A 56834-nucleotide genomic window follows, 5' to 3' on the forward strand; every position below is an offset into this window, starting at 1 on the left:
TTTTTGCTCAGTCATACCAGTTAAACCATAAGGAAATGAAAGCGCAACTGGACTATTTAAATCGTTATGCCATCTAATGATAAAGACATGTGCTAAAATAGTTTTTATTAGTATCACATTCTCTTTTCATTAGTAAATATTGCCCCTGTATCGATAACGTCGGTGATATTCTATCTAGCCCATGGTGAAATCATCAACGGCGTACACGAGGCAGGGGCCAATCATGCATAGGTTGCGTCAAATCTTGCCTTTTTTTAATGACAAATATAGAAAAACAGGCACTCAACAAGCCATTTTGCGAACCTGTTCCCGGAAAAATGTCATATTTCTGTCACACTCTTTGGTGATTGATAACAAAAGAGGTGCCAGGAATGAACAAAACGCTAATCGCCGCAGCTGTGGCAGGGATAGTTTTACTCGCTTCAAATGCTCAGGCACAAACCGTACCGGAAGGCTATCAGTTGCAGCAAGTGCTCATGATGAGCCGCCATAACTTACGTGCGCCGCTGGCGAACAATGGCAGTGTGCTGGAACAATCCACACCGAATAAATGGCCAGAATGGGACGTCCCCGGTGGGCAGCTCACCACCAAAGGCGGTGTGCTGGAAGTGTATATGGGCCACTATATGCGTGAGTGGCTGGCAGAGCAGGGGATGGTGAATTCGGGGGAATGCCCGCCGCCGGACACCGTTTATGCCTATGCCAACAGCCTGCAACGTACCGTCGCGACCGCGCAGTTCTTTATTACCGGCGCATTCCCTGGGTGTGACATTCCAGTCCACCACCAGGAAAAAATGGGCACCATGGACCCAACCTTTAACCCTGTGATCACCGATGATTCCGCCGCATTCAGTGAACAGGCGGTGGCGGCAATGGAGAAAGAGCTCGGCAAACTCCAGCTTACCGACAGCTACAAGCTACTGGAAAAAATCGTTAACTATAAAGATTCTCCTGCCTGTAAAGAGAAGCAACAGTGTTCGCTTGTAGATGGCAAAAACACCTTTAGCGCGAAGTATCAACAAGAACCGGGCGTTTCCGGGCCGCTGAAAGTCGGCAACTCGCTGGTAGATGCGTTTACTTTGCAATACTACGAAGGTTTCCCGATGGATCAGGTGGCGTGGGGAGAAATCAAATCTGACCAACAGTGGAAAGTGTTGTCGAAGCTGAAAAACGGTTACCAGGATAGCCTGTTTACCTCACCGGAAGTGGCGCGCAATGTTGCGAAACCACTGGTCAGTTATATCGACAGAGTGCTGGTGACAGATCGCGCCAGTGCACCGAAAATCACGGTACTGGTTGGGCACGACTCAAACATTGCCTCTCTGTTAACGGCACTTGATTTCAAACCGTATCAGTTGCATGACCAGAACGAACGCACGCCGATTGGCGGCAAAATCGTTTTCCAGCGTTGGCATGACAGCAAAGCTAATCGCGATTTGATGAAAATTGAATATGTGTATCAGAGTTCGGAACAGTTGCGTAATGCCGACGCGTTAACGTTGCAGGCTCCGGCTCAGCGCGTGACGCTGGAATTAACCGGCTGCCCGATAGACGCTGATGGTTTCTGCCCAATGGATAAGTTTGATAGCGTGTTGAATGAAGCGGTGAAATAACAGAAAACTCCCCCGCGTGAAGCGGGGGAGTCGCTGGTTAAACGTTTTTACGTTCGATGGTCTGTTCGCCCCAAAAAAGCGAATCTTTATCGGTCTTAGCAAAGGCTTTGACTAACACTTCATCGCTACCTTCTTCCCAAATCTTTTCCGCCATTTTTTCGTCGTACCCGGCGACTTCGAAAATGGCCTCGGCTATTTCCGGCGACGTATTGCGCAGAGATGCCCATTCACCGACGTGATGAGCTTTCGCTTCTTGAGTTGGCATGCGTATCCTCCTGTTGAAGATTAGCCGTTAAGTTTAACTGCCAGACCTGCGACATATTCCCCTTGATAACGAGCAATAGACAGTTCTTCCTGGCTGGGCTGGCGTGAACCGTCACCGCCTGCGATGGTGGTTGCGCCGTACGGCGTACCGCCGCGAACCTGTGAAACGTCAAATAATTCCTGCGCTGCGTAGCCAATGGGGACAATCACCATGCCATGATGCGCAAGGGTCGTCCAGGTGGATGTGATGGTTTGTTCCTGACCACCGCCAGTACCTGTGGAGCTAAAGACGCTCGCCAGTTTGCCGTACAGCGCGCCGGAAGCCCACAGGCCGCCCGTCTGGTCGAGGAAGGTACGCATTTGACCGGACATGTTGCCAAAGCGGGTAGGTGTACCAAAAATGATGGCGTCGTAATCGGCCAGTTCTTGCGGGGTTGCAACCGGTGCAGTTTGTGTTTTACCGCCTGCTTTTTCGAATAATTGCGGCGGCATGGTTTCCGGTACACGCTTAACGACAACTTCTGCGCCATCCACTTTGCTTGCGCCTTCAGCGACTGCGCGCGCCATCGTTTCAATATGTCCGTACATGGAATAATAAAGCACCAGAACTTTAGCCATTTCTAACCACTCCTCGTGTTATCTCTATTCCGTAGCGATTCGCTACCACTTATTTAAAGATAAGACGTCCTTTTCAGAGTGCAAATTTCACAACCACTTATTTGATTTATAACAACTTTCACAAGCACGTAATTTTGTCGCAAAATGACACATTTTTATCTCATTGCGTTTTTTTAATCATAAGAGCGGCTTATGGATAATTATTGGAGATGATATCTATTCTCGCTAAGAAGCTGTTGCAGGATATTACTAAATGCGGGTCTGCCCGCGTCAGTTCACTAAGCTTAGTCCCACGTAGCGAAAATATGGCAGCCGCCATACGCCGCGTTAATTCTATGCAATATGATGTCTATACCCAGACGGAGGTCAGTAATGGCAAACCATCGAGGCGGTTCCGGCAATTTTGCAGAAGACCGCGAAAGAGCATCAGAAGCAGGTAAAAAAGGTGGACAGCACAGCGGGGGTAATTTCAAAAATGACCCGCAGCGCGCATCTGAAGCAGGTAAAAAAGGTGGCAAGAGCAGTCACGGTAAAAGCGACAACTAGCCGGGCTAATCAATGACGCATGCATTTTTGTCTGTAGCTCGTCAAAAAGCCATCACCGCTGGTTACCCCGGCGGTTGATACTGATGACAAATGTAAGCTTGCCTGATGCGCGGTGCTTATCAGGCCTACCAGAAGATTGCAATATATTGAATTTGCACTGTTTTGTAGGCCGGATAAGGCGTTCACGCCGCATCCGGCATGAACAATGCGCACGTTGTCAACAATCTGCACCGCCGGTAATCCCGGCGGTTTTCTGTTTATGGTTCCTGATGAACAACTTCTGGCGGAGGAACGTCAACCAACCTTCTGCTCAACAACGCATTGAGTAAAATCGCGCCAAAGGTTGCTGTACCGATCCCTCCCAACGTAAAACCGCCCAGCGTGAGAGCAAAATCACCCGCGCCCAGCACTAAGGTTACTGCGACCATAATCAAATTACCGTTCTGGCTTAAATCCACACGGTTTTGTACCCAGATCCGTGCGCCTGCGACGGCAATCAGCCCGAACACAACAATTGAAGCACCACCAATCACCGGTGCAGGAATGGTATGGATCAGCGCGCCAAATTTCGGCGAAAAGCCCAACAGCAAGGCGATGACGGCAGCAGCAACAAACACCAGCGTCGAGTAGACTTTGGTCACGGCCATCACACCGATATTTTCAGCATAGGTGGTTACGCCGCTACCGCCGACAGAGCCGGAAAGCATCGTTGCCAGCCCATCGCCTACGAATGCCCGCCCCATATACGGGTCCATATTGCGTCCGGTCATCCCGGCTACCGCCTTCAGATGACCTAAGTTTTCCGCCACCAGAATAACCGCCACGGGCGCAATCAGCATCATTGCCTGACCATTAAAACCAGGAGTGGAGATATGTGGCAGACCGAACCAGGCAGCATGGCTGACGAGAGTAAAATCGACGGCTTTTCCCAGCCCTAAAACGTTGGTCATCACGCCATACAGCAGACAGGCGACAATTAATCCTACGAGAATCAATAATCGCTGGATCATGCCACGGGTAAACACCGCCACCAGCCCAATACACAGCACCGTCATTACCGCCATCCAACTATCAAAGGCCGAAGCCGATACACTTTTCACTGCGATAGGCGCTAAGTTCAGGCCAATCGCCATCACCACCGCACCCGTCACAACCGGCGGCATTAGTCGTTCAATCCAGCGCGTACCGATTTTCATCACCACCAGGCCAATGACGGTATAAACCAGCCCACAGGCGATAATCCCGCCCAGCGCGATGCTGATATTCGGATTAATTCCCTGACCATTAAAGCCCGTCGCGGCGATCACCACGCCGACAAAAGCCGCGCTGGAACCGAGATAACTGGGGACGCGCCCGCCGGTAATAAAGAAAAACAGTAACGTGCCGATCCCCGACATTAAAATGGAAAGGTTGGGATCCAGCCCCATCAGAATCGGCATTAACACTGTCGCGCCAAACATTGCCACCGCGTGTTGAACACCCATCACTGCCGTTTGAGCAAACGGCAATCGTTCATCCGGCGCGACCACGCCGCTCTCTGTAGAGGTCGATTTTAACTGCCAGTGAGGAAAACCGAACATTGCCATCAGCTGTCTCCTTAAGGAGGTTAACAAGCAGGGCGCATTAGCGCGTGATAACTGCGATCGAACCACACCAGTCCGTAGGGAGTAGCGTGACGACGAATCGCCTCGATGGCGCAAAACAGGATGTCGTGGGTGCCGATGCTCACCACCTGGCTGATGCGGCAGTCAAATGAAACCAGTGCTTCTTCCAGTTGCGGGCATCCGGTTACGCCAGTCTGCCAGCGGGCGGCGGCAAAGCGGTGTTCCATGGGCGTTTTACCGCCAAAAAGGTTTGAAAGCGGCTCCTGCCCGGCGCTAAGTGTATTTACACACAGCGTTCGGTTTTCATTAAATACCGGCCAGACGGATGCCCCACGATTCAGGCACACCAGTAATGTGGGCGGTGTGTCGGTTACGCTACAGACGGCGCTGGCGGTGAAGCCAGCACGCCCGGCGGGACCGTCCGTGGTGATGATATTGACTGCCGCACCCATACAGGACATCGCATCGCGAAAGGTTTGTTGATCGACAATGTTCATAGTTTGCTCCTTACAACAGCCCGCAGGCTACTTCAAAGGACAGACGTGGCAGGCGCGCATAAAGCTTGCTGCTATCGCCATAGCCGATGTTAATCAGCAGGTTGCTTTTCAGCGAGCTACCCGCAAAAAAGGCGTCGTCCACGTGTTGACGGTCAAAACCCGACATCGGGCCGGTATCCAGCCCCAGCGCACGGCAGGCGACGATTAGATAGGCCGCCTGCATGGAACTGTTGCGAAACGCTGTTTCTTCGGCAAGTTGTGGGCTGGAGGTAAACCAACTGCGGGCATCGCCGTGAGGAAACAGCTGTGGTAACCGTTCATAAAATTCACTGTCCCAGGCGACGATCGCGGTGACGGGCGCGGTCAGGGTTTTTTGCAGATTGCCGCTGGAAAGCGCCGGGCGCAGACGTTCTTTTCCTTCTGCAGTGCGGATAAACACGATCCGTGCCGGAGAACAGTTAGCTGATGTCGGCCCCCATTTCATCAGGGCATAAATCTCCCGTAATGTCTCATCGCTGACGGGTGTCTCTCGCCAGCCGTTGTGAGTGTGGGCATCGGTGAACAGGGTGCTAAGCGCACCAGGGCTAACGGCTTCGTTCATAGCAATTCCTTACAGGGCGGCTTCACGGTGATGTAACAGGCTGGCAAGCCCGTTGAGTAACAGAGCATTAAACGTTTCGGGATCGGTCACGTTGCAGGCGTGTCCGCCATAGCGCATCACCATTTTCTGGCTATCGGGCAGGGCGGCATGAAGTTCACTGGAACAGGCTGATGGCACGAGCAGATCATCACTGGCGCAGATGATTTGCACCGGGCAGCGGATGCGATCCGTATGGCGACTAAAGTCAGCACGTTTGAGGGCGTTAAGTCGACGCAGTAAATTGTTTTTGCCCTGAAAATGCGCCAGTGCCAGCGCGTCCTCCGCTTCAAGGCGAGGGGCGCGGGCCGCCATCCAGTCGGCGGGGTAGAGGAACAACGGCTGCGCTTCCACCCATGCCTGCGCGCCGCCGCTATGCAGTAATCGTTCGCGAACCTGAAAACAGCGGCGGGTATGGGCGTTTATTCGTAGCCAGCCGTTAACGCTGACCAGTGCAGTGACCGATGCGGGATAATCCAGCGCCAGCTGCATTCCCACTAGCGCCCCGAGCGCATGGCCGATCACCGCATAACGCTCAATCCCCACACTCATCAGCGCCTGATGCAGTTCCTCTGCCATCTGCGCCAAACTGTAGTCTTCCGCCAGCGTATCTGGATTATTTCCGGTACCGCGCTGGTCGTAACAGACTACCTGATACTCCTGATCCAGCACCGCCAGTTGCGGTAACCAGTAACTGCCGCTACCGCCAAGACCCGAAATCAACACCACTACGGGCGCATCAGCATACGGGGGAGGTGAGAGTGAAAGTTTCATCGCGGCCTCACTTGGCGATATGCGCAATCGTGGCGATTTCCACCAGCGCGTCAGGCTTTACCAGTCCGCACTGAATGCAGAATCGCGCCGGTTTATCATCAGGGAAAAACTCGGCGTAGATTTCGTTAATCGCGGCGTAATTTTTCCAGTCGGTAATAAAGATGCTGTTGAAGGTCACATCCGCCATCGTGCCACCCGCCGTCTCGATGACCTTGCGGATGGTTTCCAGAACGTGGCGGGTTTGCGCCTTTGGGTCATCGGCAAACAGCACGTTATTATATTGATCAAAAGCCAGCGTACCGGAGACATACACCACGCCATCAGCCAGCGTGCCGGGAACGAAGGGAGCCAGCGGTGCGCTGCTGCCAGCGGGAATAATTACGGATTTTGACATCGTTAAACTCCTTAAGCGATACGAGCAAAGGACGTGGGAGAAAGTGCGTCGCAGAACGTTTCGACGTCGCTTACCCAGCCAAAAAAGGTTTCGATATTGAACAACGCTGCTTTCTGTGCAAATTCCGGCCCCGCCTGGTGTGTTGCGTCTTCCAGCACCACGCCGAAATACTCCAGAAAAAAGCCGTCGCGTAGCGTCGATTCGACGCAGACGTTGGTAGCGATGCCGGTGAAAACCAGATGGCGTATTCCGCGGCTGCGCAAAATGCTGTCCAGCTGCGTATTGAAGAAACCGCTGTAGCGCGGCTTCGGCAGCACAATATCGCCAGGCTGCGGCACCAGTTCATCTACCAGTTGATAATCCCAGGAGCCTTTCGCCAGCAATTTCCCCTGTAGTTGCGGCTGCTTACGCATGGTTTTCAGGGCGTTCGATTTATGAAAATTCGGTGAGCCGGGACCGCCAGCCTCGACATACTGTTCATCCCAGCCATTTTGAAACCAGATGATCAACATCCCTGCCGCTCGCGCTGCGGTCACGGCGGTTTGAATATTGGCAATGACCGGGCGAGTGGTTGAGACATCAAACCCGGCGAGATCTAAATAGCCACCTGGTGTGGCATAAGCGTTTTGCATATCCACCACGATCAGCGCACTTTGCTGCGGATCGAAGGTAATGGCTTCCGGTCGAGCGGTTAAGGTCGTCATCATGCCACCTCCTGAGTTAGCGCAGGGAGATGGGCGCGGCACTGCAACAGTGGTTGAATACGCTCGCCGAAGGTTTCGATTCCCGACAAAAAATCATCGAAAGTCAACAGCACGCCTTCGGCACCAGGCACGCTTGCGACTTCATCTAACATGCGCGCGACACTGGCGTAAGAACCGACTAACGTCCCCATATTGATGTTTACCGCCGAAGTGGGATCGGCCATCTGACGGACGTTGGTGTCAGTACCGGAGCGGGTATCTTTCTGACTTTGTTCGGTTAGCCAGCTTAACGCCTCTTCATCGGCACCCGCTTTATAGTGTTCCCATTTGGCGCGAGCGGCATCGTCGGTTTCGTCGGCAATCACCATAAACAACACATAAGAGCCAACGTCGCGCCCGGTTTGCTCTGCGGCCTGTTTCATCCGAGCGGCGGTCGGGGCGAAAGCCGTGGGCGTATTTACGCCTTTGCCGAAACAGAAGTTGAAATCGGCATACCGGGCGGAGAACGCCATGCCAGCGTCGCTTTGCCCGGCGCAGATCACTTTCATGGGTACACTCGGTTGCGGACTGACGCGACAATCATTCATGGTGAAAAAATCGCCTTTAAAATCGCTTTTCCCCGTGCCCCACAGGTCGCGCAGCACCTGAACATATTCGGTGAGATAGTCGTAACGACGGGAGAAATAGTCATCGCCAGGCCAGATACCCATCTGCTCATACTCGGGCTTTTGCCAGCCAGTCACGAGGTTGACGCCAAAACGCCCGCCAGAGATGGAGTCAATGGTTGCGGCCATACGGGCGACGATTGCCGGAGGTAACGTTAAGGTGGCGGCAGTGGCGTAAATCTGAATGCGCGAGGTGACGGCCGCCAGCCCCGCCATCAAGGTGAACGACTCAAGGTTGTGATCCCAGAACTCAGTTTTGCCGCCAAAGCCACGCAGTTTGATCATCGACAGGGCGAAGTCGAAATGGTAGTGCTCCGCTTTTTGCACAATGGCTTTATTCAGTTCAAAGGTCGGCATGTACTGCGGCGCGTGGGTCGAAATGAGCCAGCCGTTGTTGCCAATAGGTACGAATACGCCAATTTTCATCATCAACCTCTCTTCGTCTCGTAAAGTGAAAGTCAGACGGGGCGCTGCATCCTGCATATCCTTTTCAGCCGCGTAATGGTTTGTTTGCAAAGCGGATGCCAGTTTATAAAAAGTGAATGTTATTAATGTGTTAATGTTAAGTTGTCTAAAATATCTGGAAAAAAGTGGACTAAACGGTCAAAACAGTTGCACATAAAACATGCATCCGTGCGCGATGAGAGTGCAGAAGGTCGAGGCCGGGCAGGGGTTTTGCTATCCTGTTGCCAATCTACAAGAGGGGAGAGCGCATGACGCAAGGCGCAGTGAAAACAACGGGTAAACGTTCGCGCGCAGTGAGCGCGAAGAAAAAAGCGATTCTTAGCGCAGCACTGGACACTTTTTCGCAATTCGGTTTTCACGGCACAAGGCTGGAGCAGATCGCAGAGTTGGCAGGCGTTTCAAAAACCAATCTGCTGTATTACTTTCCGTCAAAAGAGGCGCTGTATATTGCCGTACTGCGGCAGATTCTCGATATCTGGCTGGCACCGTTAAAAGCGTTTCGTGAAGATTTCGCCCCGCTGGCGGCGATCAAAGAGTACATCCGTCTGAAGCTGGAAGTCTCACGCGATTATCCGCAGGCTTCGCGCCTGTTCTGTATGGAGATGCTGGCAGGCGCGCCGTTGTTAATGGATGAACTGACGGGCGATTTGAAGGCATTAATTGATGAGAAATCGGCGCTGATTGCCGGTTGGGTAAAAAGCGGCAAACTCGCGCCGATTGACCCGCAGCATTTGATTTTTATGATTTGGGCTTCCACTCAACATTACGCCGATTTCGCCCCTCAGGTGGAGGCGGTGACAGGCGCGACGTTGCGCGATGAGGTATTTTTCAATCAAACGGTTGAAAACGTGCAGCGGATTATTATTGAGGGGATTCGACCACGTTAATGATGCCGGAGGAGGTTATAGCATCCTCCGGCAACCTGCTTAACCGATCGTCATTAAACTGGCGTTACCGCCAGCGGCAGCGGTATTCACGCTCAGCGAGCGTTCGATATACAGCCGTTCCAGAAGGATATTGCTTTCGCCACGGGCAAAACCCTGCACTGAAACAATTGCACCATCCCGCGCGGCAACGGCTTCACACAATGCGCGAAGCTGATCCGAATCACCGTGGAAGATCACCGCATCAAATGGTTGAGCGGTTATATTTTCCGCTTTCGCCAGTTGAATACGTTCGCTGACTGCCGATGGCAATGCCTTCACTAACTGACGATGCAGCGTGTCATCCGGCCACAGTACCTGGCTGCCCACCGCCAGCACGGCGGCGAGCTGTGTCAGCGCATCCTGTTCATCATCCGCGATACACAATACGCGCTCACGCGGCAGCAGCGTCCAGGTGTTGCGTTCACCCGTCGGCCCTGGCAGCAATCGTTGTGTTCCTGCCTGCGCCAGCTCGCCATATTGCGTACATAACGCCTGCAATTCTGGACGATTTGCTGCCCATTCCCGCAGTGCATTCAGTGGCTGAGTCAATGCGGCTTTCAACTGCGCATCGACCGGATACTCTGCATCCTGACGCGCGAGCGTCACCGCCAGCGCACTTTCCGGGCGATTCGCCAGCAGACGATAGAGATAGAGCGGACCGCCTGCTTTCGGCCCGGTACCGGACAACCCTTCGCCGCCGAACGGCTGCACACCCACCACTGCGCCCACCATATTACGGTTAACATACAGGTTACCAACATGGGCCGAGCCAGTGACCTGGGCAATGGTTTCATCAATACGTGTATGAACGCCAAGCGTCAGACCATAACCGGAAGCGTTAATCTGCTCGATCAGCTCTGGGAGCTGGTTACGGTTGTAACGCACCACATGCAGCACCGGACCAAAGACCTCTTTTTGCAATTCGGCAAAGTCATCCAGTTCGATCAGCGTCGGGGCGACAAAGGTGCCGCTTTGCCATTCACGGGCATCTTCGCTGTTTTCCCGCACCGCCTGGAACACCGGACGGCCTTTGCTACGCATGGTCTGAATATGGCGCTCAATATTGGTCTTCGCTTCGCCATCAATCACCGGACCGATATCGGTGGTCAGGCGACCCGGATTACCCATCCGGCATTCGGCCATTGCGCCGCGCAGCATTTTCAGCGTGTGGTCGGCAATTTCATCTTGCAGACACAGCACGCGCAGTGCCGAACAACGCTGACCTGCACTGTCGAAGGCCGAGGCCAGTACATCCACGACGACCTGTTCGGTCAGGGCGGAGGAATCGACAATCATCGCGTTCATGCCGCCGGTTTCTGCGATGAGTGGAATTGGGCGGCCCTGAGCGTCCAGGCGGCTGGCGATATTGCGTTGCAGTAACGTAGCGACTTCGGTTGAGCCGGTAAACATCACCCCGCGTACGCGATCATCACCCGTCAGTTGTGCACCTACGGTTTCACCCTGACCGGGCAACAACTGCACCACGCCTGGCGGTACGCCCGCTTCCAGCAAAATGGCAATCCCTTGTGCGGCAATCAGCGGCGTTTGTTCTGCCGGTTTTGCCAGTACGCTGTTACCTGCCGCCAGTGCGGCAGCGATTTGCCCGGTGAAAATCGCCAGCGGGAAATTCCACGGGCTGATACACACCACAGGCCCTAATGGACGGTGGGTTTCGTTAGCGAAATCATCCCGCACCTGTCCGGCGTAGTAGTGGAGAAAATCGACCGCTTCGCGCACTTCGGCAATGGCGTTACTGAAGGTTTTTCCGGCTTCACGCACCAGAATACCAATCAGTTGCTGCATCTGGCTTTCCATCAGTACGGCAGCGCGATGCAAAATCGCCGCGCGTTCGGCCGGAGGCGTGGCAAACCAGATTGGCGCGTTATTAACTGCACTTTCCAGCGCCTGTTCTACTTCACGCGGCGTGGCTTCACGCACAAAGCCCACAATATCTTTCGGTTCCGCAGGGTTAATAACGGGCGACATCTCACCTGCCGCTACCGGTTGTTCCAGCATTGGCAAGGCCTGCCATTTTTGCAGTGCACTATTGAGCAGGGCAGAAGAGAGGGATGCCAGCCGGTGTTCGTTAGCGAGATCCAGCCCTGCCGAGTTGTCGCGCCCGTGACCGTAAAGATCGCGCGGCAGGGGAATTTTCGGATGGGGTAATCCAGTTTGCCCTTCCTGTTGTGCCAGTTGTTCTACAGCAGTGACCGGATCGGCGACCAGTTCATCCAGTGGCAAAGAGGTGTCGGCAATACGGTTAACAAACGAGGTGTTAGCACCGTTTTCCAGCAGGCGACGCACCAGATATGCCAGCAGTGTTTCATGGGTACCGACCGGAGCATAAATACGACACGGTCGGTTAAGTTTACCGTCGGCAACTTTCCCGGTGACCTGCTCATACAGTGGCTCGCCCATACCATGCAGGCACTGGAACTCGTACTGACCCGGATAGTAGTTTTGACCCGCCAGTTGATAAATTGCCGCCAGCGTATGGGCGTTGTGCGTTGCGAACTGCGGGTAGATTAGATTCGGCACCGCCAGCAGCTTTTTCGCACAGGCGAGATAAGAAACGTCGGTATACACCTTGCGGGTATAAACCGGATAACCTTCAAGGCCGTCCATTTGCGCACGTTTGATTTCACTATCCCAGTACGCGCCTTTCACCAGGCGAATCATCAGACGACGACGGCTGCGGGTGGCGAGATCAATCAGGTAATCGATCACCAGCGGGCAGCGTTTTTGATAAGCCTGAATAACAAAACCGATGCCGTTCCAGCCTGCCAGTTCAGGCTCGAAACAAAGCTTTTCCAACAGATCGAGGGAGATCTCCAGACGATCGGCCTCTTCGGCATCAATGTTAATACCAATATCGTACTGACGCGCCAGCAAGGTGAGTGATTTCAGACGCGGGTAAAGCTCTTCCATTACCCGATCGTACTGGGCGCGGCTGTAGCGCGGATGCAGCGCCGACAGCTTGATTGAAATGCCTGGACCTTCATAGATGCCACGACCATTGGAGGCTTTACCAATAGCGTGAATCGCCTGCTGGTAGGAAACCATATATGCCTGCGCGTCCGCTGCGGTCAGTGCGGCTTCGCCCAGCATATCGTAGGAGTAACGGAAACCTTTCTCTTCCAGCTTGCGGGCATTGGCTAACGCTTCCGCGATGGTTTCACCAGTGACGAACTGCTCGCCCATCAGACGCATCGCCATATCCACACCTTTGCGGATCAGCGGTTCGCCACTCTTACCGATAATGCGATTCAGCGAACGCGAGAGGCTGGCTTCGTTATGGGTAGAAACCAGTTTGCCGGTAAAGAGAAGCCCCCAGGTGGCGGCATTAACAAACAGCGACGGGCTACGACCAATATGTGACTGCCAGTTACCGTTGCTGATTTTGTCGCGTATTAACGCATCACGGGTGGCTTTGTCGGGAATACGCAATAGCGCTTCCGCCAGACACATCAGCGCCACGCCTTCCTGCGATGACAGCGAAAACTCCTGCAATAATCCCTGAACCATGCCTGCGCGACCACTGGCATTTTTTTGATTACGCAGTTTATCGGCCAGTTGATACGCCAGTTTATGCGCCTGTTCAGCAACCGGCTGCGGCAGGCGAGCTTGTTCCAGCAGCATAGAAACCGCTTCGGTTTCCGGGCGGCGATAGGCGGCGGTGATAGCCGCACGGGAAACCGACTGTGGCAAAATTTGCTCGGCAAAGTCGAGGAATGGCTGGTGTGGTTCCTCTGCCGGATTCGGTACTTCATCGCTCTCATTGGCCGCGCCAGAAAGCAGCGCAGGTAGCTCCGGCAGAGTATCGCTGTTTTCCAGTTGTTCAAGATAAGAAAAAATCGCCTGCTTAATTAACCAGTGCGGTGTGCGATCGATACGTGTCGCGGCAGACTTAATGCGTTCACGCGTCGCGTCGTCCAGCTTAACCCCCATGGTGGTGGTTCCCATGCCATTACTCCTGTTGTTCTGAAAGGTGCAACTTAACGTTATCGTGAAATATCCATGATGTTGCAACTTTGTGCAACCATGTTAAATGTGACCTGCGTAGCAAGCTTAAAAATGAATGAAATGTTAATAAAAGAAATCGATATGACAGGGATTAAAAAAATAACTCAGACTTTTTCTCTGCGGCAGTTAACATTTTTGAAAGGTGCAACCGCAAAAAATGTGAGGGAGTGCAACCTGATGAAAAATAGTATCGCTGAGCACTAAAATTTAATGTAAATGGTGTGTTAAATCGATTGTGAATAACCAGCGCTTCCGGCAGGATACGGTCGCCCTGGGAAAACATAAACTCTGTTACCCCGTTCCGGTGGCAGATATAACGGCAAGTTTCGACATTGCCGATAATAATTTTTTGGAGACTTTAGATGGCTATTAGCACACCGATGTTGGTGACATTCTGTGTCTATATTTTTGGCATGATATTGATTGGGTTCATCGCCTGGCGATCAACCAAAAACTTCGACGACTATATTCTTGGCGGTCGCAGCCTTGGGCCATTCGTGACGGCATTATCGGCAGGTGCGTCGGATATGAGCGGCTGGCTGTTAATGGGATTACCGGGTGCAGTCTTTCTTTCCGGGATTTCCGAAAGCTGGATCGCCATTGGCCTGACATTAGGCGCGTGGATTAACTGGAAGCTGGTGGCCGGGCGCTTGCGTGTGCATACCGAATACAATAATAACGCCTTAACATTGCCGGATTATTTTACCGGGCGTTTTGAAGATAAAAGCCGTATTTTGCGCATTATCTCCGCGCTGGTAATTTTGCTGTTCTTCACCATTTATTGTGCTTCGGGCATTGTGGCTGGCGCGCGTCTGTTTGAAAGCACCTTCGGCATGAGCTACGAAACGGCTCTGTGGGCGGGAGCTGCGGCGACGATCCTTTACACCTTTATTGGCGGCTTCCTTGCGGTGAGCTGGACTGACACTGTACAGGCCAGCCTGATGATTTTTGCCCTGATCCTGACGCCGGTTATCGTGATCATTAGCGTCGGTGGGTTTGGCGACTCGCTGGAAGTGATCAAACAAAAGAGCATTGAAAACGTGGATATGCTCAAAGGGTTGAATTTTGTCGCCATTATCTCGCTGATGGGCTGGGGGCTGGGTTACTTCGGTCAGCCGCATATTCTGGCGCGTTTTATGGCGGCGGATTCTCACCACAGCATTGTCCATGCGCGTCGTATCAGCATGACCTGGATGATCCTCTGTCTGGCAGGCGCGGTGGCGGTCGGTTTCTTCGGCATTGCATACTTTAACAATAATCCAGCGGTTGCCGGTGCGGTAAACCAGAACTCTGAGCGCGTGTTTATCGAACTGGCACAAATATTGTTTAACCCGTGGATTGCCGGGATTCTGTTGTCGGCGATTCTGGCGGCGGTGATGTCGACGTTAAGTTGCCAGCTGCTGGTGTGCTCCAGTGCGATTACCGAAGATCTGTACAAAGCATTTCTGCGTAAACATGCCAGCCAGAAAGAACTGGTGTGGGTAGGGCGTGTGATGGTGTTGGTGGTGGCGCTGGTGGCAATTGCGCTGGCGGCGAATCCGGAAAACCGTGTGCTGGGCTTAGTAAGCTACGCGTGGGCAGGCTTCGGTGCGGCGTTTGGTCCGGTGGTGCTGTTCTCAGTGATGTGGTCACGCATGACGCGTAACGGTGCACTGGCGGGGATGATCATTGGCGCGCTGACGGTTATTGTCTGGAAGCAGTTCGGCTGGCTGGGACTGTACGAAATTATTCCGGGCTTTATCTTCGGTAGCATTGGGATTGTGGTGTTTAGTTTACTGGGTAAAGCACCGTCAGCGGCGATGCAAAAACGCTTTGCTGACGCCGATGCGCACTATCATTCAGCGCCGCCGTCACGGTTGCAGGAAGGGTAAGGGAAGGCGTTTTACCGAAAATCCCACGTCATAATCAGAAGCAGGCAGAGGGCAATCAGTGATTGCCCTCTGCATTTTCTCTCAAAAAAAATTTACATTTCCTCATCATTATCACTACATTCCGCTTGTGTTTTTCTTCACCGTAATGATAATCGCTATCACTGCGATTTACTTTTCTTTGCATAGATTGACTCAGAAAAACGTTTAAGGGTGGGTGGCATGTTTGTTCCGTTTCTCATTATGTTGCGCGAAGGACTTGAAGCCGCGCTGATTGTCAGCCTGATTGCCAGCTATCTTAAGCGTACCCAGCGAGGTCGATGGATTGGTGTCATGTGGATTGGCGTGTTGCTAGCCGCTGCGTTGTGCCTGGGGCTGGGTATCTTCATTAATGAAACCACCGGCGAATTTCCGCAAAAAGAGCAGGAATTGTTCGAAGGTATCGTGGCGGTGATTGCCGTGGTGATCCTCACCTGGATGGTTTTCTGGATGCGTAAAGTGTCGCGCAACGTCAAAGTGCAACTGGAACAGGCAGTCGATAGCGCATTGCAGCGTGGGAATCATCATGGCTGGGCGCTGGTGATGATGGTCTTTTTTGCCGTTGCAAGGGAAGGACTGGAGTCGGTCTTTTTCCTGCTGGCGGCGTTTCAACAAGATGTCGGGATCTGGCCTCCGCTGGGTGCAATGCTCGGTCTTGCTACAGCCGTGGTGCTCGGCTTCCTGCTCTACTGGGGCGGTATTCGCCTCAATCTTGGCGCGTTTTTTAAATGGACCAGCCTGTTTATTCTCTTCGTCGCCGCAGGGCTGGCTGCTGGTGCTATTCGCGCGTTTCATGAAGCCGGGCTGTGGAACCACTTTCAGGAAATCGCCTTCGATATGAGCGCGGTGCTCTCAACTCACTCGCTGTTCGGTACGCTGATGGAAGGTATCTTTGGTTATCAGGAAGCGCCGAGCGTCAGCGAAGTCGCCGTCTGGTTTATTTATCTCATCCCGGCGCTGGTGGCATTTACTCTGCCGCCGCGCGCAGGGGCGACAGCGTCTCGCTCCGCGTAACGAAAATGACGCAAACTCTTGCTTAGTTACAACATACTTTAAAGGGATAGTCTCGTCATGACCATTAACTTCCGCCATAGTGCACTGCAATTAAGCGTGGCTGCGCTGTTCTCCTCTGCTTTTATGGCTAACGCTGCTGATGTTCCGCAGGTCAAAGTGACCGTGACGGATAAACAGTGCGAACCGATGACCATTACGGTTAACGCCGGGAAAACACAGTTCATTATTCAGAACCACAGCCAGAAGGCGCTGGAGTGGGAGATCCTCAAAGGCGTGATGGTGGTGGAAGAGCGGGAAAATATCGCCCCTGGTTTTAGCCAGAAAATGACGGCGAATTTACAGCCTGGCGAATACGATATGACCTGCGGTCTGCTGACTAACCCGAAAGGGAAGTTGATCGTTAAAGGTGAAGCAACGGCGGATGCGACGCAAAGTGATGCGCTGTTAAGTCTTGGTGGTGCAATTACTGCATATAAAGCGTATGTCATGGCGGAAACCACGCAGCTGGTGACCGACACCAAAGCATTTACCGACGCTATTAAAGCAGGCGATATCGAAAAAGCGAAAGCACTGTATGCGCCGACGCGCCAGCACTATGAGCGCATTGAACCGATTGCTGAGCTGTTCTCTGATCTGGATGGTAGCATTGACGCCCGTGAAGATGATTACGAGCAAAAAGCCGGCGATCCGAAATTCACCGGTTTCCACCGTCTGGAAAAAGCATTGTTTGGCGACAACACCACCAAAGGAATGGATCAGTATGCTGACCAGCTTTATACCGATGTGGTCGATTTACAAAAACGGATCAGTGAACTGGCTTTCCCACCTTCAAAAGTGGTCGGCGGCGCAGCCGGACTGATTGAGGAAGTGGCAGCCAGCAAAATCAGCGGTGAAGAAGATCGCTACAGCCACACCGATCTGTGGGACTTCCAGGCTAACGTTGAAGGCTCGCAGAAAATTGTCGATCTGCTGCGTCCGCAACTGCAAAAAGCCAACCCGGAACTGCTGGCAAAAGTCGATGCCAACTTCAAAAAGGTAGATACCATTCTGGCGAAATACCGAACCAAAGACGGTTATGAAACTTACGACAAGCTGACCGATGCCGACCGTAATGCGCTGAAAGGGCCGATTACTGCGCTGGCGGAAGATCTGGCGCAACTTCGTGGTGTGCTGGGACTGGATTAAGCGTTATGCAGTATGAAGATGAAAACGGCGTGAATGAACCGTCACGCCGACGTTTACTGAAAGGGATTGGCGCGCTGGCACTGGCAGGAAGTTGTCCGGTAGCGCATGCTCAAAAAACGCAAAGTGCGCCGGGGACGCTTTCACCGGATGCGCGCAGTGAAGCGCAGCCGTTTTATGGCGAACATCAGGCGGGTATTCTGACGCCGCAGCAGGCGGCAATGATGCTGGTGGCGTTTGATGTGCTTGCCAGCGATAAAGCTGATCTTGAGCGATTGTTTCGCTTGTTGACTCAGCGTTTTGCTTTTCTGACTCAGGGCGGAGCAGCACCAGAAACGCCAAATCCGCGCCTGCCACCACTCGATTCCGGCATTCTTGGCGGCTACATTGCGCCCGACAATCTCACCATCACGTTGTCAGTTGGTCACTCGTTGTTTGATGAACGGTTTGGTCTTGCGCCACAGATGCCGAAAAAGTTGCAGAAGATGACGCGTTTCCCCAACGACTCGCTGGATGCGGCGTTATGTCATGGTGATGTGTTGCTACAAATTTGCGCCAACACCCAGGACACGGTGATCCATGCGCTGCGCGATATCATCAAACATACGCCGGATTTGCTCAGTGTGCGCTGGAAGCGGGAAGGGTTTATTTCCGATCACGCAGCGCGTAGTAAAGGCAAAGAGACGCCGATTAATTTGCTGGGTTTCAAAGACGGCACTGCCAATCCCGATAGCCAGAATGATAAGTTGATGCAAAAAGTGGTGTGGGTAACGGCAGATCAGCAGGAGCCTGCGTGGACAATCGGTGGCAGCTACCAGGCGGTGCGTTTGATTCAGTTTCGAGTGGAATTTTGGGACAGAACGCCGCTGAAAGAACAGCAGACAATTTTTGGTCGCGATAAGCAAACCGGTGCGCCGCTGGGAATGCAGCATGAGCATGATGTTCCCGATTATGCCAGTGATCCGGAAGGGAAGGTGATCGCGCTGGACAGCCATATCCGGCTGGCGAATCCCCGCACGGCGGAGAGCGAGTCCAGCCTGATGCTGCGTCGTGGCTACAGTTATTCGTTGGGCGTCACCAATTCCGGGCAACTGGATATGGGGTTGCTGTTTGTCTGCTACCAACACGATCTGGAAAAGGGCTTCCTGACAGTACAAAAAAGGCTCAATGGTGAAGCGCTGGAGGAATACGTTAAACCCATCGGCGGCGGTTATTTTTTTGCGCTGCCGGGGGTGAAGGACGCGAGCGATTATCTCGGAAGCGCATTATTGCGGGTTTAATGTTTTTAGGCGTATAAGGCGTTTACGCCGTACCAGGCGTTCGTGCGCTCGTGCGCTGATGCCTGATGCGACGCTTGCGCGTCTTATCATGCCTACAATCGGTGCGGGTTTGGTAGGCAGGATAAGGCGGTCACGCCGCATCCGGCGTTCGTGCGTTGATGCCTGATGCGAATCCTGCTGAAAGCACACAGCTTTTTTCATCACTGTCATCACTCTGTCATCTTTCCAGTAGAAACTAATGTCACTGAAATGGTGTTTTATAGTTAAATATAAGTGAATATATTGTTGCAATGAATGCGAGATCTGTTGTAATTATTAAGTAGCAGCGGAAGTTCCCGGCAGTGATAGTCAGTCACTATGGAGATCGCGGATGGTAACGTCCTGTACTGGACAATGTTTTGTTAAGCAACGCTCCACCACTCGCGGAGATTTCTCCTCCGGTAGTCATCTCGTCACTTTGCATTTTCAACCTCAACCTTTCTTTTCATGTGTTACCGACGCCGTAAACGGTGCGCGTAGCCGTTTTTCGGCATTTTATCCAAAAGCAAACTATGGCTTACAAGGAAGCCAACCCTCTGATGTTCGTGCGCATAATCGCGCTGCCAACGGCGCGTGTGATGAATACAAACAACTCAAGGTGCTCTCCATGGGAAGACAAAAAGCAGTGATCAAAGCTCGTCGCGAGGCAAAACGTGTGCTGAGACGGGATTCGCGCAGCCATAAGCAGCGTGAAGAAGAATCGGTCACCTCGCTTGTGCAGATGAGCGGCGTAGAAGCCATTGGTATGGCCCGCGACAGTCGCGATACCTCGCCCATCCTCGCGCGAAATGAAGCGCAATTGCACTATCTGAAGGCTATTGAGAGTAAGCAGCTGATATTCGCCACCGGCGAAGCCGGGTGCGGAAAAACCTGGATCAGCGCAGCAAAAGCGGCAGAGGCCCTGATACATAAGGATGTCGACAGGATTATCGTCACCCGTCCAGTTCTGCAAGCCGATGAAGATCTTGGCTTCTTACCTGGAGATATCGCAGAAAAGTTTGCTCCCTATTTTCGTCCGGTCTACGACGTGCTGGTCCGGCGCTTAGGGGCTTCCTTTATGCAGTACTGCCTGCGACCGGAAATAGGGAAGGTGGAAATCGCGCCGTTCGCCTATATGCGTGGACGTACCTTTGAAAATGCAGTCGTCATTCTTGACGAGGCGCAGAATGTGACTGCCGCGCAAATGAAAATGTTTTTAACCCGCCTCGGGGAGAACGTGACGGTTATCGTCAACGGTGATATCACGCAATGCGATTTGCCTCGCGGCGTGCGCTCCGGATTAAGTGACGCGCTGGAACGTTTCGAAGAAGATGAAATGGTCGGGATCGTCCGATTCGGTAAAGAGGATTGCGTACGTTCGGCACTTTGCCAACGTACGCTACATGCATACAGTTAAGTGTATTATCGGCGCAGAGCCCGGGCGAACCGGGCTTTGTTTTGGGTGTTTATGCCCGGACTAGCGCTTTTTCTGAAACAACCATTTTTATTTGCCCCTGGCTGGTGAAGTGTACGCTCATCCTGTGGCTTTTTTGTAGTTGCTGATAGAGCTCATCAGGTATTGCTAAGCTCTCTGCATATTCTTGCGGCGTATATTGGTAGGCTGCATGATGCTGCTGTTTTTGAAAACGCAGCTTATTGTACAGCGCCCAGACAATTAACACGACGGCATTCGCCACTGCCAGCAAAAAATAGAACTGAAGTCGGCTTCTGGCCTCACTTTGCCAGTAATAACCCGTCAGCAGATCCATGGTGAATAAGAATATGAACAAAGCAAATAATGTCCATAAGATGGTTGTGGCAACATAATCAACCATTAAACGTACTGGCGATTGTCGGGTCGTAATAATTAAATTGTTCATATTAACCTCTCAGAATCCCTCGATCGGGACTTACCCAACGGGCGCGTTGCTTTTTAGGCATCAACATGACTCGTGTAAATGATACCAATGTCGTTGCCAGGCTCAGCATCCAGAAAATAACCGGGAACCAAATAATCCAGAAAAGCGATGAAGTCAGATTATGCTCATAGCGATTCTCGATCATCAGGCTGACAATAAATTGCAGTAAACATAACGTACACAATAATATTCCGGCAGTATGTGTCGCAGCGATATGTGTCAATTCAATATTTAACGGTACACCTGCAAGTTGGACTGCGTAAATAATGAAACCGACCAGGCAGGTAAAGGCCCATATTGTCGTCAGACAGTATTCAAAAAACAGTGGCCACATTCGAAAGTTTTCTTTGCGCCATAGCCTTGTCATATTTTTGAGGAATACTTCTGCACCGCCCTGAGCCCAGCGCAGGCGCTGTTTCCACAGCCCTTTTAACGTTTCAGGCATTAATATCCAGCACAGCGCCCGTGGCTCGTAAAAAATCGTCCACTGATTCAACTGCAGCTTCCAGCTAATATCAATATCTTCGGTGATCATATCGTCACTCCAGTAACCCACTTCTGCCAGGGCGCTGCGACGAAATGCGGCAATAACACCAGAAACGGTAAATACGTTTCCATAGATACGCTGGGTTCGCTTGATCAAACCAATAATTGAGGAATACTCGCCAACCTGAATTTTACCCACCAGGGTAGAACGTGTTCGAATACGAGGATTACCGGTTACGGCACCCACACGCGGGTTGTACAACATCGGTTCCACAATATATGCCGCCGCATCGCGGTCTAATAACGCATCGCCATCAATGCACACCAGATATTCACTTTTCGCCGCGGCAGCTCCGGTTTTAAGCGCAATGGCTTTCCCCTGGTTTTGCGCCAGATGAATGACCCGCAGGTGGGGAATTTGTGCAGCCATGCGATCCAGGATGGCACGGGTTTTGTCTGTTGAACCGTCATTTACGGCAATAACTTCAATGTTCTCATAACGCTGTGCTAAAGCGGCGTGTATGGTTTCCTCAACGTTTTTCTCCTCATTAAAACAGGGAATGATAATGGAGATAGACGGATTATCTTTCAACTGGGGAGCTGGTGCGTTTTCTCCCCACGGCCAGTGGCGTTCACGATATACCCAGAAATAGACGCCGCCAACAATCCACATAATGGACATAAAAAACGGCCAGAAGAAAACGAACCTCATCATCAGTTCACCAGAGTGAAAGTACGCTACGCATAGGGGTATGCATAACACCAGACATAATATAAAAAACGATACGATGCGATTAATCATTTTTCGGATACCAGGCTGTTGAAAACTCAGGACGAATAACGTCTATTTCAGGTTGGTTATGCAGAAAATTGTCGGGATAATAACCATAGTTTTTCATTCCATTCAGTTGTAATAGGCTCATCCAGTGAGCGAGTTGTTGCGAAGAAATAGCCTGATGCTGACCATTTTTCTGCCAGTTTTGTGCCTGTAATTCTAAAATAGATTTGTCTTTAGCCTGAGGGATGTTTTTAATTTGATTGGTCAATTGTATTAACCATTGGTCAGCCGATTTTTCTGCGACACCTTCCATATAAGGCATAGCCATAATAGCGGTCCAGTCATAGCTTTTTAGGAAATCAGCATAATTCTGTGCAAACCAGGCTTCACTTTCAGGTTGTATTACCGGAAGTGCAAAAATATTTCGTGCAGTTTTAACATGTGGACCGCGAATGGCTTTTACGCGCGCACTAAGTTCTAAAGTGAAGTCAGTTAACGCACGACTTTTAAAGCGGGTCCACTGTTTAAATTGCTCCGGGTTTTGTCGAATTTCGCTCAGACTCCCGCTAAAGCCTGCTTGCTGATAAGCCGTGATAGCCGGTGCACTGGCATCTTCATAATCTGAAAGCAAAGCATCATCGTGGAACAATATGCCATCAAAAGCAGCATGTCCGGCAAGATCTTCATATAACATGCCAACTTGTGCTCTGACCCTGTCATCAAAAGGAGATAGACGGCGATATTGTTCAGGATGAATTTGTGCTTTTTTCTCCCCTGTTGGTAAATATTTTACTCGCGTTAATGTGGGATCTAAATCCCAGCTTAATACCGGCATCCACGCATAGATGTTTACACCTGAGCGGGTACGTAATTGCCAGGCAACCCGACTAAAAATATCTGCTTTCATTGGTAGCAAACGATTTGGAAACCAGACCTCTTTGACCAGCCCATCACCATCGGGATCAGCAAATGCCTGCAAATACACGGTTGATATTTGCATATCTTTCACCCGCTGAATTAGCACATCAATATTGCGATCCATTTGCTGGCGGTTTTCGTCATAAACGTAATCAAGATCGATATGCATTACCCGTTGTGATGATTTTTCCTGTACGGTAATAATTTGCTGGGCAAACTCTTTTAATGAGGGATTATTGGCGATTAATACTCGCGGAATGGAATCCAATTGTGACGCATTTGCCAAACCTGATTCAAGGGTGAAGAACATGTCATAACCGAGTTTTTTTAATTCCTCTATCGCTATGCCATTCGCTTCACCATAAGGCCAAACAAAAACGTGTGGATTTACCTTAGCCTTTGTACGCAGGTATTCCGTCATTTTTACAGCATCCAGACGCATTCTTTCCCGGTATTCTGCTGCGGTTTCATACCGTGCGTGGTCAGTAAAATATGCACGATTTACATATACAGGCAATAAGCTGCCGGTGGCATTAGCCTGAATACCGTAGTGAGAATTCCATGTATGAGAAGCGACCTCAACGAGCCGGGAACGCGCAACTTCTCGCACTTGTTGCCACGTGGCAAAATATTCTCGATCGACCATCTCATCGCCAAATTTTACTTGTTCATCCGCTGGCGTATCGACCCAACTGCCGACGGGGGCCCATACAGCAGGCCACTGGAAGGCCTGAAGAATTGGGAAGACGCGGGTATAAAAACTCTGGTAGCCGTCATCAAAAGTCAGCACTACTGCTTTTTCCGGTAGCGGTTTTCCTCCTCGATGTGCTTCACGAATTTGAGCAATACTGACCGGTTGATAACCGTTCTCGCGCAGCCAGGCAAATTGTTCACGCAGTGCTGATGTCCGCACTGACATAAAACGCTGGTCGGCAGCTTCGTCTTCAACGTTATGCCATGAAATCGCCACAAAACCATTATGCGGCCACGGTTGCTCGGCGAGTAAAGATTCGCGATCCTGTGGCGGTATAAATGATGTTCTTGACTGGCTAATGCACGCAGTGAGCATAATTATACTCACCAGCATCAGGAGATATTTATTTCCATTACGTAACATATTTATCCTTAAAATCTGAATGTCATATCGAATTCAACGTATAAGTTGTGTTCTCTGTCACCGTCATAAGGTCGTTTTTCCCAGCGTAGCGTTGCGCCAGCATCAATCACGTCATTCCAGCTAATGCGTTGCCCGTAGCCGAGTTGGGTGACGACATCCGTGCCATAATGTTTTTGCCAGGAGGCACCAACACCTGCGCTGAAGATTTGCTCCCAGCTATTTTCATAGCTTCGCCATAACAAATGACTTGCCTCAAATGCCGGAACAATATCGAACATTTTTATAGGGTTGTAGTATGGGGTGTCGTGTTCTGTATTTTGTTCGTAATACAGATTGGGGAGGAAATCGACAATCAAATATGGTGAAGACCAGATGCGTTCCTGACCCTCAAGTGAGACTTCATGACGCTGATTACTGTCAGAAAAATCAGTGAAAGCCCAAGAGACACCGTACTTACGCCGCTCATTTTGATACCAGCGAACATAAGCCTGTGCACTGTTGCCTGTAACACCATTTTTCATTGCCCGTAATGGAACGCGGTGAGAGAGGCGTTCCAGTTGCGAACCAATACGCCAGTTATCATTAAAATCATACCAGCCAGACAGGCGCGCGCCGGGTTTATGCTCATGATTGAAAAAGCGTTCGGTGTACTCCGCCTCAAGCCAGATATTACGTGACCGCCACTCAACACCCGCAAGCCAGTCGCGAATAATCCCTTTTCCTTCGCTAAATTGTCCATCGGCATAACCGAATCCAGCAAAACCGCGCCAGTTATCATTCAGCGGTGGTGAATAAACGATGGTGGTTAAGTCGACATCATGTTTGCCACTATCCGGACCTTCGGCATCAATTCCTGTTGAACCAGCGATACGAAGCTCTGCAAGATTATGTACATCAACCGCACGTTTTAAACGTACAACGCCGGGATCTTGCGGTTCACGTTCGACAACATCGTGCGTTAAGACCGCTGCCTGCTGCCATTCTTGTAACGTTAATGCTGTCCAGGCTTGTTCAACCTCCAGATTAATATTACGTGGCTCGATCACTTCTGCTTTTTTTAATTCATTTTCTGCCGCACGAGGCCAACCGCGGGCTTGTAACACACTCGCGTAATCAATGCGCAGTCCCTGATTTCCTGGTGCGTTATAAGCAAGCTCTCTGGCTGTCATTTCAGCCTGAGGAAGATCATTACTATATTTTGCTACGGTTGAGAGAAACGAATGCCCCTGTAACCAGGTATCATTCGGGATGCTCGTAGGCGTGCCCATTAACCGAAGGAAAGGCGGCGAAGTATTAATGGTATGTTGGGTGACAGTTAGCGCGCCGGGATAATTTTCACTCTCCAGGTGGCTGTAAAAGAGATCCGCAAGTTCTTCATCGGATAAATCCGGGGCAATGGTCTCCTTGTGATAAAAGATCTCTGTCATTATTGACTGTGCTTTTTTTGGCTGATGTTCTTTGAGATAAGCCGACGCAACCCAATATTGCGCCCAGGGCGGAATAATTTGCCCCGTCTTTTTTAAACGCTGATAGTGAGAAATAACGTCTTTATAACGATCGCGAGTTAATAACGCGCCAAGATGATCAACCTGAATACGCTGGTACTGGGCAGTGCGGTCAGGGTTATCATGCCACAGAATTTCTAATGCAGCGTATTGGGCGAGGGCGCGATCGGCAATGGCATAACGTTCACTTTCACTGCGCGTAGGCATAAACGACAGTCTGACCAGTTCGGCATGAATATCAGCGCGAATATCTGGCGTTAAATTGGCATCGTCAATCGCGGCAGCAAGTTGATTATTCCGTAATGCCTGCACGTATTCTGTGGGATATTGTTGCGTTAAGGCATTTTCAGGTAATGACCCTGTCATCGCCCGTAATTCATCCTCATGCCGCCCCGCCAGTTTATAGATATAGGCTTCTGCGAGTAAATTAGCTTTGTCCGGTGCTCCAGAGTTAAGCTGCTTAAGTTTAACCAGCGCAGAATCATAGTGACCCGCATCTGCCAGGGTTAAAATTTGTCCCCGTTGATAATCCTTATTTTGCGACTCCAGAGAGAGTGCCTTTTGCCACAGTGTAAGCGAGTTTTGCCATTGTTGCAGGTTACGATAAGCGACGGCGACAGCTGCATAACCACGCGCTGGTAATTGCTGATGACGGTAGCGGTTGTAAACGGTAATAACCTGTTTATCTTGCCCGGCCCATAAGGCAATCTGTAACCAGTCAGCAATTTGGTTATTACTGAGTGCTGATTTTTGTGCAAACCATAACAAAGCTGGCTGAGTATTTCCCTTGCGAGCTTCGATAATCAATGCATCATAGGCATTATTAACAGCACTCTTCGCCGCGGGACTCGCTGCTAAAAATGCGGCAGTAAGAATTTTCAAAGCCCATTTGGTTTTCGGGCACCTTTTTCTGCTACTTGAATACATCCTGTATTACTCCATGTATTGCCAAAATCTCTCTCTGTATCTAATTACAGGTAACTGAAACGAAAGATATTTTTTATGCACATCATAATCCGTTATTAAACGCGGAAGAGAGACGTGAATTGTTGATGATGAGAAGAAGAAATGATGAGTAGAGTATCCATATAAAATCCTTTTCTCGCCCGAAAATCCATTCCAATGATGAGGAACTTCAGGAATACGGCATAAATTCCAATGCCTTTTTCAAAATAAATTAGGATTAAAATAATTAAATCAGTAAATTCCGATGCATGATATCGGATTTTTCGAAAGTCCTGATGAAATGCAGCGTTACTGTACTCACGGATTCAATTGTTATTCCTAATATATCTATGAATTAATGTTTTATAAGGATTTCCTTATAACCATTTATATGTATTTGCAAGCCTGTCTTGTCGCGAAGAATGTATAAAGCACTAAGGTAATAATAATTGCGGTCTGCAACTATCATCATTGGTATTGTTTGTGGTGGATTTTTATATTGACAACAGTACAGTTCTTATATCTATTAGTGACAGAAAGGGATCTACAACCTACAGATTGGTGTAGCTTTATGGAAAAAGACTATTTGGGAATTAGTAGTACTGTATTGGTGAGCTTATTGTTTGGGCTTGCATTCGTTTTGGTAAATAGTTGGTTTAATCAGCCAACCGTTGAGGAGGTTGTTCCACGATCAACCTATCTAATGGTTATGATTGCTTTATTTTTTATCGATACCGTTGCATTTATTTTCATGCAATTGTATTTCATTTATGATCGTGTGCAATTTTCAAACTGTATACTTAGTTTAGCGTTTCTGAGTTGTTTGATTTACTTTGTTAAAACTGTCATTATCATTCAGCAATTTATTGAGGGGCATTTGATAAGCAGCGTTGTACAAAATGATATTGCAATTTATTATTTGTTTCGTCAGATGAGTTTGTGCATGTTAATATTGCTAGCGCTGGTGAATAAAGTTAGTGAAAACAATAAGAAACGCTGTTTTTTTTCCAAAAAAATGACATTGTGTATAAGCCTATTTTTTATTTATGGGGGGGCGGCAGTTGCTCACATGCTAAGTAGTCATTATGATGACTACAGTTTACATATTGCCGAGTTAACAAATGAAAATGGTCAGGTAGTCTGGAAAACCTCATATGTTACCATAATAATTTTCATGTGGTTAATCTTGCTTTTGGTTAATCTATACTTTAATGGTTTACGCTGTGATATCTGGAATGGAGTATCAGTGATTGCTTTCTGTGCCGTGCTGTATAATATCTCTCTGTTATTTATGAGCAGGTATAGTGTGTCCACTTGGTATATTAGCCGCACTATTGAAGTAGTCAGTAAATTAACCGTTATGGTAATATTTATGTGCCATATTTTCAGTGCGCTACGAGTAACAAAGAACATTGCCCATCGCGATCCATTAACTAATATATTTAACAGGAATTATTTTTTCAATGAACTGAAGGCTCAATCAGCATCAGCCCAAAAAACGTCTTATTGTGTCATGATTATGGATATCGATCACTTTAAAAAAGTTAACGATACGTGGGGGCATCCGGTTGGCGATCAGGTGATAAAAACAGTGGTGAGCATCATTGGGAAAAGCATACGACCAAATGACCTTTTAGCACGCGTTGGCGGCGAAGAGTTTGGCGTCTTGCTGACGGAGACCGATACTGAAAGCGCGAAAGTTTTAGCCGAAAGGATAAGGGCAAATGTAGAGCGTTTGACAGGCGATAATCCTGAATACGCCATACCGCAAAAAGTGACGATTAGCATTGGCGCTGTGGTGACTCAGGGAAGTGCGTTAAATCCGAATGAAATCTATCGAATGGCTGATAATGCACTATATGAAGCGAAAGAAACCGGACGTAATAAGATAGTTGTAAAAGAGGCAGAAATTCTTATCAACTGCAAGGATGATGATTGAGTTTGTCGCCAGTTGTCGAACCCCGGTCGGGGCTTTTCATCCCCCGGTGTGTGCAATATACGAAAAAAAAGCCCGTACTTTCGTACGAGCTCTTCTTTAAAGATGGCGGTGAGGGGGGGATTGACTCGCTTCGCTCGCCCTGCGGGCAGCCCACTCACTGCGTTCACGGTCTGTCCAACTGGCTGTCGCCAGTTGTCGAACCCCTGTCGGGGCTTCTCATCCCCCCGGTGTGTGCAATATACGAAAAAAAAGCCCGTACTTTCGTACGAGCTCTTCTTTAAAGATGGCGGTGAGGGGGGGATTGACTCGCTTCGCTCGCCCTGCGGGCAGCCCACTCACTGCGTTCACGGTCTGTCCAACTGGCTGTCGCCAGTTGTCGAACCCCTGTCGGGGCTTCTCATCCCCCCGGTGTGTGCAATATACGAAAAAAAAGCCCGTACTTTCGTACGAGCTCTTCTTTAAAGATGGCGGTGAGGGGGGGATTCGAACCCCCGATACGTTGCCGTATACACACTTTCCAGGCGTGCTCCTTCAGCCACTCGGACACCTCACCAAATTGTCGTTCCTGTCTTGCTGGAACGGGCGCTAATTTAGGGAAATCATGACCTGAGGTCAACAAACTTTTTAAAAAAATCGCGCGTTTATTCAAACTTCAATCAATATGCAGTTTTAATAAGCGAAATCTGCTTTTTTTGCCACCGACCACGGATTTGTTATGCTGGTGGCCTTTGTAGATCATAACGATAAGTGCGAATAAATTTCGCGCAACGCTTTTCGGGAGTCAGTATGGACATCATCTTTTATCACCCAACGTTCGATACCCAATGGTGGATTGAGGCACTGCGCAAAGCGATTCCTCAGGCAAGAGTCAGAGCATGGAAAAGCGGAGATAATGACTCTGCTGATTATGCTTTAGTCTGGCATCCTCCAGTTGAAATGCTGGCAGGGCGCGATCTTAAAGCGGTGTTTGCACTCGGGGCCGGTGTTGATTCTATTTTGAGCAAGTTACAGGCACACCCTGAAATGCTGAAGCCTTCTGTTCCACTTTTTCGCCTGGAAGATACCGGTATGGGCGAGCAAATGCAGGAATATGCTGTCAGTCAGGTGCTGCATTGGTTTCGACGTTTTGACGATTACCGCATCCAGCAAAATAGTTCGCATTGGCAACCGTTGCCTGAATATCATCGGGAAGATTTTACCATCGGCATTTTGGGTGCAGGCGTACTGGGCAGTAAAGTTGCACAGAGTCTGCAAACCTGGCGCTTCCCGCTGCGTTGCTGGAGTCGAACCCGTAAATCGTGGCCTGGCGTGCAAAGCTTTGCCGGACGGGAAGAACTCTCTGCATTTCTGAGCCAATGTCGGGTATTGATTAATTTGTTACCGAATACACCTGAAACCGTCGGCATTATTAATCAACAATTACTCGAAAAATTACCGGATGGCGCGTATCTCCTCAACCTGGCGCGTGGTGTTCATGTCGTGGAAGATGACCTGCTCGCGGCGCTGGATAGCGGCAAAGTTAAAGGTGCAATGCTGGATGTTTTTAATCGCGAACCCTTACCGCCGGAAAGTCCGCTCTGGCAACATCCACGCGTGGCGATAACACCACATGTCGCCGCGATTACCCGTCCCGCTGAAGCTGTGGAGTACATTTCTCGCACCATTGCCCAGCTCGAAAAAGGGGAGAGGGTCTGCGGGCAAGTCGACCGCGCACGCGGCTACTAATAAAGCATCAGGTTTCCTGCTATCCTTGGCGGGAATTGAATACAGGAGAGAGTTATGTATCCCGTCGACCTTCATATGCATACCGTTGCTAGCACGCATGCATATAGCACATTGAGTGATTACATTGCCCAGGCCAAACAAAAGGGCATTAAACTTTTTGCGATCACCGATCATGGCCCGGATATGGAAGATGCGCCGCATCACTGGCACTTCATTAACATGCGTATCTGGCCGCGAGTGGTTGATGGGGTTGGGATCCTGCGCGGGATCGAAGCTAACATTAAAAATGTTGACGGTGAAATTGACTGCAGTGGCAAAATGTTTGATTCGCTGGATCTGATTATTGCCGGTTTTCATGAGCCGGTGTTTGCGCCGCATGACAAAGCGACCAATACGCAAGCGATGATCGCCACTATCGCCAGCGGCAATGTGCATATAATAAGCCATCCCGGAAATCCGAAATATGAAATAGATGTTAAAGCCGTTGCTGAAGCAGCTGCGAAACATCAGGTGGCGCTGGAAATCAATAATTCCTCATTTTTACACTCACGTAAGGGCAGTGAAGACAACTGTCGTGCGGTAGCCGCAGCGGTACGTGACGCTGGAGGTTGGGTGGCATTAGGCTCGGATTCTCACACCGCGTTTACCATGGGTGAATTTGAAGAGTGTCTTAAAATCCTCGACGCGGTAGATTTTCCGCCAGAGCGCATTTTGAATGTTTCTCCGCGCCGCTTACTGAACTTCCTTGAATCTCGTGGTATGGCACCGATTGCGGAATTTGCAGACCTTTAATTACTAGTAATGGAAATATATTAATGAACGAGTTTTCTATCCTCTGTCGTGTGCTGGGTTCGCTCTATTACCGCCAACCGCAAGATCCTTTACTGGTGCCGCTGTTTACCCTGATTCGTGAGGGGAAACTGGCTGCGAACTGGCCACTGGAGCAGGATGAGTTACTGACACGTTTACAGAAAAGCTGTGATATGGCGCAAGTCTCTGCCGAATACAATGCGTTGTTTATCGGCGATGAATGTGCTGTGCCGCCATATCGTAGCGCATGGGTTGAGGGCGCGACGGAAGCGGAAGTGCGCGCTTTTCTTTCCGAACGAGGGATGCCATTAGCGGATACGCCAGCCGATCACATCGGTACATTGCTGCTCGCGGCTTCCTGGCTGGAAGATCAGTCAACGGAAGATGAGAGCGAAGCACTGGAAACACTGTTCAGTGAGTATCTGTTACCCTGGTGTGGTGCGTTCCTTGGCAAAGTGGAGGCCCATGCAACTACGCCTTTCTGGCGCACCATGGCACCGCTAACCCGCGATGCTATTAGTGCAATGTGGGACGAGCTGGAAGAAGATTCTGAAGAGTAAATGTGATCTCCATCACTCATAACTGCAACAGATAATTTGTTGTTGCATAAAATGTGTGCTCGATCTCATTCATGGCCGCGTTTTCTGCTATCATGCGCGGCATGAACATACTTCTCTCTATTGCAATCACAACAGGCATTCTCTCCGGTATCTGGGGATGGGTGGCTGTTTCCCTGGGCTTACTAAGCTGGGCGGGCTTCCTGGGCTGTACGGCCTACTTTGCCTGCCCGCAAGGTGGGCTGAAAGGGCTGGCGATCTCCGCTGCAACCCTGCTTAGTGGCGTGGTGTGGGCGATGGTCATTATTTACGGTAGTGCACTGGCACCACATCTGGAAATTCTCGGTTATGTCATAACCGGTATTGTCGCGTTTCTGATGTGTATTCAGGCGAAACAGCTGCTGCTTTCATTTGTTCCGGGGACGTTTATAGGCGCATGCGCGACGTTTGCCGGGCAGGGTGACTGGAAACTGGTGTTACCTTCGCTGGCGCTTGGACTGGTATTTGGTTACGCAATGAAAAACAGCGGCTTGTGGCTGGCGGCGCGTAGTGCAAAGACGGCTCACCGTGAGCAGCAAATCAAAAATAAAGCGTGAGGGGCACTCACGCTTTCGCTTGAACAGTAAAATGCCGGATGATAATTCCGGCATTTTTATCTATCAGGATTCCGGTGGAACCGACATATGGCGGTATTTCACCAGAATGTCATTCTGCCGTTCTGCTTTGTTCTGCAAATCCCAAAGACCGCGGTCGATACCATCATTAATCAGGAAAATGACGCCTGTTTCGATAGCCGACATCAGGCACAGCATAACGGGTTCGTTCGAGGTGTAACCTACTTCCCCTTCCAGCAAGCGCTGGTAGTCAATAAAGCGGAAGACCCCCGCCTGAACTTCATAGGAAAGTATCGTCTTACTGGTGTTCACCGAGGAGAGGATCTCACCGGTACTCACATTGACGACACGCAGGTTCACGGCAATCTGATCGAGCTGGTAGTGCGTGTCGGCACCGATCCCAAAATATCTTGCCCCAACACCGCCCGATTTAACGTTGCTTTCATAACCGATAATCGAACCTTCAACCATGATATTTGCCGCCGTTAAAGATTGCAGCGGGATTCGGTTATTAATGGCAACCGTGCCGTTTTCTTGTGCTGCACGAATAATCTTGCGCTCGTTAAGCAGGTTTTGTAAGCCCTGGCGCTCCAGCGGTATAAACCAGCGAGAATCTTTCAATGCCGTGACCAGCATTGCCGTGGCGCTTTGCGGAACAGCAGTGGAGAAGTTACTTGCCGGGTAGGGTTTAAATTGCCCGGTTTCGTCCTGAATGTTGTATACCGAAACAAAGATCTTACCCGTCGGCGCTGGCAGATGGGTCAAATCTTTGTAGCTCTGAGCACGAGGCATTAATGTCGGTCTGGCGGCTTCTTTAGGCGGGGCGGTTAAGCATCCGCTCAGTAACATGACGGCAACCAAAAGAAATAAGCGCTGCATGATTATTTTCCTTATGAAGCTGGGGCTTAAAAATCGGTTGAGTTATTTTGTAAACCCGAAACCTGGATGGTCGAGGTTTGTCCGGTTTTGCGATCCGTCACATTCAACTGCAATTGACCATCGCGGTTAGCGATATCGACAATATAATCGTTGGTCACCATGCGGCCCGGTTTACCGGTATTAATATTCGACAGTAGCCCACCTAAAATTTGTGACTGGATGGCCTGGGTAAAGTTATCTAACGCTGATGGCGTTTCAATACCAAAGTCATCGTTATAGCTCGGATCTTTATACGAGTTCTGTGCCTGGGCGCTATTTAATAAAAAAGCGCCATTATTTGGGTTACCACCAAAGTTTGGATTACGGAACTGGAAAGTCATGGTTCCAGCCCAACTTAAAGGCGAAATAAGCATGAGTAGAACTACTGCATGTTTGACACGCATTGCAGCCTCCGAACAATTTTTTATTTAGAATTCATCATGCGCCAAATCGCCCGTACTCAATAACGCCTGATTTATCTGGCGACGATTTAGTGCTTCTTCAGTTTGAATCAGTGCAAAGACGACAGTTTTTTCGAAGTCTCTTTTCAACGGGAATAAAAAAGTCTGGAAAATAACGTCCTGATTGACCGTTATTGTGATCCAACTTCCCCATCGTGCACTGGGCCTTTCATTAATCGTTAAGTTACCCGTATAGTCACTTTCCCATTTATCACTAAAGGCTCGGTAAAAATCATGGCCAATTGATGAAACAGTATGGTCAGTTAACAAGCCCGGGACTTCTACCTCAACGGCGTGAAGATTCCCTGCGGCGAACAGGAATTCTGCCGCCACAATCCAGCGTAAATAACGTTTCATGGCTTTATCGCCTGAGGTTATCGTTTGCCCAGGAAACCGCTTGTGTCCGGTTTTTTACGGCTATCTTCTTGAAAAGATTATAAAGATGCGTTTTAACCGTATTTTCGCTGATGAACAACGAACGAGCGATCTCGTTATTAGACGCGCCGATACGCAGCTTATTCAGGATCTCTTTTTCCCGATGAGTAAGGAGGGCTGATTCCGTGCTGTTATAACGATAGTTACCTGAATGCGTAATCAGGTAACTGGCAAGCTTTTGCGTAAAGTAGCATTCGCCGCGCAGGACGCCTTGCAACCCATTGACAACACGTTCTTGATCCTCCATGGCATAAAAAACGCCGTTGATATGAGGCCAGTTTTCAATGTCGCGGTACGGGTAATCTTCAGGCGTATTTAGCAACAATATTTTGATATTGTTGTTTTTCCTGCTCAAAGTATCCTGCCAATAATGGATAAGCTTTTTATCCGCTTCCATCATATCCAGAAGAATAATAGAGCCTGAAGATATATCGTCCAGAGAACGTTGAATATTATGTAATTTTCCTGTAATTGCCAGCGATTGTTTAAGGTGCTGCAAGAGAGCTGTCGCCTGCAAAGAAGGTTTAGTGATCAACAATAATGTATGACCATGGATACTATGGACTTCATTAAACATGATGAAACCCCGCTTTTTTTATTGATCGCACACCTGACAGCTGCCTCTAAAATAGAAGCACCAGAAGTACTGACAGATGTTGCACTGCTGTGTGTAGTAATAAATCAGCCCTAAATGGGTAAAATATAAAACTAATGGATTACATCTGATTTCAATCTAGCCATTACAAATCTTAAATCAAGTGTTAAACATGTAACTAAATGTAACTTGTTATATTAAAATGTTAATCTTAAGGTTTTATTAAGTTTAGAAATGATAGAAAAGTTGTACATTTGGTTTTTCTTGCACAATTTTAAAAAATCATACAAATGGTGCTAACTTGCTAATAATGCATATAAAAAATATTTCGGTGTAGTCCTTTCGTCATGTAAAACGTTCTTGTTTTTTCTCCACACCTCCGTGGACAATTTTTTACTGCAAAAAGACGAGGTTTGTCACGGCTTGTGCGCAAGACATATCGCAGCAATCAGCGACGGGCAAGAAGAATGACTGTCTGGTGATTTTTGATTGCGGAAAACCGAAATTTAAAAGAAAACAAAATATTTTTTTGCGTAGATAACAGCGTATTTACGTGGGTTTTAATACTTTGGTATGAACAAAAAAAGAAAAATACAACGCGCGGGTGAGTTATTAAAAATATTTCCGCAGACATACTTTCCATCGTAACGCGGCGTTAACAAAATACAGGTTGCGTTAACAACTAAGTTGAAATGATTTAATTTCTTAAATGTACGACCAGGTCCAGGGTGACAACATGAAAAACAAATTGTTATTTATGATGTTAACAATACTGGGTGCGCCTGGGATTGCAGCCGCAGCAGGTTATGATTTAGCTAATTCAGAATATAACTTCGCGGTAAATGAATTGAGTAAGTCTTCATTTAATCAGGCAGCCATAATTGGTCAAGCTGGGACTAATAATAGTGCTCAGTTACGGCAGGGAGGCTCAAAACTTTTGGCGGTTGTTGCGCAAGAAGGTAGTAGCAACCGGGCAAAGATTGACCAGACAGGAGATTATAACCTTGCATATATTGATCAGGCGGGCAATGCCAACGATGCCAGTATTTCGCAAGGTGCTTATGGTAATACTGCGATGATTATCCAGAAAGGTTCTGGTAATAAAGCAAATATTACACAGTATGGTACTCAAAAAACGGCAATTGTAGTGCAGAGACAGTCGCAAATGGCTATTCGCGTGACACAACGTTAATTTCCATTCGACTTTTAAATCAATCCGATGGGGGTTTTACATGAAACTTTTAAAAGTAGCAGCAATTGCAGCAATCGTATTCTCTGGTAGCGCTCTGGCAGGTGTTGTTCCTCAGTACGGCGGCGGCGGTAACCACGGTGGTGGCGGTAATAATAGCGGCCCAAATTCAGAGCTGAACATTTACCAGTACGGTGGCGGTAACTCTGCACTTGCTCTGCAAACTGATGCCCGTAACTCTGACTTGACTATTACCCAGCATGGCGGTGGTAACGGTGCAGATGTTGGTCAGGGCTCAGATGACAGCTCAATCGATCTGACTCAGCGTGGCTTCGGTAACAGCGCCACTCTTGATCAGTGGAATGGTAAAGATTCTACTATGACTGTTAAACAGTTCGGTGGCGGTAACGGTGCTGCTGTTGACCAGACTGCATCTAACTCCAGCGTTAACGTCACTCAGGTTGGCTTTGGTAACAACGCGACCGCTCATCAGTACTAATACATCCTCTGTATTAAAGAAACAGGGCGCAAGCCCTGTTTTTTTTCGGGAGAAGAATATGAATGCGTTATTACTCCTTGCGGCACTTTCCAGTCAGATAACCTTTAATACGACCCAGCAAGGGGATATGTACACCATTATTCCTGAAGTCACTCTTACTCAATCTTGTCTGTGCAGAGTACAAATATTGTCCCTGCGCGAAGGCAGTTCAGGGCAAAGTCAGACGAAGCAAGAAAAGACCCTCTCATTGCCTGCTAATCAACCCATTGCTTTGACGAAGTTGAGTTTAAATATTTCCCCGGACGATCGGGTGAAAATAGTTGTTACTGTTTCTGATGGACAGTCACTTCATTTATCACAACAATGGCCGCCCTCTTCAGAAAAGTCTTAATTTGTTGAAATATCGAGCATAAGATGAATCTGGAGAGAATGGTCTGCTGCGGATCAGCCAACCTGAAAGTATGGATAACACAACCCTCAAGGATGACTAATCATTGAGGAAATAGAATAAATGTTCAGACCTTTTTTAAACTCTCTTATGCTCGGCAGTTTGTTTTTTCCTTTTATTGCCATCGCAGGAAGCACCGCGCAAGGGGGCGTGATCCATTTTTATGGCCAAATTGTGGAACCGGCATGTGACGTCAGCACCCAGTCATCACCCGTAGAAATGAACTGCCCACAGAATGGCTCTGTTCCGGGCAGAACCTATTCCAGCAAAGCGTTAATGAGCGGCAATGTCAAAAACGCGCAAATAGCCTCAGTAAAAGTGCAGTATCTTGATAAACAGAAAAAGCTGGCTGTAATGAACATCGAATATAACTAAGTTTCTGAACAACTCACCTTGCTGAGCAGAAAAATGCGATTTAACCAAAAAGCCTGCTGTACACTTAAGAAACAAGAAGGTGTAAGGAGGCGTTATGAAAACGCGTATTCATGTTGTGCAGGGTGATATTACCAAACTGGCCGTTGATGTGATTGTGAATGCGGCTAATCCGTCATTAATGGGAGGCGGCGGCGTCGATGGAGCCATTCATCGCGCAGCGGGTCCGGCCCTTCTGGATGCCTGTTTAAAAGTCAGGCAACAGCAGGGCGATTGCCCTACGGGGCATGCCGTTATTACGCTTGCAGGCGATCTTCCCGCTAAAGCCGTAGTGCACACCGTCGGGCCAGTCTGGCGTGGTGGTGAACAAAACGAAGACCAGCTTTTGCAGGATGCCTATCTCAATAGCCTACGACTGGTGGCGGCAAACAGCTATACGTCAGTGGCTTTTCCTGCAATTAGTACTGGGGTTTATGGTTACCCTCGTGCGGCAGCGGCTGAAATCGCAGTAAAAACCGTTTCAGAATTTATTACCCGTCACGCTTTACCCGAACAGGTATACTTTGTCTGTTATGATGAAGAAAACGCCCACCTCTACGAAAGACTCCTTACCCAACAAGGAGATGAATGATTTGCCCCGGCTGGCGAGCGCGGTGCTGCCACTGTGTTCGCAACATCCCGGTCAGTGTGGCCTTTTCCCTCTGGAGAAAAGTCTGGATGCGTTTGCCGCCCGGTATCGTCTGGCCGAAATGGCAGAGCATACGCTGGATGTTCAGTATTACATCTGGCAGGACGATATGTCGGGTCGGTTACTGTTTTCCGCCCTGTTAGCCGCAGCAAAGCGTGGCGTTCGCGTCCGTTTGTTGCTGGACGACAACAATACACCCGGACTTGACGACATTTTACGCTTGCTTGACAGTCATCCCCGCATTGAAGTCCGGCTTTTTAATCCTTTTTCGTTTCGACTGCTACGTCCGCTTGGTTATATCACCGACTTTTCCCGTCTCAATCGCCGTATGCACAATAAAAGTTTCACCGTCGATGGTGTGGTGACTCTGGTGGGGGGACGAAATATTGGTGATGCCTATTTTGGTGCAGGGGAAGAGCCACTTTTTTCGGATTTAGATGTCATGGCAATAGGACCAGTTGTAGAGGACGTTGCCGATGATTTCGCCCGCTACTGGTATTGTAAATCGGTTTCACCCTTACAGCAGGTGCTGGATGTCCCGGAAGGTGAAATGGCGGATCGCATCGAGTTACCCGCCTCCTGGCATGACGATGCCATGACGCATCGTTATTTACGCAAAATGGAATCCAGCCCGTTTATAAATCATCTGGTTGATGGAACGTTGCCGCTTATCTGGGCGAAAACACGTTTATTAAGTGATGATCCGGCGAAAGGGGAAGGCAAGGCAAAACGGCATTCACTGTTACCGCAGCGCCTGTTCGATATCATGGGCTCACCCAGTGAACGCATCGATATTATCTCTTCCTATTTTGTACCGACACGCGCAGGTGTGGCGCAACTCTTACGGATGGTGAGAAAAGGGGTAAAGATTGCGATCCTAACCAATTCTCTTGCCGCTAACGATGTTGCTGTCGTCCATGCCGGATACGCGCGCTGGCGCAAAAAATTGCTCCGCTACGGCGTGGAGTTATATGAACTCAAGCCGACGCGTGAACAAAGTAGTACGTTACACGATCGCGGCATAACCGGTAATTCCGGTGCCAGCCTGCATGCTAAAACCTTTAGCATCGATGGTAAAACGGTGTTTATTGGCTCTTTCAATTTCGATCCACGTTCGACATTGCTCAATACTGAAATGGGGTTCGTGATAGAGAGCGAAACGCTGGCACAGTTAATTGATAAACGCTTTATTCAGAGCCAGTATGATGCGGCCTGGCAGCTCCGTCTGGACAGGTGGGGGCGGATCAACTGGGTTGATCGTCATGCAAAGAAAGAAATTGTTCTCAAAAAAGAACCCGCTACCAGTTTCTGGAAGCGGGTTATGGTCAGACTGGCGTCGATATTGCCTGTGGAATGGTTATTGTAAACGCGGCTTAACGGGCTGGTGCTTTATCGTTCTCACGCTTAACAACCGGTTTACCAGAGAACAAAAACTTCAGTAACGGGATGCGTAAATGAATTTCATACAGAATTATCGCAATCCCTACTACGAATATCAGGCCACAGAGAAAACCAAGCCAGTTGGAGGTGATGTGCGGTGTAATGTACGCGCCGAAAAACAGCGTTAACGGGTGGTGAACCAGATAGATAAATAGCGATGCGTTAACAAAGTAAGTTACCCGCGTTGACTGGAAGTTAAGCAAACGGTGGCCGAAGGAGAAGACCACATTCACCATCCACAGACCGAGGACCATGGTGATCACCGACTCGGTTTCGTACATCCAGGCATCGCCACTGCCATAGCGCTGGTTGAGTAAATAAGCGACAAACGCCAATGCTGCTGCAAGGGTACAGCCACGAGACGGCGTGGTAAACAAGGCTTTAAGATGAGGGAAAATGAAAGCCAGTGCGCCGAGGATAAAGAACGGCAAATAAAATAACGTTTGCATGACAATAAAATTGAACATGCCGTTACTCAGAATGGGTGGATACACAATAAAAATCGTTCTTCTTATTACCGCATAACCGATGCCGAGGCACAAAAAAATCACCGATAATTTTACCATCGAGAATTTTTTATTCGTTTTATCAGAATTTTCTAAATTATTTCTGATGCGTTTAAATATCCATACGCACAGCGTCGTCATGACCACTAACACCAGTAAAAACCACAGGTGTGATATTAATTCCCAGGCCAACGTATTATATTTGTCATACAATGACAGCCCAGGCCAACTTTCCGCTTTCCCTTTGACGTATTGCAGCATAATAAATTGCGGCAATGTCAGTAGGGGGATGGCTGTTAACATCGGGATCCCTACACGTTCGACACGTACTTTCCACCATTTTTTCAGGGGATAGCGTAAAAAAAGCATGTAAGAAAAGTACCCGGATATAACGAAAAATACCTGCATGCGGAACGAGTGGATGAAGTCATTAAAAAGGGTCAGCCACAATGACGGTTCGGCGCTATTCACATGCCATGTATGGCTCGAATAGATTAAAGAAATATGAAAAGGGATCCCTAACAACATCAGCCAGGCGCGGATGGAGTCGAGGAAATATTCACGTTGCGCGGGTACTGGATTCATATATGGTTAACTAATCTCGGATTTTTCGTCTTATCCCTGTCGGGTTATGCCTTTAGGCTTGTTGCCATAGCGACACCGACCTGACCGCGCCAGACGCAGGCTTCAAGGTTTTTATGCATAGCATCATCGCTACCACTAACCAGAATGGAAGCGTCTGTAAGACGGTTGATAAATAAATTTGCTGGCAAACCCTACACGAAGTCGATGCTTCTGTCTTTAGGAGAAGCACGGAAAGTGAAAACGGTTGCAATCAGGTGCTTAATCCATGAGCCAGCGTGCTGAACGATACCGGGATTCTGTTGTCGGAATGGCTGGTTATCCATTAAAATAGATCGGATCGATATAAGCACACAAAGGGGGAAGTGCTTACTAATTATGAAACATAAACTACAAATGATGAAAATGCGTTGGTTGAGTGCTGCAGTAATGTTAACCCTGTATACATCTTCAAGCTGGGCTTTCAGTATTGATGATGTCGCAAAGCAAGCTCAATCCTTAGCCGGGAAAGGCTATGAGGCGCCTAAAAGCAACTTGCCCTCCGTTTTCCGCGACATGAAATACGCGGACTATCAGCAGATCCAGTTTAATCATGACAAAGCGTACTGGAACAATCTGAAGACCCCATTCAAACTCGAGTTCTACCATCAGGGTATGTACTTCGATACCCCGGTCAAAATAAATGAAGTGACTGCCACCGCAGTCAAACGAATCAAATACAGCCCGGATTATTTCACTTTCGGCGATGTTCAGCATGATAAAGACACGGTAAAAGACCTTGGTTTTGCCGGTTTTAAAGTGCTTTACCCGATCAACAGCAAAGATAAAAACGATGAAATCGTCAGCATGCTCGGGGCCAGCTATTTCCGCGTGATTGGCGCAGGTCAGGTTTATGGCCTTTCTGCCCGCGGCCTGGCAATTGATACCGCCTTGCCATCGGGTGAAGAATTTCCACGTTTCAAAGAGTTCTGGATCGAGCGTCCAAAACCGACTGATAAACGTTTAACTATTTATGCATTGCTTGACTCGCCGCGTGCGACAGGTGCTTACAAATTCGTGGTTATGCCAGGGCGTGACACGGTTGTGGATGTGCAGTCGAAAATCTATCTGCGCGATAAAGTCGGCAAACTGGGGGTTGCACCGTTAACCAGTATGTTCCTGTTTGGGCCGAACCAACCTTCGCCTGCAAATAACTATCGCCCGGAGTTGCACGACTCTAACGGTCTCTCTATCCATGCCGGTAATGGTGAGTGGATCTGGCGTCCGTTGAATAACCCGAAACATTTAGCGGTCAGCAGCTTCTCGATGGAAAATCCGCAAGGCTTCGGTCTGTTGCAGCGCGGTCGTGATTTCTCCCGCTTCGAAGATCTCGATGATCGTTACGACCTCCGTCCAAGCGCATGGGTGACTCCGAAAGGGGAGTGGGGCAAAGGCAGCGTTGAGCTGGTGGAAATTCCAACCAACGATGAAACCAACGATAACATCGTCGCTTACTGGACGCCGGATCAGCTGCCGGAGCCGGGTAAAGAGATGAACTTTAAATACACCATCACCTTTAGCCGTGATGAAGACAAACTGCATGCACCAGATAACGCATGGGTGCAACAAACGCGTCGTTCAACGGGGGATGTGAAGCAGTCGAACCTGATTCGCCAGCCTGACGGTACTATCGCCTTTGTGGTCGATTTTACCGGCGCAGAGATGAAAAAACTGCCAGAGGATACCCCGGTCACAGCGCAAACCAGCATTGGTGATAATGGTGAGATAGTTGAAAGCACGGTGCGCTATAACCCGGTTACCAAAGGCTGGCGTCTGGTGATGCGTGTGAAAGTGAAAGATGCCAAGAAAACCACTGAAATGCGTGCTGCGCTGGTGAATGCCGATCAGACGTTGAGTGAAACCTGGAGCTACCAGTTACCTGCCAATGAATAAGACAACTGAGTACATTGACGCAATGCCCATCGCCGCAAGCGAGAAAGCGGCATTGCCGAAGACTGATATCCGCGCCGTTCATCAGGCGCTGGATGCCGAACACCGCACTTGGGCGCGGGAGGATGACTCCCCGCAAGGCTCGGTAAAGGCGCGTCTGGAACAAGCCTGGCCAGATTCACTTGCTGATGGACAGTTAATTAAAGACGATGAAGGGCGCGATCAGCTTAAGGCGATGCCAGAAGCAAAACGCTCCTCGATGTTTCCCGATCCGTGGCGTACCAACCCGGTAGGCCGTTTCTGGGATCGTCTGCGTGGACGCGATGTCACGCCGCGCTATCTGGCTCGTTTGACCAAAGAAGAGCAGGAAAGCGAGCAAAAGTGGCGTACCGTCGGTACTATCCGCCGTTACATTTTGTTAATCCTGACGCTCGCGCAAACTGTTGTCGCGACCTGGTATATGAAGACCATTCTTCCTTATCAGGGGTGGGCGCTGATTAATCCTATGGATATGGTTGGTCAGGATGTGTGGGTTTCCTTTATGCAGCTTCTGCCTTATATGCTGCAAACCGGTATCCTGATCCTCTTTGCGGTGCTGTTCTGTTGGGTGTCCGCCGGATTCTGGACGGCGTTGATGGGCTTCCTGCAACTGCTTATTGGTCGCGATAAATACAGTATATCTGCGTCGACAGTTGGCGATGAACCATTAAACCCGGAGCATCGCACGGCGTTGATCATGCCTATCTGTAACGAAGACGTGAACCGTGTTTTTGCTGGCCTGCGTGCAACGTGGGAATCAGTAAAAGCCACCGGGAATGCCAAACACTTTGATGTCTACATTCTGAGTGACAGTTATAACCCGGATATCTGCGTCGCAGAGCAAAAAGCCTGGATGGAGCTTATCGCTGAAGTCGGTGGCGAAGGTCAGATTTTCTATCGCCGCCGCCGTCGTCGCGTGAAGCGTAAAAGCGGTAATATCGATGACTTCTGCCGTCGCTGGGGCAGCCAGTACAGCTACATGGTGGTGCTGGATGCTGACTCGGTAATGACCGGTGATTGTTTGTGCGGCCTGGTGCGCCTGATGGAAGCCAACCCGAACGCCGGGATCATTCAGTCGTCGCCGAAAGCGTCCGGTATGGATACGCTGTATGCGCGCTGTCAGCAGTTCGCGACCCGCGTGTATGGGCCACTGTTTACAGCCGGTTTGCACTTCTGGCAACTTGGCGAGTCGCACTACTGGGGACATAACGCGATTATCCGCGTGAAACCGTTTATCGAGCACTGCGCACTGGCTCCGCTGCCGGGCGAAGGTTCCTTTGCCGGTTCAATCCTGTCACATGACTTCGTGGAAGCGGCGTTGATGCGCCGTGCAGGTTGGGGGGTGTGGATTGCTTACGATCTCCCGGGTTCTTATGAAGAATTGCCGCCTAACTTGCTTGATGAGCTAAAACGTGACCGCCGCTGGTGCCACGGTAACCTGATGAACTTCCGTCTGTTCCTGGTTAAGGGTATGCACCCGGTTCACCGTGCGGTATTCCTGACGGGCGTGATGTCTTATCTCTCCGCTCCGCTGTGGTTTATGTTCCTCGCGCTTTCTACTGCATTGCAGGTAGTGCATGCGTTGACCGAACCGCAATACTTCCTGCAACCACGGCAGTTATTCCCGGTGTGGCCGCAGTGGCGTCCTGAGCTGGCGATTGCACTTTTTGCTTCGACCATGGTGCTGTTGTTCCTGCCGAAGTTATTGAGCATTTTGCTTATCTGGTGCAAAGGAACGAAAGAATACGGCGGCTTCTGGCGCGTTACATTATCGTTGCTGCTGGAAGTGCTGTTTTCCGTGCTGTTGGCTCCGGTACGCATGCTGTTCCATACGGTCTTCGTCGTCAGCGCGTTCCTTGGCTGGGAAGTGGTGTGGAATTCACCGCAGCGTGATGATGACTCCACTTCCTGGGGCGAAGCGTTCAAACGCCACGGCTCTCAGCTGCTGCTGGGGTTAGTGTGGGCGGTTGGTATGGCGTGGCTGGATCTGCGTTTCCTGTTCTGGCTGGCACCGATTGTTTTCTCGTTGATCTTGTCACCGTTTGTTTCGGTGATCTCCAGCCGTACTACAGTGGGTCTGCGTACCAAACGCTGGAAACTGTTCCTGATCCCGGAAGAGTATTCACCGCCGCAGGTACTGCTTGATACCGATCGTTTCCTTGAGATGAATCGTAAACGCTCCCTCGACGATGGCTTTATGCATGCGGTGTTTAACCCGTCATTTAACGCTCTGGCAACCGCCATGGCGACGGCGCGTCACCGCGCCAGTAAGGTGCTGGAAATCGCCCGTGACCGCCACGTTGAACAGGCGCTGAACGAGACGCCAGAGAAGCTGAATCGCGATCGTCGCCTGGTGCTGCTAAGCGATCCGGTGACGATGGCCCGTCTGCATTTCCGCGTCTGGAATTCCCCTGAGAGATATTCTTCATGGGTGAGTTATTATGAAGGGATAAAGCTGAATCCGCTGGCATTGCGTAAATCGGATGCGGCTTCGCAATAAAACGTAGTGGCCTGATGCGCTACGCTTATCAGGCCTACAACGTTCTACGATGTATTGATTTTGCAATATTTTGTAGGTCGGACAAGGCGGTCACGCTGCATCCGGCAAAATCAACGAGCCAATAAAAATACCGGCGTTATGCCGGTATTTTTTTACGGGAGAGGTATCAAATGCGTTTCATCATGGTCAGTATTATGGTGACCTTGTTGAGTGGCTGCGGCAGTATTATTAGTCGCACTATACCGGGGCAGGGGCATGGCAACCAATATTATCCTGGTGTGCAATGGGATGTGCGTGACTCCGCCTGGCGTTATGTCACGATCCTTGATCTGCCATTCTCCCTGGTTTTTGATACTTTACTGCTGCCGATCGACATTCATCATGGCCCGTATGAGTAATTAGCGTTCATCCCACTCATCAGCCGCTGCCCGTCCTTCTTCCGTATCCAGCGGTGGCTCAAGCTGAAATTCCCCCTCGTCCCATTCATGTAATGTATTCTCTTCCTGCCACTCCTGGCGGATCTCTATCTCATCATAGTCGCCGTCAAAGACACTTTGCGCGGCTTCACCGCTAAGCATGGGTAAACATTCACCTTCTTCCCCTTCGTCGGCAAAAAACTCAACTTGCCACATGATGTCGCCGTCCTGCAAAACGTATTTTTGGGCATTGAACTGTTGCACATTCGCGTCTTCGGCGTCGATGCCGGGGTTGTCTGCAAGAAATTCTTCGCGTGCAGCGTCAATGGCTTCTTCAAGCGTTGCGTACATGGTCATCACGATTCTCCCTTTGAGTTGATGAGGTTTCAGGGAAAAGGATAGCTGATTCTCCGCTATTGCAAGTATGAAAGGCGAAAAATCAGTTTGATACCTGGGGTATCCGACGACGGCGCAGACTGTTCCATGAATAGACGGCGTTGAATAACACTACGCCAGCGGTGACGAGGAATACCGCTCTGAAACCGTAGTTCGCCGAAATCGCCGCTCCCATCAATGGCCCGGTAACGTTGCCAATATCACGAAACGATTGGTTATAGCTGAAGATACGCCCGGCGATTTGGTTGCTCGAGTTGTAAACCAACAGTGTCTGTACGGCGGGGAGTAGTGCACCATCGGCAGCACCGAGCAAAAAGCGTAAGATCCCAAGTTGTAACGGTGTCTGAACGTAAGACATTGGGATCAACAGCAGTACAGAAAAGATCAACGCTGTAATCAGGATCTTTTCGGGTCCGATTCGATCGCCAAGTTTGCCGAGTCGTGGTGCACTCAGCAGAGCAGCCACGCCAGGCACCGAGGCGATCATGCCGCTGATAAAGGCGACATTACTGACGTTACCCGCCAGTTCGCGGACATACAGCGTCAGAATAGGGGCAATTGAACCCGTCGCCACCTGGATGATTAACGTGGTGACAAACAGGCTGAGTACCAGTTTCGGGTTTTTAAGTGATGTCACCACTTCCCGCATATGCAGCATCTCTTTTTTGCTGACTGGCTGGAATTTTTCTCGGATGCAAAACAGGGTGACGAAAAAGCAAAGTATCAGCACACTGGCGGTAATAAAGAATACCGGACGTAAGCCGTAGCTATCGGCAAGCAAACCGCCAGCCATTGGGCCGAGCAACGCACCGCTAACGCCGCCTGTGGAGAGCGTACCCAGCGCCCAGCCGCTTTTATTACGCGGTACTTGTGTGGCGATAAGAGCATTAGCGTTGGGGACAAATCCGCCAAGTAAACCAAGAAGCGCCCGCAGGATCAAAAACTGCCAGATATTTTGTGCCAGCCCCATCAACACCATCACGATGCCCATGCCGAGGGCAGAGCGTAATAGCATGAGTTTTCGGCCTTTACGGTCGGCGAGTCCACCCCAAAACGGTGAGGCGATGGCCGAAAATAAAAATGTAATGCTGAAGACAATACCGGACCACATATTCAGGGCGGAGTGGCCGGTAACGCCAAGCTGCTCAACGTAGAGGGGTAAGAAGGGCATTACCAGGCTGAAGGCGGCACCGGTAAGAAAACAGCCTAGCCAGGCGACGATCAGGTTTCGTTTCCAGTTTATAGGGGTGTCATTTTCACAGGGTGACATAGCAATCCGCTGTTGGTGCGCCAGGCGCGGTGAACATAAGAAGAAAAGATAAGCACACTAATTATGCGCCCGACTTCCAGGGGGCGCAATCCAGAGAGCTTTTATCGCTAAATCAGGAGGATTTGCTGTGGGAATGCCGGATGCCATTTTGAAGCATCCGGCATGGGAGATCTAATAGCGTGAAGGAACGCCTTCCGGACGTGTTTTAAAGCGACGGTGTAACCACATATACTGCTCTGGTGCCATCATGATGCATTTTTCGACCACTTTGTTCATCCACGCGGCGGTGGTTTCGGCATCATCCAGCGGCGGAGAACACTCTGGCGGTAGCATAATCAACTGATACCCTTTGCCATCTGGCTTACGGCGTGGAACGAAGGGCACCAGACATGCGCCGGACATCCGCGCCAGCATCCAGGTTCCGGTGGTGGTCGCCGCCTGCTCAACGGCAAACAACGGGACGAAAACGCTTGAGCGCGGGCCGTAATCATGATCCGGTGCGTACCAAACCACTTCGCCTTTTTTCAGGGCTTTAATCATGCCTTTTAAATCTTTGCGGTCGAGCATCGATTTATTTGAGCGCAAACGGCCCCAGGTTTGTAGCCAGTCAATCAGTGGGTTATCGTTCGGGCGGTAAACGCCAATCCCGGGTTCCTGCATACCAAATTGCCGCGCACCCAGCTCCAGAGTCAGAAAATGGATGCCAACTAACAGGATGCCGCGTTGTTGCGCCTGCACGTCACGAATGTGTTCCATGCCGATCACTTCCGTCCAGCGGGCGATCCGGCGGTCTGGCCAGAACCACGCCATGCCGGTTTCCATCAGCCCCATACCAACAGATTCGAAATTCTTCACCACCATTTCACGGCGTTCTTGTTCGCTCATTTCCGGGAAGCACAGTTCCAGGTTGCGATGCACAATTTTTGCGCGTCGTTTCATAAAACGTAACGCCAGTTTTCCTAATCCACAACCGAGGCGGTAGATAACCGGGTAGGGCAATTGCACGACTAACCAAAGTACGCCAATACCCAACCAGGTTAACCAATAACGCGGATGAAGCAGTGCGGTGGAGAACTTGGGTAGATTCGTCATATCAATCCTGTTTTTCAACCTATTCGGGCAATTGTATGTATTGTCGCATTTTTTCGCCCGCAACCAAAATTTGTGGCTGAAGACTGGGCGAAATTACCGCGCTTGTAAATAATAAATAATTTTTAATGCGCAAATGTAGCGTAAAATGTGTGGATGTTAATTATCGATAATTGCTATATCATGCCGCGGATTTTTACTTTCCCATCTCGCAGGAACCGTACACCATGCCAGTGTTACACAACCGCATTTCCAACGACGCGCTGAAAGCCAAAATGTTGGCTGAGCGTGAACCGCGCACCACCATTTCGTTTTATAAGTATTTCCACATCGCCGATCCGAAAGCGACCCGTGACGCTTTATATCAGCTGTTTACCGCGCTGAATATTTTTGGGCGAGTGTATCTGGCGCATGAGGGGATTAACGCGCAAGTCAGTGTACCTGCGAGCAATGTTGAAACATTTCGCGCACAGCTATACGGCTTCGACCCGGCTTTAGATGGCTTACGCCTGAACATCGCGTTGGATGATGACGGGAAATCCTTCTGGGTACTGCGCATGAAGGTGCGCGATCGCATCGTAGCCGACGGTATTGACGATCCTCACTTTGATGCCAGCAATGTTGGTGAGTATCTGCAAGCGGCAGAAGTGAACGCCATGCTTGACGATCCCGATGCTCTGTTTATCGACATGCGTAATCATTATGAGTATGAAGTGGGGCACTTTGAAAACGCGCTGGAAATTCCGGCAGATACCTTCCGTGAGCAGCTGCCAAAAGCAGTCGAGATGATGCAGGAACATAAAGATAAAAAAATCGTTATGTACTGCACCGGCGGCATTCGTTGTGAAAAGGCCAGTGCCTGGATGAAACATAACGGATTCAATAAAGTCTGGCATATCGAAGGCGGAATTATTGAATACGCCCGTAAGGCGCGCGAGCAGGGCTTACCGGTGCGTTTTATTGGCAAAAATTTTGTGTTTGACGAGCGGATGGGCGAACGTATATCTGATGAGATTATCGCGCATTGCCACCAGTGCGGTGCGCCGTGCGACAGCCATACCAACTGTAAAAATGATGGCTGCCACCTGCTGTTTATTCAGTGTCCAGTATGTGCAGAAAAATACAAAGGTTGTTGCAGTGAGATTTGCTGCGAAGAAAGCGCGTTACCGCCAGAAGAACAGCGACGCCGTCGGGCAGGACGTGAAAATGGCAATAAGATCTTTAATAAGTCTCGTGGACGTCTGAATACAACACTGGGCATTCCTGATCCAACAGAATAAATATCATTGCCGGATGCGTGTCATCCGGCAACATTTCACGCTTACTTCTGCTGTACGCCTTCCACTGAAATAATCAGGTCCACTTCCTGAGAAGCTGGACCTAAATCTGTCTTGATATTGAAGTCTTTGAGCTTAATTTTGCCTTCGGCCTCAAAGCCTGCACGTTTACCGCCCCACGGGTCGTCGCCCTGACCAATTAATTTCGCTTCCAGCGTGACGGGTTTGGTGACCCCGTTCAGCGTCAGATCGCCGGTAATATCCAGTTCGTCACCGTCTTTCTTCACGCTGGTGGAGGTGAATGTTGCCTGTGGATATTTTGCGGTATTGAGGAAATCTGCACTGCGAAGATGTTTATCGCGTTCGGCGTGATTAGTATCGACGCTGGTGGTGTTAATTGTCACATTCACTTTATCAGCAGCGGGATTTTTTTCATCAAAGGTAAAAGTACCGTCGAAATCTTTAAAGGTGCCATATAACCAGCTATAGCCAAGATGCTGGATGCGGAAGTTAACAAAGGCGTGCTGACCTTCTTTGTCAATTTTGTAATCGGCGGCAACCGCTGAACCCGCAGAGAACATCAAGGAAGCGAAGGTTAAACCAAGCAGGCTTTTTTTCATTTTTTATACTCCATAGTCAGATGACGACTTTCCCAGCATGCGCTTCAGAGTGTCGTCCTTATCGATGAAATGATGCTTCAGGGCCATAAATCCGTGCATAACGGACAGTACTACGACGCTCCACGCGAGCCAAAAATGCAGGGCACCGGCAAAGTCAGCCTGTGCGCCTGCATCGGCAAGGGTCGCGGGGACGTCAAACCAGCCAAAAACGCTGATCGGTTTACCATCGGCAGTGGAGATCAGATAGCCGCTGATGCCGATGGCAAAGAGCAATAGGTACAATGCAAGATGTCCAGCCTTTGCGCCAACACGAGTCATGGGCGAATAACTTTGCAGCGGACCCGGCGGTGGAGATATGACACGCCAAAGAACGCGAATAACCAGCCCCATCATTAACAAAATGCCGATGCTTTTATGCAATTCGGGTGCTTTGTGGTACCAGCCATCGTAATAACTGAGCGTGACCATCCACAGACCTAAAGCAAACATGCCATAGACAATAATTGCGCTTAGCCAATGGAAGGCCGCAGATATAACACCATAGCGTTCAGGGGTATTTGTGAATGACATAAGTGCATCCAAAACGAATTTGCGAGAGAAAGAAAATGGCGTGTCGGAGAATGAATTGCAACACAAAAATAACAAATTGAATGATATTTATTTTTATTTCAATAATTTTGAATTAATAATGAAAGAATCTTCATAAGTTTAGTGGGTTCAGCATCTGGAAGGTCTGGTGAGTGCTGTAGAGGTAGGAAGAATCTCATTCAATTTTTCACGCTAAATGAAAGGGAGATTAAATATTTGTCAGTTTATGTCAGTGCGGAAAAACTAAAAATAAAACACGTAGATCAGGTCCATAATTGCCAACAGTCCCCAGAGAAAAAGATAAAGCATCAGATGCTCGCGAATATTATTGATGAGATAGTGCAACAGCCGACGCATTAAATACTCCTGTAAAAACGGCCTCATTCTGGAGGCCGTAATGATGATTATTGGAAGCGGGAAAGCCTGAATGGCGTCAAATCAAAATCGCTTTTTTTGTCTTGCGCAAAATCGGCAGCTATTTCCCCTAAAACTGACGCAAATTTAAAACCGTGCCCGCTCAGGCCGGTAATGAGCAGTGTATTATCGTGGCCGGGTAGAGTATCGATAATAAAATCTTCGTCAGGCGAATTATCATAGGTGCAGGCAGCGCCGTACAGGCAGCAACCGATACCCGGCAACACATTGCGCAAGAACGGGAAGGCTTCCGAGCCATCGCTGACGACTTCCGCAAACGGAACACGTTCATCCGCTGAATGGATAACCTGGCCTCCGTTATGTTTGCCAATCTTCAACGCGTCGTTTTCTGCCGGAAAACCATAATATTGATCGCCATTGGGCAGTTCACCGGTAAACGCCGGGAATTTATTCTTCACGCTATAGCGACCATCGGCCTGATACCAGGCAAATACTTTGCGTACGGGCTGGACAGGCAGTTCCGGGAGCAGATCTTTTACCCATGTTCCCGCGCAGACGATCGCTTTTTTCGCCTGATACTCACCGTCAGCCGTTTCAATAATTACGCCATCATCGTCATGACGAATTGCGGTGACCGGGCAGTTGAACAACTGCGCACAACCCGCTTCCTTCGCCAGTTGGATCCAGGTTTTAATCGCCAGTTCGCTGCGTAAAAAGCCGGAATCAGTCTCAAATAAGCCGATGTAGTTGTCCGGGACGCGTATTTCTGGCCAGCGTGCCATAATCCCTTGCGCATCGAGCTTTTCAACGTTGAGTTGCCACTGTTCAGCGCTGTGGGCGACGTTGGCGAGAAATGCGGAATCAGCCGGGCCAAGGTTAATGACACCCGAGCGTACAAAAATGGGATCTTCTTCGTTGTGGCGGGAGAGTTCATCCCACAGCGTTTGCGCGCGGAGGACCAGCGGGACATACTTTTCGCCTTCACCATAAGCATGGCGAATTAATCGCGTATCGCCGTGGTGGCTGCCGTGTTGATGCGGTGGCATATGGGCGTCGGTCATTAGCACGTTTAAACCGGCACGGGTTGCATAATACCCGGCGGCAGCGCCTACGGAACCGCTGCCAATAATGATGAGATCGTATTTCATTTTTTTCTCTCTGCTCTCATGGTTTAAGCAGAGTAATTAACTGAATGCAGATATACAACCCAGAAATGGTAAAGGCACCAGTGAGGTGCCTTTTGGGTGGATGGTCATGTCATGTTAATGACGCCGATACTCGTTTACCGGGAAATCACCGGATTCAATTTTGGCGATTCCTGCTTCTAATATCGAAATAAATTGTCTGGCAACATCAGTGGTTAACCAGAGCGTCTGACCAACTTCAGTCCCTTCCTGCTCGGACTTATTTGGGGTCTGGTAGTGCAAACGCAACATCAGCGCATCATAGCTATCAACGGTGCTGATGTCCCACCCTACGAGCGGATGAGTCTGAATGACTTCATTATTTTTTTCCATCATGGCCCCCTAATTCGTGTTACTAGACAACGTTATTCGAGGTTCAATGCGTTTTTATCTGAAGCAACTTCAGTATACCAATAAGTAAGGGTATTCACCGAATTTTTAAAGGGGGGAACAGATAAATTTTTGCTTTTAAGATTTATATGAACAATAAAACAGCATGTCATTCATATTTTTTTAGCATATTGTGCAATTATTTTGAGGAAGTGTAGAAATTTTGTACTCGAAATTCGTAAGTAAAATAAAAAAGCCGGGGCGACCCGGCAAAAACAAAAATCACTGCATATTATTCGCTGACAAACCAGTCATCGGCGCTTTCCCACGTTTCCTGGAGAATTTCGCTAATGCGCTGTTTATCTTCTTTTGTTGCGCCAATAACCGATAAATTATTCGCTGCGGCATAACGTACCGATACGTGGCCTTCATTATCAGGAAACGCATACTGAATACGGCGGGAAAGTTCGCCAGCCAGGGCGTCAATAGCCCCAGCTGGCAATGGAGAAGTTTTCGCTATGGTGACTTCAATTCGCATAATAGCCCCCTGTTGAATATACTGGTTATTTATACAGTTAAAATAACCTAATGACAACAGGAAGCTACGATTTTTATTGTTTAACGGACCAGCGTACCGTTTCCCCGGCGAGGAATGGCACCAGTGTGTCATCAGTCAATGCGATGCTTTCAGCAACCTGTTGCTCTTCGCGGACCAGTTCGATGAATGTGTCGTTGACCGGCAAGCCATAGAACTGTGGGCCGTTTACAGAACAGAATGCTTCAAAGTGCTGCAGAGCATTCATCTCTTCAAAGACGGTAGCGTAACTGCCCAGCGCGGTTGGGGCGTTGAAGCAGCCCGCGCAGCCGCAGCTGCTCTCTTTGCGATGACGTGCATGCGGCGCAGAATCCGTACCGAGGAATACGCGATTAAAACCGCTGGCGACCAGTTCACGCAGTGCCTGTTGGTGAATATTGCGTTTGAGGATGGGTAGACAATACAGGTGTGGACGCACGCCACCAACCAGCATATGGTTGCGGTTAAACATCAGATGCTGCGGAGTGATGGTGGCAGCCAGCCGTTCATTTCCGTTACGGACATAGTCGGCAGCATCTTTGGTGGTGATGTGCTCAAAAACGACTTTCAGCGCGGTCAGGCGCTGGCGCAGCGGTTCCATCACGCTTTCAATAAAGCGCGCTTCACGATCAAAAATGTCGATATCTGCATGTGTCACTTCACCATGCACCAGTAGCGGCATACCGATTTTTTCCATGCGCTCAAGTACCGGCATGATTGCGTCAACCGACGTCACGCCGTGGCTGGAGTTAGTTGTTGCGTTTGCGGGGTAAAGTTTTGCAGCGGTGAACACGCCTTCGTTAAATCCACGTTCCAGCTCATTAGGATCCAGCGAATCTGTTAAATAACAGGTCATCAGCGGGGTGAAATCGTGCCCGGCAGGTACGGCGTCAAGAATGCGCTGGCGATACGCCTCGGCAGCCTCAACGGTGGTCACGGGCGGAGCCAGATTGGGCATTACGATAGCCCGTCCATATATTTCGCTGGTATAAGGCACGACAGTTTTTAACATGTCGCCATCGCGGAGGTGAAGGTGCCAGTCGTCTGGGCGGCGGATCTTTAATACCTGGGATGGTGCAGTCATTAATCTCTATGCTCCGGCTGAAGGGATGTTTTTGCCGGACACAAAGGATAAGCGGAAACGTTTTCCTTTGCACGAAAAATAAAGGGCGCAAATGCGCCCTCGTGATTAATCAGTAAACGGAATGACAATTTCACCAGGCTTCACTTCAATACCTTTCGCCAGTTTCTTCGCCATTGCTTCGCCCTTACTGCCATCTTCGCGCAGGACATAAGCAGGTTGCTGGTTAAAGTAATTGCGTAATGCCTGGTTCAAATAGGGAAGCAACGTTTGCATCACCGTTTGCATTTTTTCCGGTTGTACCGTCGCATCGACTACTTCCATCTCTTTCAGGAAGATCGCGCCTTTTTCTTTATCAAACACAGGCAGCGCTTTCAGCTTCAGTTTCATGGTCGCTTTCTGGCTACCGAACAGGGAGTTCATGTCCAGATTGGCGTCTCCGGTTAGGGTAACCTTATTCGGCTCTTCGCGACCAATTTGGCTGGTCAGGTTTGTCAGAACAATATGGGCGTCAGCCACGCCGGGTAAACCGATATCTTTTGAGAAATTATTATGTTTCGCAAGCGACTGGTTAATTTCTTGTTCGGTGATGGTGTATTGGGTGAGTTGATTACAGCCAACGAGCAGGCCACTGACGAACAATACAGCGGCAAATAAAAACTTGTTCATGGTAGTCCTCGACATGAAATCTGCGTCAATATCCTGACACAACGCAGCATGTGTCACCAGCGATAAACTCGCCAGCAGAAAAAACTGAAAACGGCGGCAACCCGCGAATACAGGCTGCCGCGGCGGGTCAGGATTAAATCGCCATTGATGATAACAAATTGATTTGTGTCTGTTTCGCCATATTATCGCGGTAATCAGCAACGCGGCTTGGCCAGTTGATTCCGGCTACCAGCGTCAGATTACGCAGGAGCGGAAATAGCTGAATATCGTCTTCCGAAAGTTCGCCATTCACGGCGTTCGGTTTGACGATAAGTTTGTCCAGCGCACGTAAATCATCGCTGATATTCTTAATCAGACCGTCAGAGTGGGCCAGCAGGTCGGAAAAATTACCCGCGCTGGCTTCTTTCTTGTCGACAAAATATTTGCGTGCGGCGGGAGTAGAAAACTCATCAAATGCCGATTTGGCAATACGCGGTAACAGCAGTTTGTTGGCGTAGCCGTTGACCTTGCGCAGCCATTCTTCAATGGCAGGTGAACGTTTGCCGGTCAGTAACGGTTTGCCGTCGAGTTTATCGACATAGTGAACGATGTCCATGCTTTCTGGCATATAGCGGCTGTCATCTTTTTGCAGAATGGGAACCTGTTTTTGACCGACCATCCGGGTGGGTGTTTCTGCGTCGTCATTGAGCAGAACATGTAATTCGACGGGGATATTTTTCAGGCCGAAAATCATGCGGGCTTTGAGGCAGTAAGGGCAGTGATCGTAAATGTATAGCTTCACGTGACTCCTCCATTTGGCTGTCAGTTCACTTTCAGTATGGAGGAGTCAGGGGGGAGTATCAAATCAGGCGTCGCGTTCCAGCAAACGACGCGCGGTGCGTTTCTGGCTAAATTGCCAACCCAGCGCAAGGAAAGTGAAGATGCCAATAATGCCCAGCATCATCCACGGAAGCTCTGGTTGGTGCGCAGATTTACCCAAGTCAAATAGCCAGCCACCACCGATATAACCAATCGCGCCGCCAATCGCCAGACCCAGACGGCTAAACCCCATATAGCTGCCGCGTGCTCTTGCATCTGCCAGCGAAGCACTTAAGGTTTCACGCGCAGGCTCAGCAATGATCGACCCGATATAAAACAGACAAATCAGAGTGAAAAGTTGTTGCAGGCCGCTGACCATACCCACTGGCATCATGCTTAATGACATTATTAATAGCCCAGCCATCAATCGGTGTTCCAGACGAAAATGTTTTTCACTCCAGCGGGCGATAGGGTAGAGCAACGTTAACGACAGACACGCCTCAATGGCATACATCCATTTAACGGCAGACGGCGCGCCCGCGACGTCGTTGACCATAATTGGCAGCATCAGCATCACTTGTACAGCCAGCATGTAGTAACCCGCCAGCGTCAGGACATAGGTGACAAAACGCTTGTCGCGCATCACGCGGGTCATGCCTTCGCGAACGGGCGTGCGTACGGTGGAGAGTTTCCATGCCGGTAACAACCACGCATTGAACGCTGCACACAGCACAAACAAAACTGCCCCTGTGGCGCAGACCAGGCGAAAGTCGTATTGCAACAGCCAGCTCCCCAACAATGCGCCAATGACCGCACCGGCACTGTCCTGCATCATTAACAGCGAGAAAAAACGACCACGCTGTTGTGGACGGATTAGTTTCACCACCAGCGCCGAACGCGGAGGATCAAACAACGTGCCGCCGAGTCCCGAAAGCAGGCATGAAAACCACAGTAGCCACGGTTCGTGGGCGATACCCATTGTGGCGAATCCGGCGGCACGCATCAGCATACCGGTGACAATCATCGGTTTGGCACCAAAGCGGTCGGCAATTGCGCCGCCGAAAATCCCCAGACCTTGCTGAATAAACTGACGTAGACCAAGGGCAATACCGACCATGACGG

Annotated in this window: 57 protein-coding genes and 1 tRNA gene (2 of these 58 only partly in view); 25 read left to right on the forward strand and 33 right to left on the reverse strand. The window is 49.6% G+C overall.

Features of this window, described 5'->3' with window-relative positions; genetic code table 11:
* Positions 1–77 carry the 3' portion of a hypothetical protein gene (locus tag BGE37_RS06375; RefSeq protein ID WP_000535375.1) on the forward strand. The gene continues 1177 nt to the left of window position 1, outside the view, so only the last 77 of its 1254 coding nucleotides appear in the window; the start codon falls outside the window, past its left edge; the stop codon is at positions 75–77.
* A gap of 294 nt (positions 78–371) precedes the next feature.
* Positions 372–1613, forward strand: coding sequence for a bifunctional glucose-1-phosphatase/inositol phosphatase (agp, locus tag BGE37_RS06380; protein WP_105287868.1), 1242 nt, complete (start codon positions 372–374; stop codon positions 1611–1613).
* A 37-nt stretch (positions 1614–1650) separates the two neighbouring features.
* Here the strand turns inward: agp and BGE37_RS06385 are convergent, their stop codons facing one another.
* Both BGE37_RS06385 and wrbA read right to left on the reverse strand, forming a co-directional pair.
* On the reverse strand, positions 1651–1878 hold the full coding sequence (locus BGE37_RS06385; RefSeq protein WP_001143120.1) for a YccJ family protein: 228 nt from the start codon (positions 1876–1878) through the stop codon (positions 1651–1653).
* A 20-nt stretch (positions 1879–1898) separates the two neighbouring features.
* The gene (gene wrbA, locus BGE37_RS06390; RefSeq protein ID WP_001151437.1) at positions 1899–2495 is read right to left on the reverse strand and encodes an NAD(P)H:quinone oxidoreductase; all 597 of its coding nucleotides are present in this window, start codon (positions 2493–2495) and stop codon (positions 1899–1901) included.
* A gap of 372 nt (positions 2496–2867) precedes the next feature.
* On the opposite strand from wrbA, the gene BGE37_RS06400 reads away from it, so the two are divergent.
* Complete coding sequence (locus BGE37_RS06400) at positions 2868–3041, forward strand: general stress protein (protein ID WP_001273658.1); 174 nt, start codon at positions 2868–2870, stop codon at positions 3039–3041.
* A 257-nt stretch (positions 3042–3298) separates the two neighbouring features.
* Here BGE37_RS06400 and rutG read toward each other — a convergent pair whose 3' ends face one another.
* The 7 genes from rutG to rutA are packed head-to-tail and all read right to left on the reverse strand — an operon-like array spanning position 3299 to position 8742.
* Positions 3299–4627: a pyrimidine utilization transport protein G gene (rutG, locus tag BGE37_RS06405; protein ID WP_105277097.1), complete on the reverse strand. Its 1329-nt coding sequence runs from the start codon at positions 4625–4627 to the stop codon at positions 3299–3301.
* A gap of 20 nt (positions 4628–4647) precedes the next feature.
* Complete coding sequence (rutF, locus tag BGE37_RS06410; protein ID WP_105277098.1) at positions 4648–5142, reverse strand: NADH-dependent FMN reductase RutF; 495 nt, start codon at positions 5140–5142, stop codon at positions 4648–4650.
* Positions 5143–5152: 10 nt separating this feature from the next.
* Positions 5153–5743, reverse strand: coding sequence for a malonic semialdehyde reductase (locus tag BGE37_RS06415; RefSeq protein ID WP_105277099.1), 591 nt, complete (start codon positions 5741–5743; stop codon positions 5153–5155).
* Positions 5744–5752: 9 nt separating this feature from the next.
* On the reverse strand, positions 5753–6553 hold the full coding sequence (gene rutD, locus BGE37_RS06420; protein ID WP_105287869.1) for a pyrimidine utilization protein D: 801 nt from the start codon (positions 6551–6553) through the stop codon (positions 5753–5755).
* Between the two features lie 7 nt (positions 6554–6560).
* Positions 6561–6947, reverse strand: a complete 387-nt coding sequence (gene rutC, locus BGE37_RS06425; protein WP_105287870.1) for a 3-aminoacrylate deaminase — start codon at positions 6945–6947, stop codon at positions 6561–6563.
* An 11-nt stretch (positions 6948–6958) separates the two neighbouring features.
* Complete coding sequence (gene rutB / locus BGE37_RS06430) at positions 6959–7651, reverse strand: peroxyureidoacrylate/ureidoacrylate amidohydrolase RutB (protein ID WP_105287906.1); 693 nt, start codon at positions 7649–7651, stop codon at positions 6959–6961.
* A complete protein-coding gene (gene rutA, locus BGE37_RS06435; protein WP_123057320.1) occupies positions 7651–8742 on the reverse strand; it encodes a pyrimidine utilization protein A in 1092 nt (363 codons plus the stop codon). Before rutA ends, rutB begins: the two co-directional genes overlap by 1 nt.
* A gap of 287 nt (positions 8743–9029) precedes the next feature.
* Here rutA and rutR point away from each other — a divergent pair, with 287 nt between their 5' ends.
* The gene (gene rutR / locus BGE37_RS06440) at positions 9030–9668 is read left to right on the forward strand and encodes an HTH-type transcriptional regulator RutR (RefSeq protein WP_000191701.1); all 639 of its coding nucleotides are present in this window, start codon (positions 9030–9032) and stop codon (positions 9666–9668) included.
* 39 nt (positions 9669–9707) lie between these two features.
* Here the strand turns inward: rutR and putA are convergent, their stop codons facing one another.
* Positions 9708–13670, reverse strand: coding sequence for a trifunctional transcriptional regulator/proline dehydrogenase/L-glutamate gamma-semialdehyde dehydrogenase (putA, locus tag BGE37_RS06445; protein WP_105287872.1), 3963 nt, complete (start codon positions 13668–13670; stop codon positions 9708–9710).
* A 54-nt stretch (positions 13671–13724) separates the two neighbouring features.
* Here putA and BGE37_RS06450 point away from each other — a divergent pair, with 54 nt between their 5' ends.
* From BGE37_RS06450 to phoH, 6 genes are all read left to right on the forward strand, one after another.
* Positions 13725–13934, forward strand: coding sequence for a hypothetical protein (locus BGE37_RS06450; protein ID WP_000979515.1), 210 nt, complete (start codon positions 13725–13727; stop codon positions 13932–13934).
* A gap of 158 nt (positions 13935–14092) precedes the next feature.
* Complete coding sequence (gene putP, locus BGE37_RS06455) at positions 14093–15601, forward strand: sodium/proline symporter PutP (protein WP_105268731.1); 1509 nt, start codon at positions 14093–14095, stop codon at positions 15599–15601.
* A gap of 219 nt (positions 15602–15820) precedes the next feature.
* Positions 15821–16651, forward strand: a complete 831-nt coding sequence (gene efeU / locus BGE37_RS06460; RefSeq protein WP_105287873.1) for an iron uptake transporter permease EfeU — start codon at positions 15821–15823, stop codon at positions 16649–16651.
* Positions 16652–16708: 57 nt separating this feature from the next.
* Complete coding sequence (efeO, locus tag BGE37_RS06465) at positions 16709–17836, forward strand: iron uptake system protein EfeO (protein WP_105287874.1); 1128 nt, start codon at positions 16709–16711, stop codon at positions 17834–17836.
* Positions 17837–17841: 5 nt separating this feature from the next.
* Positions 17842–19113: an iron uptake transporter deferrochelatase/peroxidase subunit gene (efeB, locus tag BGE37_RS06470; protein ID WP_105287875.1), complete on the forward strand. Its 1272-nt coding sequence runs from the start codon at positions 17842–17844 to the stop codon at positions 19111–19113.
* A 646-nt stretch (positions 19114–19759) separates the two neighbouring features.
* A complete protein-coding gene (phoH, locus tag BGE37_RS06480; protein ID WP_000533536.1) occupies positions 19760–20548 on the forward strand; it encodes a phosphate starvation-inducible protein PhoH in 789 nt (262 codons plus the stop codon).
* 49 nt (positions 20549–20597) lie between these two features.
* Here phoH and pgaD read toward each other — a convergent pair whose 3' ends face one another.
* The 4 genes from pgaD to pgaA are packed head-to-tail and all read right to left on the reverse strand — an operon-like array spanning position 20598 to position 26781.
* On the reverse strand, positions 20598–21011 hold the full coding sequence (pgaD, locus tag BGE37_RS06485; RefSeq protein ID WP_001061101.1) for a poly-beta-1,6-N-acetyl-D-glucosamine biosynthesis protein PgaD: 414 nt from the start codon (positions 21009–21011) through the stop codon (positions 20598–20600).
* A 1-nt stretch (position 21012) separates the two neighbouring features.
* A complete protein-coding gene (gene pgaC, locus BGE37_RS06490) occupies positions 21013–22338 on the reverse strand; it encodes a poly-beta-1,6-N-acetyl-D-glucosamine synthase (protein WP_000610451.1) in 1326 nt (441 codons plus the stop codon).
* The gene (gene pgaB / locus BGE37_RS06495) at positions 22331–24349 is read right to left on the reverse strand and encodes a poly-beta-1,6-N-acetyl-D-glucosamine N-deacetylase PgaB (RefSeq protein WP_105287877.1); all 2019 of its coding nucleotides are present in this window, start codon (positions 24347–24349) and stop codon (positions 22331–22333) included. Before pgaB ends, pgaC begins: the two co-directional genes overlap by 8 nt.
* 8 nt (positions 24350–24357) lie before the next feature.
* Positions 24358–26781, reverse strand: coding sequence for a poly-beta-1,6 N-acetyl-D-glucosamine export porin PgaA (gene pgaA / locus BGE37_RS06500; protein ID WP_105287878.1), 2424 nt, complete (start codon positions 26779–26781; stop codon positions 24358–24360).
* A 589-nt stretch (positions 26782–27370) separates the two neighbouring features.
* On the opposite strand from pgaA, the gene BGE37_RS06505 reads away from it, so the two are divergent.
* Entirely contained in the window at positions 27371–28738 is a 1368-nt protein-coding gene (locus BGE37_RS06505) for a GGDEF domain-containing protein (RefSeq protein WP_105287879.1), read from the forward strand.
* A 465-nt stretch (positions 28739–29203) separates the two neighbouring features.
* On the opposite strand, the gene BGE37_RS06520 is transcribed toward BGE37_RS06505, so the two are convergent.
* Positions 29204–29291 (reverse strand) — tRNA-Ser (locus BGE37_RS06520).
* A gap of 233 nt (positions 29292–29524) precedes the next feature.
* Between BGE37_RS06520 and ghrA the strand changes: the two genes are divergently transcribed.
* The 4 genes from ghrA (at position 29525) to BGE37_RS06540 (ending at position 32426) form a co-directional block, all read left to right on the forward strand.
* Positions 29525–30463, forward strand: a complete 939-nt coding sequence (ghrA, locus tag BGE37_RS06525) for a glyoxylate/hydroxypyruvate reductase GhrA (protein ID WP_105287881.1) — start codon at positions 29525–29527, stop codon at positions 30461–30463.
* 54 nt (positions 30464–30517) lie between these two features.
* Positions 30518–31255: a zinc-binding phosphatase gene (ycdX, locus tag BGE37_RS06530; RefSeq protein WP_000283664.1), complete on the forward strand. Its 738-nt coding sequence runs from the start codon at positions 30518–30520 to the stop codon at positions 31253–31255.
* A 23-nt stretch (positions 31256–31278) separates the two neighbouring features.
* Positions 31279–31833 carry a molecular chaperone YcdY gene (ycdY, locus tag BGE37_RS06535; protein ID WP_001001911.1) on the forward strand — a complete coding sequence of 185 codons (555 nt, stop codon included), beginning with the start codon at positions 31279–31281 and terminating at the stop codon, positions 31831–31833.
* 101 nt (positions 31834–31934) lie between these two features.
* The gene (locus BGE37_RS06540; RefSeq protein ID WP_001340063.1) at positions 31935–32426 is read left to right on the forward strand and encodes a DUF1097 domain-containing protein; all 492 of its coding nucleotides are present in this window, start codon (positions 31935–31937) and stop codon (positions 32424–32426) included.
* 63 nt (positions 32427–32489) lie between these two features.
* Here the strand turns inward: BGE37_RS06540 and csgG are convergent, their stop codons facing one another.
* The 4 genes from csgG to csgD are packed head-to-tail and all read right to left on the reverse strand — an operon-like array spanning position 32490 to position 34835.
* Entirely contained in the window at positions 32490–33323 is an 834-nt protein-coding gene (gene csgG, locus BGE37_RS06545) for a curli production assembly/transport protein CsgG (protein ID WP_105287882.1), read from the reverse strand.
* Positions 33324–33349: 26 nt separating this feature from the next.
* Positions 33350–33766 (reverse strand): curli production assembly/transport protein CsgF, encoded by a 417-nt coding sequence (gene csgF / locus BGE37_RS06550; protein WP_001264088.1) that lies wholly within the window; start codon positions 33764–33766, stop codon positions 33350–33352.
* Between the two features lie 24 nt (positions 33767–33790).
* On the reverse strand, positions 33791–34180 hold the full coding sequence (gene csgE / locus BGE37_RS06555; RefSeq protein ID WP_000833288.1) for a curli production assembly/transport protein CsgE: 390 nt from the start codon (positions 34178–34180) through the stop codon (positions 33791–33793).
* A gap of 4 nt (positions 34181–34184) precedes the next feature.
* Complete coding sequence (gene csgD, locus BGE37_RS06560; protein WP_000481500.1) at positions 34185–34835, reverse strand: biofilm master transcriptional regulator CsgD; 651 nt, start codon at positions 34833–34835, stop codon at positions 34185–34187.
* 754 nt (positions 34836–35589) lie between these two features.
* On the opposite strand from csgD, the gene csgB reads away from it, so the two are divergent.
* From csgB to clsC, 6 genes are all read left to right on the forward strand, one after another.
* Positions 35590–36045: a curli minor subunit CsgB gene (csgB, locus tag BGE37_RS06575; protein ID WP_001360656.1), complete on the forward strand. Its 456-nt coding sequence runs from the start codon at positions 35590–35592 to the stop codon at positions 36043–36045.
* 40 nt (positions 36046–36085) lie between these two features.
* Positions 36086–36541, forward strand: coding sequence for a curli major subunit CsgA (gene csgA, locus BGE37_RS06580; protein WP_032302842.1), 456 nt, complete (start codon positions 36086–36088; stop codon positions 36539–36541).
* Positions 36542–36599: 58 nt separating this feature from the next.
* Positions 36600–36932, forward strand: a complete 333-nt coding sequence (csgC, locus tag BGE37_RS06585; protein WP_000992818.1) for a curli assembly chaperone CsgC — start codon at positions 36600–36602, stop codon at positions 36930–36932.
* A gap of 120 nt (positions 36933–37052) precedes the next feature.
* Complete coding sequence (ymdA, locus tag BGE37_RS06590; protein WP_000489582.1) at positions 37053–37364, forward strand: protein YmdA; 312 nt, start codon at positions 37053–37055, stop codon at positions 37362–37364.
* A 94-nt stretch (positions 37365–37458) separates the two neighbouring features.
* Complete coding sequence (gene ymdB / locus BGE37_RS06595) at positions 37459–37992, forward strand: O-acetyl-ADP-ribose deacetylase (RefSeq protein WP_000857405.1); 534 nt, start codon at positions 37459–37461, stop codon at positions 37990–37992.
* Positions 37934–39415 (forward strand): cardiolipin synthase ClsC, encoded by a 1482-nt coding sequence (gene clsC / locus BGE37_RS06600; RefSeq protein WP_001353293.1) that lies wholly within the window; start codon positions 37934–37936, stop codon positions 39413–39415. The genes ymdB and clsC overlap by 59 nt, the downstream gene beginning before the upstream one ends.
* 7 nt (positions 39416–39422) lie before the next feature.
* Here the strand turns inward: clsC and mdoC are convergent, their stop codons facing one another.
* Complete coding sequence (gene mdoC, locus BGE37_RS06605) at positions 39423–40580, reverse strand: glucans biosynthesis protein MdoC (RefSeq protein ID WP_105287883.1); 1158 nt, start codon at positions 40578–40580, stop codon at positions 39423–39425.
* A gap of 393 nt (positions 40581–40973) precedes the next feature.
* Here mdoC and mdoG point away from each other — a divergent pair, with 393 nt between their 5' ends.
* The 3 genes from mdoG (at position 40974) to BGE37_RS06630 (ending at position 45443) form a co-directional block, all read left to right on the forward strand.
* Positions 40974–42509 carry a glucans biosynthesis protein MdoG gene (mdoG, locus tag BGE37_RS06620; protein ID WP_001300662.1) on the forward strand — a complete coding sequence of 512 codons (1536 nt, stop codon included), beginning with the start codon at positions 40974–40976 and terminating at the stop codon, positions 42507–42509.
* A complete protein-coding gene (mdoH, locus tag BGE37_RS06625) occupies positions 42502–45045 on the forward strand; it encodes a glucans biosynthesis glucosyltransferase MdoH (protein WP_105287884.1) in 2544 nt (847 codons plus the stop codon). Before mdoG ends, mdoH begins: the two co-directional genes overlap by 8 nt.
* A gap of 170 nt (positions 45046–45215) precedes the next feature.
* On the forward strand, positions 45216–45443 hold the full coding sequence (locus BGE37_RS06630) for a YceK/YidQ family lipoprotein (RefSeq protein WP_001211028.1): 228 nt from the start codon (positions 45216–45218) through the stop codon (positions 45441–45443).
* Here the strand turns inward: BGE37_RS06630 and BGE37_RS06635 are convergent, their stop codons facing one another.
* The 3 genes from BGE37_RS06635 to lpxL all read right to left on the reverse strand — a co-directional run bounded on the left by BGE37_RS06635 (position 45444) and on the right by lpxL (position 48219).
* Positions 45444–45818: a MysB family protein gene (locus tag BGE37_RS06635; protein ID WP_000180056.1), complete on the reverse strand. Its 375-nt coding sequence runs from the start codon at positions 45816–45818 to the stop codon at positions 45444–45446.
* Between the two features lie 82 nt (positions 45819–45900).
* Entirely contained in the window at positions 45901–47127 is a 1227-nt protein-coding gene (gene mdtG / locus BGE37_RS06640; RefSeq protein WP_000074172.1) for a multidrug efflux MFS transporter MdtG, read from the reverse strand.
* Between the two features lie 171 nt (positions 47128–47298).
* Positions 47299–48219 carry a kdo(2)-lipid IV(A) lauroyltransferase gene (lpxL, locus tag BGE37_RS06645; protein ID WP_001353291.1) on the reverse strand — a complete coding sequence of 307 codons (921 nt, stop codon included), beginning with the start codon at positions 48217–48219 and terminating at the stop codon, positions 47299–47301.
* Positions 48220–48443: 224 nt separating this feature from the next.
* On the opposite strand from lpxL, the gene trhO reads away from it, so the two are divergent.
* Complete coding sequence (gene trhO, locus BGE37_RS06650) at positions 48444–49496, forward strand: oxygen-dependent tRNA uridine(34) hydroxylase TrhO (protein WP_105287885.1); 1053 nt, start codon at positions 48444–48446, stop codon at positions 49494–49496.
* A gap of 41 nt (positions 49497–49537) precedes the next feature.
* On the opposite strand, the gene BGE37_RS06655 is transcribed toward trhO, so the two are convergent.
* From BGE37_RS06655 to mdtH, 10 genes are all read right to left on the reverse strand, one after another.
* Positions 49538–50113, reverse strand: a complete 576-nt coding sequence (locus BGE37_RS06655) for a YceI family protein (protein ID WP_000749261.1) — start codon at positions 50111–50113, stop codon at positions 49538–49540.
* Between the two features lie 3 nt (positions 50114–50116).
* Entirely contained in the window at positions 50117–50683 is a 567-nt protein-coding gene (locus BGE37_RS06660) for a cytochrome b (protein ID WP_105287886.1), read from the reverse strand.
* Positions 50684–50944: 261 nt separating this feature from the next.
* Positions 50945–51058, reverse strand: a complete 114-nt coding sequence (locus BGE37_RS06665) for a YceO family protein (protein ID WP_001253418.1) — start codon at positions 51056–51058, stop codon at positions 50945–50947.
* A gap of 47 nt (positions 51059–51105) precedes the next feature.
* A complete protein-coding gene (gene solA / locus BGE37_RS06670) occupies positions 51106–52224 on the reverse strand; it encodes an N-methyl-L-tryptophan oxidase (RefSeq protein ID WP_105287887.1) in 1119 nt (372 codons plus the stop codon).
* Positions 52225–52338: 114 nt separating this feature from the next.
* Complete coding sequence (gene bssS / locus BGE37_RS06675; protein ID WP_000414437.1) at positions 52339–52593, reverse strand: biofilm formation regulator BssS; 255 nt, start codon at positions 52591–52593, stop codon at positions 52339–52341.
* A 289-nt stretch (positions 52594–52882) separates the two neighbouring features.
* Complete coding sequence (gene dinI, locus BGE37_RS06685) at positions 52883–53128, reverse strand: DNA damage-inducible protein I (protein WP_001217754.1); 246 nt, start codon at positions 53126–53128, stop codon at positions 52883–52885.
* 73 nt (positions 53129–53201) lie between these two features.
* The gene (gene pyrC, locus BGE37_RS06690; RefSeq protein ID WP_105287888.1) at positions 53202–54248 is read right to left on the reverse strand and encodes a dihydroorotase; all 1047 of its coding nucleotides are present in this window, start codon (positions 54246–54248) and stop codon (positions 53202–53204) included.
* Positions 54249–54353: 105 nt separating this feature from the next.
* On the reverse strand, positions 54354–54914 hold the full coding sequence (locus BGE37_RS06695) for a lipoprotein (RefSeq protein ID WP_001353288.1): 561 nt from the start codon (positions 54912–54914) through the stop codon (positions 54354–54356).
* 133 nt (positions 54915–55047) lie between these two features.
* Positions 55048–55695, reverse strand: coding sequence for a glutaredoxin 2 (gene grxB / locus BGE37_RS06700; protein ID WP_105287889.1), 648 nt, complete (start codon positions 55693–55695; stop codon positions 55048–55050).
* 63 nt (positions 55696–55758) lie between these two features.
* Positions 55759–56834, reverse strand: the 3' portion of a protein-coding gene (gene mdtH / locus BGE37_RS06705) for a multidrug efflux MFS transporter MdtH (RefSeq protein WP_000092207.1). The gene runs 133 nt beyond the window's last position; 1076 of the gene's 1209 nt are visible here — the last part of the coding sequence; its start codon lies off the right edge, out of view; its stop codon occupies positions 55759–55761.

It is taken from the genome of Escherichia sp. MOD1-EC6300 (assembly GCF_002965045.1).
Classification (GTDB): domain Bacteria; phylum Pseudomonadota; class Gammaproteobacteria; order Enterobacterales; family Enterobacteriaceae; genus Escherichia; species Escherichia coli_F.

What these genes read in the sequence shown, in the direction of transcription:
- wrbA (WP_001151437.1), bottom strand. Translation starts at nt 2,495, where the DNA reads ATGGCTAAAGTTCTGGTGCTTTATTATTCCATGTACGGACATATTGAA.
- rutC (WP_105287870.1), bottom strand. Translation starts at nt 6,947, where the DNA reads ATGTCAAAATCCGTAATTATTCCCGCTGGCAGCAGCGCACCGCTGGCT.
- efeO (WP_105287874.1), top strand. Translation starts at nt 16,709, where the DNA reads ATGACCATTAACTTCCGCCATAGTGCACTGCAATTAAGCGTGGCTGCG.
- BGE37_RS06695 (WP_001353288.1), bottom strand. Translation starts at nt 54,914, where the DNA reads ATGAACAAGTTTTTATTTGCCGCTGTATTGTTCGTCAGTGGCCTGCTC.
- rutR (WP_000191701.1), top strand. Translation starts at nt 9,030, where the DNA reads ATGACGCAAGGCGCAGTGAAAACAACGGGTAAACGTTCGCGCGCAGTG.
- BGE37_RS06540 (WP_001340063.1), top strand. Translation starts at nt 31,935, where the DNA reads ATGAACATACTTCTCTCTATTGCAATCACAACAGGCATTCTCTCCGGT.
- pgaB (WP_105287877.1), bottom strand. Translation starts at nt 24,349, where the DNA reads ATGTTACGTAATGGAAATAAATATCTCCTGATGCTGGTGAGTATAATT.
- rutB (WP_105287906.1), bottom strand. Translation starts at nt 7,651, where the DNA reads ATGACGACCTTAACCGCTCGACCGGAAGCCATTACCTTCGATCCGCAG.
- csgD (WP_000481500.1), bottom strand. Translation starts at nt 34,835, where the DNA reads ATGTTTAATGAAGTCCATAGTATCCATGGTCATACATTATTGTTGATC.
- rutF (WP_105277098.1), bottom strand. Translation starts at nt 5,142, where the DNA reads ATGAACATTGTCGATCAACAAACCTTTCGCGATGCGATGTCCTGTATG.
- BGE37_RS06505 (WP_105287879.1), top strand. Translation starts at nt 27,371, where the DNA reads ATGGAAAAAGACTATTTGGGAATTAGTAGTACTGTATTGGTGAGCTTA.
- BGE37_RS06630 (WP_001211028.1), top strand. Translation starts at nt 45,216, where the DNA reads ATGCGTTTCATCATGGTCAGTATTATGGTGACCTTGTTGAGTGGCTGC.
- pyrC (WP_105287888.1), bottom strand. Translation starts at nt 54,248, where the DNA reads ATGACTGCACCATCCCAGGTATTAAAGATCCGCCGCCCAGACGACTGG.
- mdoG (WP_001300662.1), top strand. Translation starts at nt 40,974, where the DNA reads ATGATGAAAATGCGTTGGTTGAGTGCTGCAGTAATGTTAACCCTGTAT.
- BGE37_RS06660 (WP_105287886.1), bottom strand. Translation starts at nt 50,683, where the DNA reads ATGTCATTCACAAATACCCCTGAACGCTATGGTGTTATATCTGCGGCC.
- phoH (WP_000533536.1), top strand. Translation starts at nt 19,760, where the DNA reads ATGGGAAGACAAAAAGCAGTGATCAAAGCTCGTCGCGAGGCAAAACGT.
- ymdA (WP_000489582.1), top strand. Translation starts at nt 37,053, where the DNA reads ATGTTCAGACCTTTTTTAAACTCTCTTATGCTCGGCAGTTTGTTTTTT.
- efeU (WP_105287873.1), top strand. Translation starts at nt 15,821, where the DNA reads ATGTTTGTTCCGTTTCTCATTATGTTGCGCGAAGGACTTGAAGCCGCG.
- BGE37_RS06385 (WP_001143120.1), bottom strand. Translation starts at nt 1,878, where the DNA reads ATGCCAACTCAAGAAGCGAAAGCTCATCACGTCGGTGAATGGGCATCT.
- clsC (WP_001353293.1), top strand. Translation starts at nt 37,934, where the DNA reads ATGATGAAGAAAACGCCCACCTCTACGAAAGACTCCTTACCCAACAAG.
- BGE37_RS06635 (WP_000180056.1), bottom strand. Translation starts at nt 45,818, where the DNA reads ATGACCATGTACGCAACGCTTGAAGAAGCCATTGACGCTGCACGCGAA.
- mdoC (WP_105287883.1), bottom strand. Translation starts at nt 40,580, where the DNA reads ATGAATCCAGTACCCGCGCAACGTGAATATTTCCTCGACTCCATCCGC.
- ymdB (WP_000857405.1), top strand. Translation starts at nt 37,459, where the DNA reads ATGAAAACGCGTATTCATGTTGTGCAGGGTGATATTACCAAACTGGCC.
- bssS (WP_000414437.1), bottom strand. Translation starts at nt 52,593, where the DNA reads ATGGAAAAAAATAATGAAGTCATTCAGACTCATCCGCTCGTAGGGTGG.
- BGE37_RS06450 (WP_000979515.1), top strand. Translation starts at nt 13,725, where the DNA reads ATGATGTTGCAACTTTGTGCAACCATGTTAAATGTGACCTGCGTAGCA.
- BGE37_RS06665 (WP_001253418.1), bottom strand. Translation starts at nt 51,058, where the DNA reads ATGCGTCGGCTGTTGCACTATCTCATCAATAATATTCGCGAGCATCTG.
- csgB (WP_001360656.1), top strand. Translation starts at nt 35,590, where the DNA reads ATGAAAAACAAATTGTTATTTATGATGTTAACAATACTGGGTGCGCCT.
- ghrA (WP_105287881.1), top strand. Translation starts at nt 29,525, where the DNA reads ATGGACATCATCTTTTATCACCCAACGTTCGATACCCAATGGTGGATT.
- pgaC (WP_000610451.1), bottom strand. Translation starts at nt 22,338, where the DNA reads ATGATTAATCGCATCGTATCGTTTTTTATATTATGTCTGGTGTTATGC.
- BGE37_RS06415 (WP_105277099.1), bottom strand. Translation starts at nt 5,743, where the DNA reads ATGAACGAAGCCGTTAGCCCTGGTGCGCTTAGCACCCTGTTCACCGAT.
- ycdY (WP_001001911.1), top strand. Translation starts at nt 31,279, where the DNA reads ATGAACGAGTTTTCTATCCTCTGTCGTGTGCTGGGTTCGCTCTATTAC.
- csgC (WP_000992818.1), top strand. Translation starts at nt 36,600, where the DNA reads ATGAATGCGTTATTACTCCTTGCGGCACTTTCCAGTCAGATAACCTTT.
- pgaA (WP_105287878.1), bottom strand. Translation starts at nt 26,781, where the DNA reads ATGTATTCAAGTAGCAGAAAAAGGTGCCCGAAAACCAAATGGGCTTTG.
- csgA (WP_032302842.1), top strand. Translation starts at nt 36,086, where the DNA reads ATGAAACTTTTAAAAGTAGCAGCAATTGCAGCAATCGTATTCTCTGGT.
- mdoH (WP_105287884.1), top strand. Translation starts at nt 42,502, where the DNA reads ATGAATAAGACAACTGAGTACATTGACGCAATGCCCATCGCCGCAAGC.
- lpxL (WP_001353291.1), bottom strand. Translation starts at nt 48,219, where the DNA reads ATGACGAATCTACCCAAGTTCTCCACCGCACTGCTTCATCCGCGTTAT.
- putA (WP_105287872.1), bottom strand. Translation starts at nt 13,670, where the DNA reads ATGGGAACCACCACCATGGGGGTTAAGCTGGACGACGCGACGCGTGAA.
- rutD (WP_105287869.1), bottom strand. Translation starts at nt 6,553, where the DNA reads ATGAAACTTTCACTCTCACCTCCCCCGTATGCTGATGCGCCCGTAGTG.
- putP (WP_105268731.1), top strand. Translation starts at nt 14,093, where the DNA reads ATGGCTATTAGCACACCGATGTTGGTGACATTCTGTGTCTATATTTTT.
- rutG (WP_105277097.1), bottom strand. Translation starts at nt 4,627, where the DNA reads ATGGCAATGTTCGGTTTTCCTCACTGGCAGTTAAAATCGACCTCTACA.
- csgE (WP_000833288.1), bottom strand. Translation starts at nt 34,180, where the DNA reads ATGAAACGTTATTTACGCTGGATTGTGGCGGCAGAATTCCTGTTCGCC.
- csgF (WP_001264088.1), bottom strand. Translation starts at nt 33,766, where the DNA reads ATGCGTGTCAAACATGCAGTAGTTCTACTCATGCTTATTTCGCCTTTA.
- BGE37_RS06655 (WP_000749261.1), bottom strand. Translation starts at nt 50,113, where the DNA reads ATGAAAAAAAGCCTGCTTGGTTTAACCTTCGCTTCCTTGATGTTCTCT.
- rutA (WP_123057320.1), bottom strand. Translation starts at nt 8,742, where the DNA reads ATGAAAATTGGCGTATTCGTACCTATTGGCAACAACGGCTGGCTCATT.
- efeB (WP_105287875.1), top strand. Translation starts at nt 17,842, where the DNA reads ATGCAGTATGAAGATGAAAACGGCGTGAATGAACCGTCACGCCGACGT.
- dinI (WP_001217754.1), bottom strand. Translation starts at nt 53,128, where the DNA reads ATGCGAATTGAAGTCACCATAGCGAAAACTTCTCCATTGCCAGCTGGG.
- solA (WP_105287887.1), bottom strand. Translation starts at nt 52,224, where the DNA reads ATGAAATACGATCTCATCATTATTGGCAGCGGTTCCGTAGGCGCTGCC.
- mdtG (WP_000074172.1), bottom strand. Translation starts at nt 47,127, where the DNA reads ATGTCACCCTGTGAAAATGACACCCCTATAAACTGGAAACGAAACCTG.
- ycdX (WP_000283664.1), top strand. Translation starts at nt 30,518, where the DNA reads ATGTATCCCGTCGACCTTCATATGCATACCGTTGCTAGCACGCATGCA.
- agp (WP_105287868.1), top strand. Translation starts at nt 372, where the DNA reads ATGAACAAAACGCTAATCGCCGCAGCTGTGGCAGGGATAGTTTTACTC.
- csgG (WP_105287882.1), bottom strand. Translation starts at nt 33,323, where the DNA reads ATGCAGCGCTTATTTCTTTTGGTTGCCGTCATGTTACTGAGCGGATGC.
- trhO (WP_105287885.1), top strand. Translation starts at nt 48,444, where the DNA reads ATGCCAGTGTTACACAACCGCATTTCCAACGACGCGCTGAAAGCCAAA.
- BGE37_RS06400 (WP_001273658.1), top strand. Translation starts at nt 2,868, where the DNA reads ATGGCAAACCATCGAGGCGGTTCCGGCAATTTTGCAGAAGACCGCGAA.
- pgaD (WP_001061101.1), bottom strand. Translation starts at nt 21,011, where the DNA reads ATGAACAATTTAATTATTACGACCCGACAATCGCCAGTACGTTTAATG.